This is a genomic window from Cognatiluteimonas profundi, from assembly GCF_009792795.1.
GTDB lineage: Bacteria > Pseudomonadota > Gammaproteobacteria > Xanthomonadales > Xanthomonadaceae > Cognatiluteimonas > Cognatiluteimonas profundi.
Map to the genome: position 1 here is coordinate 1 of NZ_VKHQ01000004.1, position 57,671 is coordinate 57,671.

Annotated in this window: 44 protein-coding genes, 2 tRNA genes, 3 rRNA genes and 1 other RNA gene (1 of these 50 running past the window's edge); 22 read left to right on the forward strand and 28 right to left on the reverse strand. The window is 65.3% G+C overall.

The window, feature by feature from the left end; translation table 11 throughout:
• From GST15_RS06615 to GST15_RS06625, 3 genes are all read left to right on the forward strand, one after another.
• Positions 1-3,461 (forward strand): response regulator (locus GST15_RS06615; protein ID WP_159016493.1); only part of this gene is annotated, 3,461 nt, incomplete at its 5' end.
• Positions 3,446-5,197 carry a response regulator gene (locus GST15_RS06620; protein ID WP_159016494.1) on the forward strand — a complete coding sequence of 584 codons (1,752 nt, stop codon included), beginning with the start codon at positions 3,446-3,448 and terminating at the stop codon, positions 5,195-5,197. The genes GST15_RS06615 and GST15_RS06620, both read left to right, overlap by 16 nt.
• Entirely contained in the window at positions 5,194-5,850 is a 657-nt protein-coding gene (locus GST15_RS06625) for a sensor histidine kinase (protein WP_159016495.1), read from the forward strand. Before GST15_RS06620 ends, GST15_RS06625 begins: the two co-directional genes overlap by 4 nt.
• A 19-nt stretch (positions 5,851-5,869) precedes the next feature.
• Here GST15_RS06625 and GST15_RS06630 read toward each other — a convergent pair whose 3' ends face one another.
• The 11 genes from GST15_RS06630 to GST15_RS06680 all read right to left on the reverse strand — a co-directional run bounded on the left by GST15_RS06630 (position 5,870) and on the right by GST15_RS06680 (position 17,858).
• Positions 5,870-7,534: a BatD family protein gene (locus GST15_RS06630; RefSeq protein WP_159016496.1), complete on the reverse strand. Its 1,665-nt coding sequence runs from the start codon at positions 7,532-7,534 to the stop codon at positions 5,870-5,872.
• Entirely contained in the window at positions 7,534-9,318 is a 1,785-nt protein-coding gene (locus tag GST15_RS06635) for a VWA domain-containing protein (RefSeq protein ID WP_159016497.1), read from the reverse strand. Before GST15_RS06635 ends, GST15_RS06630 begins: the two co-directional genes overlap by 1 nt.
• Complete coding sequence (locus GST15_RS06640) at positions 9,315-10,322, reverse strand: vWA domain-containing protein (protein WP_233263089.1); 1,008 nt, start codon at positions 10,320-10,322, stop codon at positions 9,315-9,317. The genes GST15_RS06635 and GST15_RS06640 overlap by 4 nt, the downstream gene beginning before the upstream one ends.
• The gene (locus tag GST15_RS06645; protein WP_159017072.1) at positions 10,319-10,774 is read right to left on the reverse strand and encodes a DUF4381 domain-containing protein; all 456 of its coding nucleotides are present in this window, start codon (positions 10,772-10,774) and stop codon (positions 10,319-10,321) included. The genes GST15_RS06640 and GST15_RS06645 overlap by 4 nt, the downstream gene beginning before the upstream one ends.
• Positions 10,774-11,664, reverse strand: a complete 891-nt coding sequence (locus GST15_RS06650) for a DUF58 domain-containing protein (RefSeq protein WP_159016499.1) — start codon at positions 11,662-11,664, stop codon at positions 10,774-10,776. The genes GST15_RS06645 and GST15_RS06650 overlap by 1 nt, the downstream gene beginning before the upstream one ends.
• Positions 11,665-11,758: 94 nt before the next feature.
• Positions 11,759-12,751: an AAA family ATPase gene (locus GST15_RS06655; RefSeq protein WP_159016500.1), complete on the reverse strand. Its 993-nt coding sequence runs from the start codon at positions 12,749-12,751 to the stop codon at positions 11,759-11,761.
• Positions 12,752-12,886: 135 nt separating this feature from the next.
• On the reverse strand, positions 12,887-14,842 hold the full coding sequence (locus GST15_RS06660) for a type IV pilus secretin PilQ (RefSeq protein WP_159016501.1): 1,956 nt from the start codon (positions 14,840-14,842) through the stop codon (positions 12,887-12,889).
• Positions 14,843-14,856: 14 nt separating this feature from the next.
• Positions 14,857-15,363 (reverse strand): pilus assembly protein PilP, encoded by a 507-nt coding sequence (locus GST15_RS06665; RefSeq protein WP_159017073.1) that lies wholly within the window; start codon positions 15,361-15,363, stop codon positions 14,857-14,859.
• 49 nt (positions 15,364-15,412) lie between these two features.
• Positions 15,413-16,063: a type IV pilus inner membrane component PilO gene (locus tag GST15_RS06670; protein ID WP_159017075.1), complete on the reverse strand. Its 651-nt coding sequence runs from the start codon at positions 16,061-16,063 to the stop codon at positions 15,413-15,415.
• A gap of 8 nt (positions 16,064-16,071) precedes the next feature.
• Positions 16,072-16,800, reverse strand: a complete 729-nt coding sequence (locus GST15_RS06675) for a PilN domain-containing protein (RefSeq protein WP_159016502.1) — start codon at positions 16,798-16,800, stop codon at positions 16,072-16,074.
• Entirely contained in the window at positions 16,800-17,858 is a 1,059-nt protein-coding gene (locus GST15_RS06680) for a pilus assembly protein PilM (protein ID WP_159016503.1), read from the reverse strand. The genes GST15_RS06675 and GST15_RS06680 overlap by 1 nt, the downstream gene beginning before the upstream one ends.
• Before the next feature lie 242 nt (positions 17,859-18,100).
• Here GST15_RS06680 and GST15_RS06685 point away from each other — a divergent pair, with 242 nt between their 5' ends.
• Together GST15_RS06685 and GST15_RS06690 are read left to right on the forward strand one after the other, a co-directional pair.
• Positions 18,101-20,638 (forward strand): penicillin-binding protein 1A, encoded by a 2,538-nt coding sequence (locus GST15_RS06685; RefSeq protein WP_159016504.1) that lies wholly within the window; start codon positions 18,101-18,103, stop codon positions 20,636-20,638.
• Between the two features lie 85 nt (positions 20,639-20,723).
• Positions 20,724-21,371 (forward strand): hypothetical protein, encoded by a 648-nt coding sequence (locus tag GST15_RS06690; RefSeq protein WP_159016505.1) that lies wholly within the window; start codon positions 20,724-20,726, stop codon positions 21,369-21,371.
• A gap of 13 nt (positions 21,372-21,384) precedes the next feature.
• Here GST15_RS06690 and GST15_RS06695 read toward each other — a convergent pair whose 3' ends face one another.
• The 8 genes from GST15_RS06695 to GST15_RS06730 form a co-directional block, all read right to left on the reverse strand.
• Positions 21,385-22,692 carry a citrate synthase gene (locus GST15_RS06695; protein WP_159016506.1) on the reverse strand — a complete coding sequence of 436 codons (1,308 nt, stop codon included), beginning with the start codon at positions 22,690-22,692 and terminating at the stop codon, positions 21,385-21,387.
• Positions 22,693-22,902: 210 nt separating this feature from the next.
• Entirely contained in the window at positions 22,903-23,148 is a 246-nt protein-coding gene (locus tag GST15_RS06700; RefSeq protein WP_159016507.1) for a type B 50S ribosomal protein L31, read from the reverse strand.
• Positions 23,149-23,260: 112 nt separating this feature from the next.
• Positions 23,261-25,366 carry an ATP-dependent DNA helicase RecG gene (gene recG / locus GST15_RS06705; protein WP_159016508.1) on the reverse strand — a complete coding sequence of 702 codons (2,106 nt, stop codon included), beginning with the start codon at positions 25,364-25,366 and terminating at the stop codon, positions 23,261-23,263.
• Between the two features lie 3 nt (positions 25,367-25,369).
• The gene (locus GST15_RS06710) at positions 25,370-25,753 is read right to left on the reverse strand and encodes a RidA family protein (protein ID WP_159016509.1); all 384 of its coding nucleotides are present in this window, start codon (positions 25,751-25,753) and stop codon (positions 25,370-25,372) included.
• Between the two features lie 56 nt (positions 25,754-25,809).
• Positions 25,810-27,999 (reverse strand): RelA/SpoT family protein, encoded by a 2,190-nt coding sequence (locus tag GST15_RS06715; RefSeq protein ID WP_159016510.1) that lies wholly within the window; start codon positions 27,997-27,999, stop codon positions 25,810-25,812.
• A 130-nt stretch (positions 28,000-28,129) separates the two neighbouring features.
• Entirely contained in the window at positions 28,130-28,429 is a 300-nt protein-coding gene (gene rpoZ, locus GST15_RS06720) for a DNA-directed RNA polymerase subunit omega (protein WP_159016511.1), read from the reverse strand.
• 171 nt (positions 28,430-28,600) lie between these two features.
• Positions 28,601-29,212 carry a guanylate kinase gene (gene gmk / locus GST15_RS06725; RefSeq protein WP_159016512.1) on the reverse strand — a complete coding sequence of 204 codons (612 nt, stop codon included), beginning with the start codon at positions 29,210-29,212 and terminating at the stop codon, positions 28,601-28,603.
• A 5-nt stretch (positions 29,213-29,217) separates the two neighbouring features.
• The gene (locus tag GST15_RS06730; protein WP_159016513.1) at positions 29,218-30,078 is read right to left on the reverse strand and encodes a YicC/YloC family endoribonuclease; all 861 of its coding nucleotides are present in this window, start codon (positions 30,076-30,078) and stop codon (positions 29,218-29,220) included.
• A gap of 73 nt (positions 30,079-30,151) precedes the next feature.
• Between GST15_RS06730 and rph the strand changes: the two genes are divergently transcribed.
• The 5 genes from rph to GST15_RS06755 all read left to right on the forward strand — a co-directional run bounded on the left by rph (position 30,152) and on the right by GST15_RS06755 (position 35,491).
• A complete protein-coding gene (rph, locus tag GST15_RS06735) occupies positions 30,152-30,886 on the forward strand; it encodes a ribonuclease PH (RefSeq protein ID WP_159016514.1) in 735 nt (244 codons plus the stop codon).
• A 13-nt stretch (positions 30,887-30,899) separates the two neighbouring features.
• Positions 30,900-31,493: an RdgB/HAM1 family non-canonical purine NTP pyrophosphatase gene (gene rdgB / locus GST15_RS06740; protein ID WP_159016515.1), complete on the forward strand. Its 594-nt coding sequence runs from the start codon at positions 30,900-30,902 to the stop codon at positions 31,491-31,493.
• Positions 31,494-31,531: 38 nt separating this feature from the next.
• Positions 31,532-32,686, forward strand: coding sequence for a radical SAM family heme chaperone HemW (gene hemW / locus GST15_RS06745; protein WP_159017077.1), 1,155 nt, complete (start codon positions 31,532-31,534; stop codon positions 32,684-32,686).
• Positions 32,687-32,862: 176 nt separating this feature from the next.
• Positions 32,863-35,148 carry a DUF1631 family protein gene (locus tag GST15_RS06750; protein ID WP_159016516.1) on the forward strand — a complete coding sequence of 762 codons (2,286 nt, stop codon included), beginning with the start codon at positions 32,863-32,865 and terminating at the stop codon, positions 35,146-35,148.
• Entirely contained in the window at positions 35,141-35,491 is a 351-nt protein-coding gene (locus tag GST15_RS06755) for a PilZ domain-containing protein (RefSeq protein WP_159016517.1), read from the forward strand. Before GST15_RS06750 ends, GST15_RS06755 begins: the two co-directional genes overlap by 8 nt.
• A 23-nt stretch (positions 35,492-35,514) precedes the next feature.
• Here the strand turns inward: GST15_RS06755 and GST15_RS06760 are convergent, their stop codons facing one another.
• The gene (locus GST15_RS06760) at positions 35,515-38,121 is read right to left on the reverse strand and encodes a bifunctional diguanylate cyclase/phosphodiesterase (protein ID WP_159017079.1); all 2,607 of its coding nucleotides are present in this window, start codon (positions 38,119-38,121) and stop codon (positions 35,515-35,517) included.
• A gap of 107 nt (positions 38,122-38,228) precedes the next feature.
• On the opposite strand from GST15_RS06760, the gene pepQ reads away from it, so the two are divergent.
• On the forward strand, positions 38,229-39,551 hold the full coding sequence (gene pepQ / locus GST15_RS06765; protein ID WP_159016518.1) for a Xaa-Pro dipeptidase: 1,323 nt from the start codon (positions 38,229-38,231) through the stop codon (positions 39,549-39,551).
• Positions 39,552-39,584: 33 nt separating this feature from the next.
• Here pepQ and GST15_RS06770 read toward each other — a convergent pair whose 3' ends face one another.
• Positions 39,585-40,910 carry an aminopeptidase P N-terminal domain-containing protein gene (locus GST15_RS06770; RefSeq protein WP_159016519.1) on the reverse strand — a complete coding sequence of 442 codons (1,326 nt, stop codon included), beginning with the start codon at positions 40,908-40,910 and terminating at the stop codon, positions 39,585-39,587.
• A 29-nt stretch (positions 40,911-40,939) separates the two neighbouring features.
• Positions 40,940-41,485, reverse strand: a complete 546-nt coding sequence (locus tag GST15_RS06775; RefSeq protein ID WP_233263091.1) for a UPF0149 family protein — start codon at positions 41,483-41,485, stop codon at positions 40,940-40,942.
• 123 nt (positions 41,486-41,608) lie between these two features.
• On the opposite strand from GST15_RS06775, the gene GST15_RS06780 reads away from it, so the two are divergent.
• From GST15_RS06780 to rpiA, 7 genes are all read left to right on the forward strand, one after another.
• Positions 41,609-46,171, forward strand: coding sequence for an EAL domain-containing protein (locus GST15_RS06780; RefSeq protein WP_159016520.1), 4,563 nt, complete (start codon positions 41,609-41,611; stop codon positions 46,169-46,171).
• 60 nt (positions 46,172-46,231) lie between these two features.
• Positions 46,232-46,453, forward strand: a complete 222-nt coding sequence (locus tag GST15_RS06785; protein WP_159016521.1) for a TIGR02449 family protein — start codon at positions 46,232-46,234, stop codon at positions 46,451-46,453.
• Entirely contained in the window at positions 46,450-46,752 is a 303-nt protein-coding gene (locus GST15_RS06790) for a cell division protein ZapA (protein ID WP_159016522.1), read from the forward strand. Before GST15_RS06785 ends, GST15_RS06790 begins: the two co-directional genes overlap by 4 nt.
• Before the next feature lie 139 nt (positions 46,753-46,891).
• Positions 46,892-47,077, forward strand: a non-coding RNA gene (gene ssrS / locus GST15_RS06795) — 6S RNA.
• Positions 47,078-47,143: 66 nt separating this feature from the next.
• Positions 47,144-47,731 carry a 5-formyltetrahydrofolate cyclo-ligase gene (locus GST15_RS06800; protein ID WP_159016523.1) on the forward strand — a complete coding sequence of 196 codons (588 nt, stop codon included), beginning with the start codon at positions 47,144-47,146 and terminating at the stop codon, positions 47,729-47,731.
• Complete coding sequence (locus GST15_RS06805) at positions 47,728-48,216, forward strand: EVE domain-containing protein (RefSeq protein ID WP_159016524.1); 489 nt, start codon at positions 47,728-47,730, stop codon at positions 48,214-48,216. Before GST15_RS06800 ends, GST15_RS06805 begins: the two co-directional genes overlap by 4 nt.
• On the forward strand, positions 48,203-48,871 hold the full coding sequence (rpiA, locus tag GST15_RS06810) for a ribose-5-phosphate isomerase RpiA (RefSeq protein WP_159016525.1): 669 nt from the start codon (positions 48,203-48,205) through the stop codon (positions 48,869-48,871). Before GST15_RS06805 ends, rpiA begins: the two co-directional genes overlap by 14 nt.
• A gap of 179 nt (positions 48,872-49,050) precedes the next feature.
• Here rpiA and rrf read toward each other — a convergent pair.
• The 5 genes from rrf to GST15_RS06835 all read right to left on the reverse strand — a co-directional run bounded on the left by rrf (position 49,051) and on the right by GST15_RS06835 (position 54,289).
• Positions 49,051-49,164, reverse strand: a 5S ribosomal RNA gene (gene rrf / locus GST15_RS06815).
• Positions 49,165-49,331: 167 nt separating this feature from the next.
• Positions 49,332-52,217 (reverse strand): 23S ribosomal RNA (locus GST15_RS06820).
• Between the two features lie 227 nt (positions 52,218-52,444).
• A tRNA-Ile gene (locus GST15_RS06825) sits at positions 52,445-52,521 on the reverse strand.
• 17 nt (positions 52,522-52,538) lie between these two features.
• Positions 52,539-52,614 (reverse strand) — tRNA-Ala (locus GST15_RS06830).
• A gap of 130 nt (positions 52,615-52,744) precedes the next feature.
• Positions 52,745-54,289, reverse strand: a 16S ribosomal RNA gene (locus tag GST15_RS06835).
• Together the 16S, 23S and 5S rRNA genes with 2 tRNA genes alongside form the textbook arrangement of a ribosomal RNA operon.
• A gap of 452 nt (positions 54,290-54,741) precedes the next feature.
• On the opposite strand from GST15_RS06835, the gene GST15_RS06840 reads away from it, so the two are divergent.
• Both GST15_RS06840 and GST15_RS06845 read left to right on the forward strand, forming a co-directional pair.
• Positions 54,742-55,188, forward strand: a complete 447-nt coding sequence (locus GST15_RS06840; RefSeq protein WP_159016526.1) for a DUF192 domain-containing protein — start codon at positions 54,742-54,744, stop codon at positions 55,186-55,188.
• 53 nt (positions 55,189-55,241) lie between these two features.
• Positions 55,242-56,087, forward strand: coding sequence for a SirB1 family protein (locus GST15_RS06845; protein WP_159016527.1), 846 nt, complete (start codon positions 55,242-55,244; stop codon positions 56,085-56,087).
• A gap of 31 nt (positions 56,088-56,118) precedes the next feature.
• Here GST15_RS06845 and GST15_RS06850 read toward each other — a convergent pair whose 3' ends face one another.
• A complete protein-coding gene (locus GST15_RS06850; protein ID WP_159016528.1) occupies positions 56,119-56,313 on the reverse strand; it encodes a rubredoxin in 195 nt (64 codons plus the stop codon).
• A gap of 94 nt (positions 56,314-56,407) precedes the next feature.
• On the opposite strand from GST15_RS06850, the gene thiE reads away from it, so the two are divergent.
• Positions 56,408-57,055, forward strand: a complete 648-nt coding sequence (gene thiE, locus GST15_RS06855; RefSeq protein WP_233263092.1) for a thiamine phosphate synthase — start codon at positions 56,408-56,410, stop codon at positions 57,053-57,055.
• A gap of 26 nt (positions 57,056-57,081) precedes the next feature.
• Positions 57,082-57,671 carry the beginning of a glutamate-1-semialdehyde 2,1-aminomutase gene (gene hemL / locus GST15_RS06860; protein ID WP_159016529.1) on the forward strand. It continues 700 nt past the right edge of the window, so only the first 590 of its 1,290 coding nucleotides appear in the window; it begins with the start codon at positions 57,082-57,084; its stop codon lies off the right edge, out of view.

Below are 57,671 nucleotides of genomic sequence, written 5' to 3' on the forward strand. Positions count from 1 at the left end.
CGATGGCGTCCAACCTCACGACCCAGGTGCGCAACATCGCCGAGGTCGCGACATCGGTGGCCAAGGGCGACCTGTCGCGCAAGATCGCAGTCGATGCGAAGGGCGAGATCCTGCAGCTGAAGAACACCCTCAACACGATGGTGGACCAGCTCAACGGATTCGCCGCGGAAGTCACGCGCGTGGCGCGCGAAGTCGGTACCGAAGGCAAGCTCGGCGGCCAGGCGCAGGTGCCCGGCGTCGCCGGCACGTGGAAGGACCTCACCGACAACGTCAACTCGATGGCGTCCAACCTCACGACGCAGGTGCGCGGCATCGCCAAGGTCGTGACCGCCGTGGCCAACGGCGACATGCAGAAGAAACTGACGGTGGACGCGAAGGGCGAAATCGCCGAGCTCGCCGACACCATCAACAGCATGACCGAGACGCTGGCCATCTTCGCCGACCAGGTGACGACGGTGGCGCGCGAGGTCGGCGTCGAAGGCCGGCTCGGTGGCCAGGCCAACGTCCCCGGCACCGCCGGAATCTGGGAAGACCTCACCGCCAACGTCAACCAGCTCGCCGCGAACCTCACCACGCAGGTGCGCGCGATCGCGGAAGTGGCGACGGCGGTGACGCAGGGCGACCTGACGCGATCGATCCAGGTCGACGTGCGCGGCGAAGTCGCCGACCTCAAGAACAACATCAACGCGATGATCGGCAACCTGCGCGCGACGACCGAAAGCTCGCGCGAACAGGACTGGCTGAAATCCAACCTGGCCAAGTTCAGCGACATGATGCAGGGGCATCGCGACCTGATCACGCTCGGCCACATGCTGCTGTCCGAGCTCGCGCCGCTGGTCGATGCGCAGCAGGGACTGATGTACGTGGTCGAAGCCGGCGGCGGCGATCTGTCCGACCTGCGCCTGCGGCAACTCGCCGGCTACGCCGATTCCGACCAGTCGCCCGTCGCGCGCACGCTGCGCTTCGGCGAAGGCCTGGTCGGCCAGTGCGCCGCGCAGGCCCGGGTCATCCTCATCGACGACGTTCCCTCGGGCACGGTGCAGATCGAATCGGGCCTGCTGCGCGCGGTGCCGCGCAGCGTGATCGTGCTGCCGGTGCTGTTCGAGGACCAGGTCAAGGCCGTGATCGAACTGGCCTCGCTGTCCGAATTCACCCCGACCGAGCGCACGTTCCTCGAACAGCTGTCGCGAAGCATCGGCATCGTGCTCAACACGATCGAGGCGACGATGCGCACCGAGCACCTGCTCGTGCAGTCGCAGCAGCTGGCCGGCGAACTGCAGTCGCAGCAGAAGGAACTGCAGCAGACCAACGAGGACATCGCGCTGAAGGCGGCGCTTCTCGCCGAACAGAAGGCCGAGGTCGAGCACAAGAACCAGCAGATCGAGCACGCCCGTCGCGCGCTCGAGGACAAGGCCGCGGAGCTGGCGCTGACCTCGCGCTACAAATCCGAATTCCTCGCGAACATGTCGCACGAGCTGCGCACGCCGCTGAACTCGATCCTGATCCTGGGCCAGCAGCTGGCCGAGAATCCGGACACCAACCTCAGCCCGCGCCAGGTCGAATTCGCCAAGACCATCCACGCGGCCGGCACCGACCTGCTGCACCTGATCAGCGACATCCTCGACCTGTCGAAGATCGAGTCGGGCACGGTCACCGTCGACAGCGAGGAGATCGCCTTCGCGCACCTGCGCGAGAACATCGAGCGGGGCTTCCGCCACGATGCCGAGCGGCGCAGGCTGGACTTCTCGGTCGACTTCGCGCCGGAGCTGGGCCGCGCGCTCAACACCGACCCCAAGCGACTGCAGCAGATCCTCAAGAACCTGCTGTCCAACGCGCTGAAGTTCACCGAACAGGGCAGCGTGCGGCTGTCGGCGCGCGTGGCCAAGGGCGGCTGGACGCTCAACCATCCCATCCTCGACGAGGCCCCGACGGTGGTCGCGTTCGAAGTCACCGACACCGGCATCGGCATTTCCGCGGAGAAGCAGAAGATCGTCTTCGAGGCGTTCCAGCAGGCCGACGCCGGCACCTCGCGCAAGTACGGCGGCACCGGCCTGGGGCTGGCCATCAGCCGCGAGATCGCCGGCCTGCTCGGCGGCGAACTGCGCCTGTCCAGCGAACCCGGAAAGGGCAGCACCTTCACCCTGTACCTGCCGCTGAACTACATGGGCGCCGACAGCAAGCGCGACGTCCATGCCAATGCTCCCATGACCCACATCACCGCCACCGATCCCAAGCCGCAGCCCGCGGAGGAAATCGCCGACGACCGCGACGACCTGCTGCCGGGCGAACCCTCGCTGCTCGTGGTGGAAGACGACCCGCGCTACGCGACGGTGCTTCGCGACCATGCGCGGTCACGCGGCTTCAAGGTGCTCGTCGCCAACCGTGGCAGCGAGGCATTGCGCCTGGTGCGCGAATACAAGCCCAGCGCGATCTCGCTGGATATCTTCCTGCCGGACATGCTCGGCTGGACCGTGCTGGCACGCCTGAAGCAGGACTCATCGACGCGGCACATCCCGGTCCAGATCGTGACGATCGAGGAGGAGCGGCACCACAGCATCGAGCGCGGCGCCTTCTCCTACCTGGCCAAGCCGGCGACCACGGAGACGATCTCCGCCGCATTGCAGCGCATCAAGGATTACACCTTGCCACGCGTCAAGCGCCTGCTCGTGGTCGAGGACGACGCCGTCGAGCGCATGAGCATCGAGGAGCTGATCCGGCACGACGACGTGGAGATCTCGACCGTTGGTTCCGGCGCCGATGCGATCGCCGCGCTGGCCGACGCCACCCAGTACGACTGCCTGGTGCTGGACCTGCGTCTTCCGGACATGAGCGGCTTCGAACTGCTCGATCGCATCCAGGACAATCCGGCGCTGCGCGACCTGCCGATCGTGGTGTTCACCGGCAAGGACCTGAGTGCCTCGGAGAGCGACCGCCTGAAGAAGGTCGCCAAGTCGGTCGTCATCAAGGGCGTCGAATCGCCCGAGCGGCTGCTCGACGAAACCGCCTTGTTCCTGCACCGGGTCATCGCCGAACTGCCGCCGGCCAAGCGCCGCATGGTCCAGCGCCTGCACGAGTCCGACGAGGCCCTGCGCGACAAGCGCGTGCTGGTGGTCGACGATGACGTGCGCAACATCTTTGCGCTGTCGAGCGTGCTCGAGCGCCACGGCATGAGCGTCATCACCGCGGGCACCGGCCAGGAAGCGATCGAGAAGGTGGCCGAGGATGCCGACATCGACCTGGTGCTGATGGACATCATGATGCCGGGGATGGATGGATACGACACGATGCGCGCGATCCGCAACGATCCGGATTCGCGCGCCCTGCCGATCGTTGCGCTGACAGCCAAGGCAATGAAGGGCGATCGCGAGAAGTGCCTGGAAGCGGGCGCATCGGACTATCTCGCCAAACCGGTCGTGACCGACCAGCTGCTCGGGGTCCTGCGGCAATGGCTGCATCGTTGAATCCCATGGTGCTGGAATCGCCGCAGGTGATTCCCGAGCAACCCGTCAACATCCTGCTGGTCGACGACCAGCCCGGGAGGTTGATGACGTATCGCGCCATCCTGGAGCCACTGGGCGAACGCCTGGTGGAAGCCACTTCGGGCATGGAAGCGCTCAAGCGGCTCATGGACGACGAGTACGCGGTGATCCTGCTGGACGTCAACATGCCCGGCATGGACGGCTTCGAGACGGCCAGCCTGATCCACCAGCATCCGCGCTTCGAGAAGACGCCGATCATCTTCGTCACCGCGGTCAACGTCACCGACATGGATCGCCTGCGCGGCTACAAGCTCGGCGCCGTCGACTACGTGATGGTGCCGGTGATCCCGGAGATCCTGCGCACCAAGGTCGTGGTGCTGGCCGAATTGTTCCGCAAGCGGCGGGAGCTGCAGCAGGCCAACATCGCCTTGCAGGCGGAAAAGTCCCGCGAGCTCGACAAGCTCAATGCATCCCTGCAGCAGGCCAACCAGGAACTGGAAACCCGCAACCGCGAATTGCACGATGAAGTCGCCGAGCGCATCCGCGCCGAGCAGCGCCTGCTCGAGGCCGACCAGCGCAAGGACGAATTCCTGGCGACGCTCGCGCACGAATTGCGTAACCCGCTGGCTCCCCTGCTCAACGCGCTCAACCTGCGGCGGCTGGCCAAGCCCGACCTGCAGGATCCGCTGCAGGAGCTGATGGAACGGCAGCTGGCGCTGCTGGTGCGCCTGATCGACGACCTGCTGGACATCGCGCGCATCACCCGCGGCAAGCTGGAATTGCGCAGGGGCACGACCACCCTGCAACAGGTGCTGGAATCGGCGGTGGAAACCGCGATGCCGCTGGTGCAGCAGGGCGGACACCAACTGCAGGTGCGGATGCCGCAAACGCCGGTGCACCTGCATGCCGACAGCATGCGTCTGTCGCAGGTGTTCGCCAACCTGCTCAACAACGCCGCCAAGTATTCCGACGCCGGCGGCAGGATCGACCTGCGCGCCGATGCCGATGCCGACGGGATCCGCGTCAGCGTACGGGATGCCGGCATCGGCTTGAGCGACGAACAGGCACTGAAGATCTTCGAGCTGTTCACCCAGGCCGACACCGCGATCGAGCGCGCCCGTGGCGGACTGGGCATCGGCCTCACGCTGGTGCGCCGGCTCACCGAAATGCACGGGGGACAGGTCAGCGTCCGCAGCGAAGGACTGGGCATGGGAAGCGAGTTCGTCGTGCAGCTGCCCAGCGATGTGTCGGCACGCGCCGACAGTGCCGCGGACACGCCACCGCCGCCAGCGCCGGCGCAGTGGTCGCGGATGCCGGTACGTCCCGATGGGCGCAGGTACCGTGCGCTGGTGGTCGACGACAACCACGACGCAGCCGACACCCTGGCGATGATGCTCGAGTTGCTTGGCCTGGACGTGCAGTGCCTGTACGACCCGCTGGAGTTCGAGGCGAGCTTCGACGCCTTCCAGCCCGACGTGCTGTTCCTAGATGTCGGCATGCCCGGACGCAGTGGCTACGATGTCGCGCGCGCCCTGCGCTCGCAGTCGATCGGCCACGACGTACTCCTCGTCGCCGTCACCGGCTGGGGGCAGCCCGAAGACCGCCGCCGCAGCAGCGAGGCGGGCTTCGATCACCACCTGGTCAAGCCGCCGGAGCTGGCGGCCATCCTGTCGATCTGCGCATTGCTCCCGGGTGCAGCCGCGGACTCCGTGGCTTGAACGACTCCTCCATCCGCTGGCTCGATCGCCTTGCGCACGACCTGCGCGGGCCGTTGACGCCGCTGCAGACCGCGGCGTTCCTGCTGCGCAGCGGCCAGGTGCAAGGCGACCGCCAACAGGAATTATTCGGTGTGATCGAGCGCCAGACGCAGCAGCTCACGCGCATGATCGACGAGCTCGCGGACTGGACGCGCATGGAGCACAACCGCCTGCTCGGCACGCTGGAACCCTGCGAACCGGCGCTGCTGGTCGACTACGCCCGCGGAGGCAGCGCCGTGGCCAACGCAGCCATCGTCGATGACGAGTCCGGGACTGCGATGGTCGAATGCGATCCCGTGCGCATGACCCAGTTGCTGCGGACGCTGATCGAATATGCCAGCGCGCGCGGCAAGTCCGCAGCGACCGTGGCGTTGCGCTGCGAGGGCGATCGCGTGCGGATCGATGTCCGCGACGCCGGTTCGTCGCCCAGTCCCGAGCAGCTGGCCCTGCTGCTCGAGCAACCACAGGCCGAGCCCTACGACGAGGGATTGGGCCTGCGCCTGCTGGTCGCCCGTGGAATCGCCGAAGCGCATGGCGGCACCCTGTCGGCGTTGTCCGAGAACGAACACCTGCTGTTGCGCTGCGAACTTCCGCGGCTGGCACAGGCGACCTAGCGCGCGAACGCGCCTGCCGTCATCCCGTCGGATACAGCGGCGGCAGCGGCTCCTTCGTTACGGGCTTGGCCGCGCCACGCCAGCGCGGTCCGCGCTTGAAGGCATCGCGCAGGGCGGCCCGTGCCGCGACGCCATCACCATCGCCCCAGCGCGCACGCTGCAGCGCATCGACCGCGGCAATCTGCGCAGGTGCATCCAGTTCGGCGCGCACTGCGTCCAGGTCCACCGCGGGTGGTGTGTGCAAGGCGCACAGCACATCGCTGACACGGCCGAGATCCTCGTGGTCGAGCGCCCGCTTCAAGTCGGCCAGCGATGCGCTTGACTGCCCGGTCTGCGTGGCGGGTTGATGTTTCGCGGCGCCAACCGGTGCCTGGCGACGATGCAATCCCCATGCCAGGGTCAGCAACCAGCCAGTCGCGAACAGGACTGTGGCCAGCGCCCATGGCTGCACGGCGCCCTGCACGCCAGGAAGACGGATGCCGGCGTTCGGCGCGGCGTTGCGGCTGGCGCCTGCGTCGACCGCCGGCGGCGAGGCAACGCCGGAGCCATTGGCTCCCGGCGCCACCGACACGGTGATGTCCGGCAGCGATGCGGTACGCCGCAGGCCGGCACGCACGTCCCACCATGCGACGCCCGGTCCGCGGATGTGCAGCGTCCCGACGCTCGAAGGCACAACCGAAAAGCGGCGCACCATGCGCACCTTCGGACGGCCTTCGGAAAACGTCTCGTCGCTCTGCGCAGGCTCGGCGAAGACCTGCGCACCGTTGTCCGCCGACATCTGCAGCGGCGGCAGCTGCGCGCTGGTGGCGCCGTCGACAGTGGCTTCAACGGTGACCGTGACTGCCTCGCCGGCGCGTGCGTGTTGCGGCGCCTCCAGGTAGCGCAATGTCAATGCACGCAGCGGCAACCAGGGCTGCGGGGCATCCGCGGGCGCCTGCAGCACGCGCAGGAAACGCGGGGCGCTGTCGGCGCGCAGGGGTCGGCCGCCATTGCCGATCAGGTCGTCGAAGAATCCTTCGGCGCCCGTCCCGCGGAAATGCGCGGCGGGGATGGTCAGCGTGCCGCTGCGTTCGGGGATCAGCAGGAAATGGCGCTCCAGAACGTTGTAGGTCTGGTTGCCGACCTGACGCGTGTATTGCGCGTCCTCGCCGATGCGCTGCAGCGTGGCGCCGTCGGGCTCCGCTTGATCGAGCTGTCCGGAAATCGGGCCGGCGTAGAACAGGCGCACGGTGAATCCGACCGCCTGCTGCACGTAGGGCTCCTGCGCATCGGCCTCGCTTTCGATGAACACCGGATCGCCCGCGCGCGCCGGTGTCGCCGTCGATGCGGTGACGGTCAGCGTCAAGGGCTGGATGCGTTCGTTGCCGACCGGCACATGCGCGATCGCGATCAGGCCTTCGCGACGTGGCTGCAGCGCAACGGCAAACACGACACGCGAACGCACCACGCCGTTGACCATCTCGAACTGGCGGCTGCTGGTGTTTCCGCTGACCTGGAAGTCGCCCATCAACGCCGAATAGTCAGGCGACGACGCCATCGCCTGGTCGGTCTCGATGTTCAGCGTCGTGGTTTCGCCCAGCGCGATGCGATCGCGATCGAGCCACGCGCGCGTCTCCGCCGACGCCACGGCAAGCTGCATCGACAATGCCAGCAACAGCAGCGTGCGGGCGACCATGCGTGACATCACCTGCCTTCCTCCTGTCGGCGCTCGTATTCGAGCCTGAATTTCGCCCGCAACAATCCACCCGGATCATCGGGAACCCGTTGCAGCCAGGCGTCGTTGGCCAGTCGCCGTTCGCGCTCTGCGCGGGTTTCCACGCGCCGTGGCTGCTGCCCATCGCGCTTGCCATCCGCGCCTGTTTTCGCCTTCGCCAATGCCTGCTGCATGCGCGCGCGCTGGGCCGCGTCGGCCTGGCGTTGGGACGCGGCATCGGCCGCAGTTGCAGCGCCTGGTGGCTGCGCCTGCTGGCCGTTCTGCTGCTGTCCTGCCGGTTGCGGCGCCTGCTGCGAGCCTTGCTGCTGGCCGCCCTGCTGCTGTTGCTGCCCGCCCTGTTGCTGCCCGCCCTGCTGCTGGCCGTTTTGTTGTTGCCCGCCCTGCTGTTGGCCGCCCTGCCGTGATTTGCCCTGTCCCGATGACTGACCCGGCTTGTGTCCGGAAGGCGGCTTGCGCTTGCGCGCTGCGTCGACGGCGCGCCGGTTCGCGATTGCATCGGCCATGTCCGGCTGCAGGCGCAAGGCCTCGTCGTACGCGGCGACGGCCTGGTCGTAGTCGCCTTGCCGCGCCAGTGCATTGCCGCGGTTGTAGGCGGCGTCCCCATTACTGATGCCGCGCCATAGCGCCTGCGCGGTGGCGTAGTCACCCTTGCGATAGGCCTGCGCACCCTGCTCGATGCGCGCATGCGCCTGCTGGTCCGGGCGCAGCCACCAATCGCGCGCACTCGCCTGCGCCGGCTGCCACGGCAATGCCATGCACAGCAGCAGCACGGCCGCCAGCCCGCGGCCACGGCGGAATGCCAGCAGCGCAAGCAGCATCAGCGGTGGCAGCAACCAATAGCCCTGGTCCAGCCAGACCAGGGTCTTCCCGCCCTGCGCCGCCATGGCGCCGGCACGCGAGGGATCGAGGATGCCAAGCGCGGCCAGGTCGTCATTTCCCGGCGTCATCGCCGCATAGGCGCCACCGCCGGCCGACGCCAGTCGATGCAGCGACGTCGCATCGAGCTCGGCATGGTCGATGCGACCATCGGCGTCGCGATAGGCGGCGCCAGCCGACGTCCCCATTCCAAGCACCGACACGCGGTAGCCATCGCGGGAGGCTGCCGCGGCTGCGTCGCGGGCGGCGCCGTCGGCATGGTCGGTCAGCAATACGATGTCGCCATGCGCGAAGCCCGCCTGCCGCAGCAATGTCCCCGACCAGGCGATCGCGCGGTCCGCACGGCTGCCGTCGACCGGCATGACATCGGGCGAGAGCGCATCCAGGAAGAGCGCGACATTGGCCGTGTCGTCCGTCAATGGCGCAACGGTGAATGCATCGTCGGCGAAGGCAACCAGCCCGACCTGCCCGCCGGCACGTGACTGCAGCAGGGTTGCGATCCTGGCGCGCGCCTGCAGCAGGCGCGACGGCGGAAGATCATTCGCCAGGCTTGCCGTCGACAGGTCCAGCGCGATCACCAGCGGAGCCCGGTTCTGCCACTGGGGCTGCGGGGCACGCCGCCAGGATGGCCCGGCCAGCGCGCAGATCGCCAGCGCAGCCGCCAGCACGCCAAGCCAGAGCCCACCCATCGCACGTGCCTGCACGTTGCCGTCCAGCAGGTGGCTGAGCAGGTGCGGATCGACGATGTCGCGCCAGGCGTTGCGCTGTCGCCATCGCATGCGCCACCACAGCACCAGCACGGGCAACGCAGCCAGCGCCCACAGCCACTGCGGGCGCAGCCAGTGCAAGGATGTCGCGCTGGACAGCAACGCACTCACGACCGCACCCGCCGTGGCCACGCGACGGCAAGCAAGCCGCACAGCAGCGCAGCTGCCAGCGGCCATGCATACCGTTCGATTCGTGGCCGGACGCTTTGCCCCGGGCGCTTCACCGGCTCCAGGCGGTCGATCTCGGAATAGATCCCCGCAAGCTCCTCGGTATCGCGCGCACGGAACGACTTGCCGCCGGTGATGGCCGCGATGCGCTGCAACGTCGCCATGTCGGTGTCGTCGCCGCCGGGAACGTGCAGCGGAATGCCGAACACCGACAACGAATCGCCTTCGCCACCGAATCCGATGGTATGGATGCGGACGCCTTCGTCATGCGCCAGCTGCGCTGCCTTGATCGGATCGAGCATGCCGGCGTTGCTGACGCCATCGGTCAGCAGGATCAACACGCGCTGCGAAGCCGGTTGCGATTTCAGGCGCTTGACCGCCAGGCCGATGGCATCTCCGATGGCGGTTGCCTGGCCGGCGAGCCCGGCGACGCTGTCGCCCAGTTGATCGCGCACCGATGCGAGATCCATCGTCATCGGTGTCAACGTGTAGGCGCGATCGCCGAACACCAGCAGTCCGACGCGATCGCCGGCGCGACGGTCCAGGAAGTCGGCCAGCACCGCCTTGGCGGCGGTGAGTCGATCGACCGGCTGGCCGCCCAGCACCATGTCGTCCTCGCTCATGCTTCCCGACAGATCGACGGCGAGCATCAGGTCGCGCCCGGCCTGTGGTGGCTGCACGATGTCGCCCAATTGCTGCGGACGCGCCGCCGCAACGCACAGCAATGCCCATGCCAGCCATGCCAGTACGCCGATGCCGCCTCCGCGCGCGACACCACCCGCGGCTGCGATCGGCTCAAGCCGCTCGCCATAGGGAACCCGCAATGCGGGCGACGCATCACGCACAGCTGGCAACAGGCGATGGGCGAGCCAAGGCAACGGCAGGGCCAGCAGCAGCCATGGCCATGCGAATCCATCCAGCGAAAGGGCCGACAACAGCGCGTTCACCGCATCGCCATCCATTCGAGGAACCGCATCCGTGAAACCGCCTGCAAGGCCTCGACCTCATGCAACGAGACGTCGCGCCGGTAACCACCGTCGCGCAGGATCGCTCCCGCGCCAGCGGCAAAGACCGGAACCTTCAGCCCGGCATCAAGGAATCGCAGCCAGTCGTCGCCCAGCAGCTTGTCGGCGCCAGGATCGCGAAGATGCGCGGCGCGGCGCAGCAGCTCGGACATGGCGGCGACCTTTTCGGCAGGCGTGTCCACGCGCGCCAGTGCGGCGTCGAACAGCGACGCCAGCGCACGCATGCGCTGGCGGCTGCGCCATCCGCGCCACAGCACGACACCAGCCACCAGCACGATTGCGGCCACCAGCAGCCACCACCCCGGCGCCGGTGGCCACCACGATGGCGGCGGCGGTTGATGGATGTCGCGCAGCACGAGTCCGCCGGCCTGCATCATGCGGCGCGGACCCTGGCCAGCAGTGGCAGCCATGCATCGCTGGCCGCATCGGTGGACAACTGCTGCACGCGTACGCCGCGAACGGGCAATTGCGCCAATGCCGATTCAACCGGGACGACGAATTCCTGCCGCCAGCGCTGTCGCTGTCCGGCCGTCGACAGGTCCAGGTCCAGTCGGTGCTGCTGCACCCGGAACGGCAATGCGGCCAATGGCGGATCGTGCTCAAGCGGATCGGTGAGCAGCAGGACGATCACTTCGTTGTGCATCGACAGCGCCGGCCATCGCTGCGTCGGCACCGCGGCGACGCTCGCTGCATCGGCCAGCACGATCAGCCTGGAACCCGGTCGCAACAGTCGGCGTGCGTGGTCCAGCGCGACGGTCAACCCGGCATCGTCGGCAGGCGGGCGCGAATACCAGCGGACCAGCGCGTCGAGCACGCGCAAGGCCCCACGCGGCCCCGCAGCGGGAGGAACCGGCGCCTCGCTGTTGCTGCCGCGCAGCGCGGCGACGCGATCGCCATCGCGGATTGCAGCCCACGCGGCGATGGCGCCGGCGCGCGCGGCCTGCACCGACTTGAAGCGTACGCGCGTGCCGAAGTACAGCGCCGGCGCGGTATCGGCAACGATGAGGGTCAGGCGTTCGCGCTCGGCCTGGAAGAGCTTGGTATGCGGTTTTCCGCTGCGTGCCGTCAGCCGCCAGTCGATGTGGCGTGCATCGTCGCCAATGGAATATTCCCGCGACTCCGCGTACTCCATCCCTCGCCCGCGGTGGGGCGACAGCGCGTGGCCGCTGACGCCATGGCGTCCCCGCAGCGGTGTGCGCCGGGCTTGCGCCGAAGCGCGCAACGCGATCAATTCCGCCAGGGTCGGGACGACGCCGTCGGTCATGCGATGCCTCCCGCGCGCATGTCACATGCCATGGCGCTGCGCGCAGCCGCTGGGCCGCACTTGGCAACGAATTCTCCGCACGCACGCGTTGCCATCACGGCAGCGGCACTTTGCCCAACAATTCAGCGACCAGCCGCTCACCGTCCCAGCCTTCGGCAGTGGCTTCATAACTGGGAAGGACGCGATGGCGCAGCACGTCGGGGGCGATCGCGCGGATGTCCTCCGGCGTGACGAAGTCGCGACCCTGCAGCCAGGCGCGCGCGCGCGCGCAGCGCTCCAGCGCGATTGATCCGCGAGGACTCGCGCCCCAGGCAATGCGACGTGCGAGTGCGGGGTCGTAGCGTGCGGGGTCGCGCGTGGCCAGCACCAGTTCGATCAGGTATCGCTCCAGTTGCGGCGCCATGTGCAGGTCGAGCACGGCGGCACGCGCGGTGAAAACGTCCGCCAGGGGCATCCGCGATGGCGGCACGGCCGTCGACTGCATGTCCGCGCGCGCGCGGTTGCGCGCAAGGCGCAGTATCTCCGCCTCGGCCGCGGCTTCCGGATAGCCGATGCGGATGTACATCAGGAAGCGATCCAGCTGCGCCTCCGGCAGCGGGAAGGTGCCTTCCTGTTCGATCGGGTTCTGCGTCGCCATCACCAGGAACAGCGGTGGCAGCGGATAGGTATGTCGGCCGACGGTGACCTGGCGCTCCCCCATCGCCTCGAGCAGCGCCGATTGCACCTTGGCTGGCGCGCGGTTGATCTCGTCGGCGAGCAGCACCGGATGGAAGATCGGACCGGGCAGGAACTCGAAACGCCCGTCCTGCGGGCGCCACACTTCGGTGCCGGTGAGATCCGCAGGCAGCAGGTCGGGTGTGAACTGGACCCGGGCGAACGGTGCTTCCAGGCGGGCCGCAAGCGCCCGGATCGCCGTCGTCTTGGCCAGGCCTGGCGCACCTTCGACCAGCAGATGGCCATCAGCGAGGAGGGCGATCAGCAGGCGCTCGACCAAGCCGGACTGGCCGACGATCTCGGCCGACAGGCTGTCACTGAGCGCCCGGAACGCATCATGTACGCGGGGCGCGTCACTGGTGAGGCTATCCATGGACCTTCTTGCTCCGGCTAGTAGCGTCTGGGGGCAGTTTGACCCATGACGTCCGGGTTGGTTCACCCTTGCCGGCTTCACGCGAAAACGAAGAAGGGGCCCGAAGGCCCCTTCCTCACGCGGTGACGGTGGCGTTTAGCGCTGGGCGACGCGCAGTACCTTGGGGGTCACGAACACCAGCAGTTCGGCCTTGCTCTTGGAACGCGAGTTCCTCTTGAACAGATTGCCGATGATCGGCAGGTCACCCAGGAACGGCACCTTGGAAATGTCCTGCTGGCTCTTGAACTCGTACACGCCACCGATCACGACGGTCTGGCCATCTTCCATCAGCACCGCCGTATTGACCTCGCGCTTGGCGATCGTCGGAACCTGGCCGGCGCCGGTGTCGATGTAGCCGGAGATCTCGTCCTTGGTGACATTCATGTTGAGGAACACGCGTCCATCGGCAGTGATGGTCGGGGTGACCTTCAATTCGAGCAGGGCTTCCTTGAATTGGACCTGCGGCACCGAGCCGCTGATGCCACCAGTCGTGGTCAGGTAACCGACTTCCTGACCCTGGCGGATGACGGCTTCCTTCTGGTTGCTGGTGACGATGCGCGGGTTGGAAATCACTTCACCCCGCCCGTCCTGCTGCAGCGCCGACAGTTCCATGTCCAGCGCGTAGCCGGCATTGAGGATCGACAGCGCCAGTGAGCCGGCACCGGCGAGCGTGGACGGCAGGTTGACGTTCAGGCCACGCGTCAGCTGCGGCATGACGCGGGGACTGGGCGGAGGCGTCGTGCTGTTCGCGTTGGCGGCGCTGGCGTAGGAGTTCTGGGTCGCGATGTTGTTGGCGACAGTGCTGTTGAAGAATGCATTGTTGTTGCTGCCGCTGATGCCGAACTTCGCGCCGAGTTCGCGTGCGAAGGACTCGTTCGCGATGACGATGCGCGCTTCGATCACGACCTGATCGACCGGCTTGTCCAACATCCTCACCAGGTCCTTGATGGCGGTCACGCGCTGGGGAATATCAATCACCAGCAAGGTATTGGTGCGGCGATCGAAGCTGATGCTGCCCCGCGAGGAGAGGAAGCCGCGGCTCTGCTGGGCGCCTCCGCCAGCCCCGCCGCCAGTGCTGCCCTTGGCTTCGTCCGTCAGCAGCTTGGCGATGTCCTCGGCGTTGCCGTAACTGATCGGGACGTACTCGGTGACCATCTCGGCGCGATTCTCGATCGCGATCCGGGCGTCTTCCCTGTCCTGCTCGTATTTTGCGATTTCGGCCTGCGGGGCGATCCAGACGACAGTGCCGCTGCGACGCTTGTCCAGGCCCTTGGCCTGCAACACGATGTCCAAGGCCTGGTCCCACGGCACGTTGATCAGGCGCAGCGTGACGTTGCCCTGCACGGTGTCCGACGCAACGATGTTGAGGTTGGACTCTTCGGCAATCAGCTGCAGGACCGTGCGAACCGGTACGTCCTGGAAGTTGAAGGTGACGGGCTTGCCGCTGTAGGCACGGGTGGTGCTGGTCGAGCTGGTCGCACCCACACTGCCGGTGGCACCCATCGCGCTGGGGCCGGTGCTGGCCACTGCTGCGCGTGGCAGGATTTCCACGACGTAGTCGCGACCGGACTGGTAGGCCCTCGACTCGAACGGACCGCTCGTGCTGAGCACCAGCTGGGTACCGGTGCCGCTTGCATTGGCATCGATACGCTGCACCGGGGTGGCGAAATCGACAACGTCGATCGGCTTTTGCAGCGCGGCCGGCAGTTGTGCGTTGCCGACATCCACCAGCACCGTGGAACCCTGGTTGTGCAAGTCCGGAGTCGCGCCTTCGCCGCTGAAATGCACGGTCAACCGTCCAGCGCCGCCGTCTCCGCGCTTGAAATCGATGTTGGAAACACTGATGACCCCGGGCCGTTGCTTGGCGGGGTCGAGGCTGTATGCAGGGGCCGCCGCGGCGGAGACATGGCCAGCCGGGCCATAGGTCGGCGCCTGCGCGGAGGCAACGCCGCACACGGCGGCCATCAGGCCGGCTGCCAACCCGAAACAGGTGGCAGCTCGTGGGATCGGGCGCCGGGAAGGCCGCGAGCTTTTGGCTTTGAATACGGTCATCGTCCTAATCCCCATCATTGTTCTGCAAGAGCAACGGTTGCCGGGCGTTCCAGCCAGCCGCCTGCGCCATCGGGCACCAGTTCGACAAGTTCGATCCGGTCCTCAAAAACCGCAGTGACGCGGCCATCGTTTTGTCCCACGTAGAGCCCGGGCCGCACGCGATAGGTCACCTTGTCGGGTGCCATCACCAGTGCGACCAGTCCCGGGCCTTTGCCGATCGTGCCGACCATGTTCAGGCTGTCGAGCGGGAACTGCTCCAGCGTCTGCTTGGGGCGATTGGGATCGGGGCGCGGACCACTGCCACCACTCTGGTCGCTGAAGGCATTGCTGAAGGGGTCGCGCAGATTCTGCGCGGCATATTCAAACGTCTCGAACTGCTGCATGACCGGCAAGGGATCAAGCGGCGGTGCCGGCCTGTTCTTGACCTCGGCAACCCATTTCTCGAGGTTGGGGGCATCTCCCGGCGTGCTGGTCACGCCGCGGCTGCACGCGGCCGATAACGCCACCAGCATCAGCAGCATGAGGACATGCCATGCGGGGCGAATGGCCATGGATGTTCGCTTGGTCATGTCACTGCCCTGCCTTGTCGGACCCTGTCGATGCTTTTTCCTGCGCCGCCGCTTCTTCCGCATCCAGGTACCGGTAGGTCTTGACGGTGCCGGCCAGCTCCAGCGGCGTGTTGGTGCGGATCCCGCCCTTGTCCGGATTCTTTGGCTTCAGCGAGATGTCATGCATCGTCAGGATGACCACGCGCGGCAAGGAAGCGACGCCGCTGACGAAGGCACCAAACTGGTGGTACGTGCCGACCATCCGCAGGGAGATCGGCTTCTCGGCGTAGAACTCCTTTGGAGTCTCCGGGCCGGGCTGGAACAGCTCGTTGGAGATGCCGGTGGCCAGCGCCGTCTGCGAGACATCCACGATCAGGTCGGGCATTTCGGTCTTGCTTGGCAGCTGACGCAGCATCTGCTGCAGCTGTTGCTCCATCTGGGCGAGCTGCAGTTTCAGCGGCTCCAGGTTGGCGGCACGACCCTGCTTGGTTTCGAATTCAGCCCTGAGGTCGGTCTCCTGGCTTTCCAGTCCGTGCAGTTCGTCCGCCTTGCCGCGCACGAACAGCCACCAAAGCAGGCCGAAGATCAGCAGCCCGACGATGACGCCGAAACCGAGTTTGTATTCCCGCGGCCAGCTGCCGGTGTTGTTGAAATTGAGGTCCTTCAGCGCCATTTTCTTTTTCACGACGCAGATCCTCCGCTGGCGGGCGCCGCCGGCGCCGGAGTGGCCGGCGTTGTGGCCGGGGCTGCCGATTGCGCGGGTGCCGGCGTCGTGGCAGGAACAGTCGCGCCGGCCGCGGGCGCCGGAGCGGCGGGAGTCACGCCCGGGGCGTCAGGCACGCCGTCGCCATTGGAGTCCTTGGGCGCATTCGGATTGACCAGCATCACGCTCAACGTGAAGGCATACGGCAAGGCCGGATCGCCAGCCGTGGCTTCGATGATCGACAGGTCTGGCTTGTTCATCCAGCCGGAGCCTTCGAGGTTGCGCATGTACGTGCTGACCCGGGCATTGGACTGCGAACGGCCCTCAAGCGTCAGCTTGTCGCCCTCCTGCTTGATCGATGTCAGGATCACGCCGTCGGGAATGGTGCGAACCAGCGAATCGAACAGGTGCACCATCTGCGAGCGGTTGGCCTGCAGTTGTTCGATGACCTGCTTGCGCGCAAGCAGCTTGGCCTTCTTCTTGTCGAGCTCGTCGATCTCCTTGATCTGCGAGTCGACCTGGCTGATCTGGGTGTGCAGGTAATCGTTGCGCGCGTTCTCGCCGCTGATCTGGTTGTTGTAGTACATGTTGAGCAGGAACCACAGCACGACGCCGGCAATGGCCGACAGGCCGAGCATGGTGAGGAATTCCTTCTTGCGCAGCTTGCGCCGTTCGACGCGCCACGGCAGCAGATTGATCCGTGCCATCAGTCGAAACTCCTCAGTGCCAGTCCGCAGGCAATCATCAGCGCAGGAGCGTCCTGTGCCAGCGCATGTGCCTGGACGCGCGGACCCAGTGTCATTTGCGCAAGCGGGTTCGCCACTACCGTGGGGACGCCCAGTTGCTCCTCGACCATCGCTGCGACGCCTGGAATCGACGCGCATCCGCCGGCAAGCACGACCTGGTCGACGCGGTTGAATTCGCTGCCGGCGTAGAAGAACTGCAGCAGCCGGCTGATCTGCTGGACCAGGGCTTCCTTGAACGGTTCCAGCACCTCGATCTCGTAGCTTTCGGGAAGTCCGCCCTGGCGCTTGGCAAGGCCGGCTTCCTCGTAGCTCAAGCCGTACCGGCGCATGACTTCATCGGTCAGCTGCTTGCCGCCGAACACCTGTTCCCGGCTATACAGGCCGCGTCCGTTGCGCAGGATGTTCAGTGTCGTCATCGTGGCGCCGACGTCGACCATGGCGACCACGCCGTCGCGCGGCACGTTCAGCGAATCGGCGAGAAGGGCAAATGCGTTTTCGATCGCAAAGGCCTCGACGTCCATCACCCGCGCGGTCAATCCGCCGAGCTCGAGCGCCGAGGTGCGTGTTTCCACGTTCTCGGATCGCGAGGCCGCCAGCAGGACCTGCACCATTTCGGAATTGCCGGGCATGGCCCCGAGGACCTCGAAGTCCAGGTTGACCTCTTCGATCGGATAAGGGATGTAGTTGACCGCCTCCAGCTCGATCTGCGACTCCATCTCCTCCTCGTCGAGATCCGCCGGCATCGGGATGAGCTTGGTGATGACGGCCGATCCGGCCACGGCAGCCGCGGCATGGCGCGCCTTGCTGCCTGATCGGGCCATCGCACGCCGGATGGCTTCCCCGACCGCCTCGACCTCGACGATGTTCTTCTCGACCACTGCGTTGGGCGGAAGCGGCTCGACGGCGTAGTGCTCCACCCGGTAACGGTTGCCCGTTCGCGACAACTGGAGGAGCTTGACAGCAGTCGAACTGATGTCGACGCCCACCAAGGGCGGCTGGCTTTTTGTGATCAGTCCCACGTTTTCTCCCCTTATGTCACGGGCGCTTACGCGCACAACGTGCCCCGTTGCATTAAATAACGGACTTTTCACGCCATGGCAATCCCCCCGGGTCCCCATGCCTCATCGCGCCCGGTTGAAACTGGCAACGGTGTCTCCGTTTGGAAAGACTCCGCGCCAGCCGCCGGTCACGGCTCCTCTATACTCCGGGGCCTGTAGACCTGCAACACGCCCTCGCACGCCATTTCCGGGATTTCCACCTGATGCCCCGTCTTCACCGCCTGCTTCGCTGGGGGCTGCTCGCCTTCGCCGGCCTTTCAATACTCGGCCTGCTCGCAATGGGCACGCTGTATTTCCTGATCTCCTCCAAGCTGCCGGATGTCGATTCGTTACGGCATGTCGAGCTGCAGGAGCCGATGTACGTCCACGCCCGCGACGGCCGGTTGATGGCGCTGTTCGGGGAAACCCGGCGCTATCCCGTCGACATCGCCAAGGTGCCCCTGCGCATGAAGCAGGCCTTCATCGCGATCGAGGACAACCGCTTCTACGAACACCATGGCGTGGATTACAAGGGCGTGGCGCGCGCGATCTGGCTGCTGGCCACGACACATGACAAGCGCGTTGCCGGCGGCTCGACGATCACCCAGCAGGTGGCCCGCCAGTTCTTCCTGAGTTCCGAGTACAGCTACACGCGCAAGCTGGCCGAGATGTTGCTGGCGATGAAGATGGAACGCGAGCTGTCGAAGGACGAGATCTTCCAGCTCTACCTCAACAAGAGTTTCTTCGGCAACCGGGCCTATGGCATCGGTGCGGCGTCCGAGTACTACTTCGGCAAAACGCTGCCCCAGCTCGACCTGGACGAGATGGCGACCCTGGCATCGATCCCGAAATTCCCCTCGAGCGGCAATCCGATCTCCAATCCGGAGCGCGCGCGGATCCGCCGCGACTACGTGCTGCAACGCATGCGCGAACTCGGCTTCATCAGCAGCGCCGAACAGCTCGCTTCGCAGTCGGTGCCGATGCACGCCGCGCCGCACGAGCGTCCGATCGAGGTCAGCGCGCCGTACGTTGCCGAAATGGTCCGCCAGGAGATGCTCGCGCGCTTCGGCGGTGACGTGCTGACCCTCGGTTACCACGTCACCACCACCATCGATCCCGCGCTGGAAGCAGCGGCAACCCAGGCGGTCCGCGATGGACTGACCGAGTACGACCATCGCCATGGCTGGCGGGAAGTCGAGCAGCATTTCGACCTGGCCGCGGACGAAGACGCGGCAACCGCGAGCGCGCGGTTGCGCAACATCGCGATCCAGGGCGATCGCATTCCCGCCGTGGTGCTGCGCAGCGGCGCGGGCACTGCCGATGTCGTGCTGGCCGACGGGAGCACGCTGACGCTGGACGCCGCCAGCAGTCGCTGGACCGGTCGCGCGCCGTCCGCACTGGTCAAGCGCGGCGACCTGGTCCGTGTCCGCCGAGTGCTGGCCGATCCGGGCAAGGACGGGACCGACACCGCGGCGCCGACCACTGCACCCGCGATGCGTTTCACGCTGGACCAGATACCCCATGCGCAATCGGCGCTTGTGTCGCTGCAGCCGGATAACGGCGCAATCCGGGCGCTCGTCGGCGGCTTCAGTTACGCCGGCAACAAGTTCAACCGCGCCACCCAGGCGCGCCGCCAGCCAGGCTCGAGCTTCAAGCCATTCCTGTATGCGGCAGCCTTCGAACGTGGTTTCAACCCGGCCTCGATCGTGCTGGATGCGCCCGTGGTGTTCAAGGATCGTCGCGGACATATCTGGCGGCCGCAAAACGATACCGGCGACTTCGCCGGCCCCATGCGCCTGCGCGAGGCGCTGGTGCAATCCCGCAACCTGGTGTCCGTGCGGCTGCTGGACGCGATCGGCGTGGATTACGCACGGCGGTACATCAGCCACTTCGGCATCGACGAAACACTGCTGCCGCCAAACCTGTCGATGTCGCTGGGCACGGCCTCATTGCCGCCGATGATGGTGGCGCGCGGTTACTGCGCCTTTCCCAACGGCGGGTTCCGTGTCACCCCGTGGTTCATCGACGAGGTGCGCGATCGCAACGGCAAGCTGATCTTCAAGGAAAAGCCAGCCACTGCCTGCCCTTCGTGCGGTGTGCAGGTCGTCAATGGTGCCGTCGTCCCGACATCCAGCGTCGTCGGCGGCTTCGACCTGAGTTCCGGCCCTGCGCCGGCACCCGCACCGGCCAGCGACAAGCAAGTCGCTGCTGGCACGGGCACGGCATCGGCTCCAGCCAAGGCATCGGTATCGCTGCCCGCCGACACCGTCCTGGCACCGCGGGCCATCGACGCCCGCGTGGCCTACCAGCTGGTATCGATGATGCGCGATGTCGTCCAGCGCGGAACGGGCACGGCGGCGAAGGTACTGGGTCGCGAGGACGTCGCCGGCAAGACCGGCTCCACCAATGACCACCGCGATGCCTGGTTCTCCGGCTTCGGCGGCCCTTACGTGACCACGGTCTGGGTGGGTCGGGATGACTTCCGTTCGCTGGGTTACCGCGAATATGGCGGCAAGGCAGCCTTGCCGATCTGGATCCAGTACATGCGCGTGGCGCTGAAGGACCAGCCAATCGCGAGCAACGATCCGCCCGATGGCATGGTCAAGGTCGCCGTGGGCGCCGGTGGCCAGTTGCTGCCCACGGAGGCTGGCGGTGGCATCACCGAGTACGTCAAGGCCGAAGACCTTGAGCGCATGCAGAATGCGTCCGATTACGGTCCGCAGCAGCAGGACCAGGACGAGGAATCCTTCGACATTTTCTGAATCGATGCTTGTAGGGATCGCTGGTCACGCAGCGCCGGCGATTGCCTGCGGTACATTCGCAAGCGGTTCGATCCGGGAGGCTGCCATGCACCGCGCCCGCCAGCATGCCGAATCCCGGATCCGGGAGCGTCGCCGTCGTCTAGCCCATGAAGCGGCACGATTGATGGCCGAAGGCGGCATCCGGGACTACCAGCAGGCCAAGCGCAAGGCAGCTGTCCGGCTTGGAATCGCCGATGACGCCTCCCTGCCCGGCAACCGCGAAATCGAGGATGCCCTGCGCGAGTACCAGCGCCTGTTCCTGGGCGATTCGCAGGCAAGGGATCTCAGGCACCGGCGCGAAGCCGCGTTGCAGGCGCTGGAATTTTTCAAGGAATTCCACCCGCGCCTCGTGGGCCCGGTACTCGAGGGGTATGCCGACGGGCATTCCGCCGTCGCCCTGCACGTGCATGCCGACGATGCCGAGGAGATCAGCCGTTTCCTGGTTGAGCAACGCATCCCCGCGCAACTGCAGGGCCGACGCGTGCGCCTGGATCGACAGCGCACGGAAGAGGTGCCGGCATGGTCGTTTGACGCCGAGGGAATACCCTTCGAGCTGACCGTCCTGCCGATGCCTGCGTTGCGCCAGGCGCCGCTATCCGAGGTGGACGACAGACCCGTGCGCCGCGCATCCCTCGTTCAATTGCGGCAGCTGCTCGCCGACGAGGACATCGCCAGCCATGGGGCCGGGCAATAACGGCGCGGGCCGCTCAGCGGTCACCGATCCCGACGTAGCCCCGCTCCCCATACCCGGTATAGATCTGCCGTGGCCGGCCAATGCGGGCCTCCGGGTCCATCTGTTGCTCGAGCCAATGCGCCATCCATCCGGCCGTGCGTGCAATGGCGAACATGACGGTGAACATCTCCGTCGGTATGCCGAGCGCCTTGTAGATGATGCCCGAGTAGAAATCGACATTCGGATACAGCTTGCGCTGGATGAAGTAATCATCCTTCAGCGCAGCCTCCTCGAGCGTGAGCGCGACCTCGAGCAGGGGATCGTTGACGCCGAGCTCGCCGAGCACCTGGTGCGTCATCTCGCGGATGATCTTGGCGCGCGGATCGAAGTTCTTGTACACGCGATGGCCGAATCCCATCAGGCGGAAGCCGGACTCCTTGTCCTTGGCGCGGTCGATGGCCGACTGGACGTTGCCCGGCTTGCCGATGTCGGCCAGCATTTTCAACACGGCCTCGTTGGCACCGCCGTGCGCGGGACCCCACAGCGCGGCGACGCCGGCAGCGACGCATGCGTACGGATTGGAACCGGTGGAACCGACCAGGCGCACGGTCGACGTCGATGCGTTCTGCTCGTGGTCGGCGTGCAGGATGAAGAGCAGGTCCAGTGCGCGCGCGGCGACCGGCTTCATCGCCAGCGGTTCGCTGGGAACCTCGAACATCATGTGCAGGAAGCGGTCGACGTACTCGAGGTTGTTCTTCGGATAACGCAACGGCCATCCGATGGAATAGCGATAGCATCCGGCGGCGATCGTCGGCACCTTGGCGATCAACCGCACCGCGGCCAGTCGACGTTGCTCGGGATCCTCGAGATCCAGGGTGTTGTGGTAGAAGCTCGCCATCGAACCGAGCATGCCCACCAGCATCGCCATCGGATGCGCATCGTGGCGGAAGCCGTAGAGGAACGTACGGAACGCCTCGTGCATCATCGTGTGGTGCGTGACTTCGTTCTCGAACGCGTGGAACGCGTCGCCCGAAGGCAGTTCGCCGTGCATGAGCAGGTAGGCGACCTCAAGGAAGCTGGACTGCTTGGCCAGCTGTTCGATCGGATAGCCGCGATAGAGCAGGACGCCCGCGTCGCCATCGATGTACGTGATCGCCGACTTGCAGGCCGCGGTTGCCGTGAAGCCCGGATCGTAGGTGAAGCAACCGGTTTCCTTCGGCAGCCTGGCGATGTCGATGCAGGGGTTTCCCAGGGTGCCGCGTTCGACCGGCAGCGACAGCGACCTGGCGTCGCCCGGCTTGCCGTCGACGGCGAGCGTCACGTGGTCAAAAGGGGATTCCATCTCTGTCGCATTGCCTGACACGGCGATTCCTCGGACGGTCGTGCCGGGCGGATCCAACGGCACGCAGGGGTTCATGACGGGGCAGCGACTGGATTGCGAGCACGTCGCGCCGGGACCAATTATCACATAGCAAAACCGGCGTCGCCGGGACCGCATATGCAAACGGCCACCTCGCGGCGGCCGTTGCAAAAGCGATGAGACGCAGTCGAATTACTTCGCGGCGTAGCGCCGGCGGAACTTGTCGACGCGACCGCCGGTATCCATGATCTTGTTCTGCCCCGTGTAGAACGGGTGCGACGCCGACGAGATGTCGATCTTGATCAGCGGATACTCGTTGCCGTCCTTCCACTTCACCGTCTCCTTGCTGGAGAGGGTCGAGCGCGTCAGGAACTTGAAATCGGAAGTCACGTCCTGGAACACGACTTCGTGGTAATTCGGGTGGATGTCGGCCTTCATGGCGGCACCAATTTGCGCAGGGTAAGAGCGGCATTTTAGCCCGGCGCCGATTGCGGCGCAACCCGGCTTGTCCTCCGGATGACTGGCTGACGCAGACCACCTCGCATCCCGGCTAGGCCGCTGCATAACGGGCGGCGCCGCCCACCCAGCGCGCCACGATGCGATCGGCGTTGCCAGGGGCGTCCGCCAGCAGCTGGTCGGCCAGGCCCCTGACCAGCGGCAGCAGGTCGGCGTCCCGGGCCAGGTCGGCCACCCGGAACAGGGCCAATCCGGTCTGTCGGGTCCCGAGCAGCTCTCCGGGCCCGCGCAGCTGCAGGTCCCGCTCGGCGATGACGAAGCCGTCGTGGGTCTGCCGCATCGTTTCCAGGCGTTGCCGCGCCAGTTGCGACAAGGGCGCCTGGTACAGCATCACGCAACTCGATGCCGCGCTGCCCCGACCCACCCTTCCGCGCAATTGATGCAGTTGCGCCAGGCCCAGGCGCTCCGCGTTCTCGATGATCATCAGCGACGCATTGGCGACGTCCACGCCGACCTCGATGACCGTGGTCGCCACCAGCAGGTCGAGTGCACCGTCCTTGAAGGCGCGCATCGTTGCCTGCTTCATCGCCGCTTTCATGCGACCGTGGACCAATCCGATGCGCAATTCCGGCAATGCAGCCGACAGCGCCTCGAAGGTCGATTGCGCCGCCTGCGCCACGACTTCGTCGGAGTCGTCGATCAGCGTGCAGACCCAATACGCCTGGCGACCCTCGGCGCAGGCCTTGCGAATCCGCTCGACCAGCTCGGGACGTCGATCCGCACTGAGCGCGACCGTATGCACTGGCTTGCGACCAGGTGGCAACTCGTCGATCGACGACACGTCCAGGTCGGCATAGGCGGCCATGGCCAGCGTGCGTGGAATTGGCGTTGCCGTCAGCACCAGCTGGTGCGGCACCCTGTCGCCGCTGCCCTTGTCGCGCAGCGCCAGGCGCTGGTGCACGCCAAAACGATGCTGCTCATCGACGATGGCAAGCGCCAGGTCATGGAACACCACCCCTTCCTGCATCAGCGCATGCGTCCCGACCACGACCTGCACGGCACCGGACGCAACGTCGGCCATCGCGGCCGCACGCACCTTGCCGGTGACCTTCCCTGCAAGCCAGGCAACACGCACGCCGAGCGGCTCCAGCCATCCGCGCAACGTCGACAGGTGCTGCTCGGCGAGCAGTTCTGTCGGCGCCATCAGGGCCGCCTGCTTCCCTGCCTCGACCGCGAGCAATGCAGCCATCGCGGCAACGACGGTCTTGCCACTGCCGACATCGCCCTGCACCAGCCGCAACATCGGCGAATGCGCCGCCAGGTCGTCGCGTACCTGCAGGTAGACGCGCTGCTGCGCCTGCGTCAGCGCGAATGGCAAGGCATCACCGAGTCGCTGGACCAGCGTCCCGCCACCCGTCAACGGCGCGGCCTTGTGTCGCTGCAATGCGATGCGCTGCCGGCGCAGGCCGAGGTGGTGCGCAAGCAACTCCTCCAGCGCGAGGCGGCGTTGTGCGGGATGGCTGCCGGCGAGCAAGGCGGCGACATCGGCATCCCGTGGCGGACGGTGCACGGTCAGCAGCGCGCTGCGCAGCGACGGCAGTTGCAGCTGTTGTCGCAACTCCGCGGGCAACAGCTCCAGAGTTGCTTCATCCGGCAAGCGGTCCAGGGCCAGGCCGATCAGCCTGCGCAATGTCGCCGGGCCGATGCCTTCGACCGCCGGATACACCGGATCGAGCTGCTCGCCCAGTGCAATCTCCCCCGCGTCGACCACGCGATAGCTGGGATGGACGATCTCCAGTCCATGCTGGCCTGCGCGCGGCATCCCAAAGCAACGCAAGCGCACACCGGGTGCGAATTGCGCCACCTGCGCCGCCCGGAAATGGAAGAAGCGCAGCACCAGCGTCGCCCGGGAATCGTCGACGATCGCCACGCGCAACATCGGCCGGTAGCGGAACCCACGCTCGACGGCTTCCACCATGCCTTCGACCTGGGCCGCAACGCCGGGGCGCAGGTCGCGGATCGGCAGGATGCTCGTGCGGTCCTCGTATTGCCTGGGCAGTTGCAGCCACAGATCCTGCAGCGTCACCAGGCCGCGCGCGGCGAGTTTCTCCGCGACGCGAGGGCCGACGCCCGGCAATGTGCCAAGGGAGGTCTCACCGACGTCCGACAGGGCTGGCGACAGCCCGGCAACGCGCTTCATCGATTAACCGATCACCATGATGGCGTCGACCTCGACCGCGGCGCCCTTGGGCAATGCCGAGACCTCGATGGTCGAGCGCGCCGGATACGGCGCGGAGAAACAGTCGGCCATGACCGCGTTGACAGCCGCGAAGTCGCCAAGGTCGGTGACGTACAGGCCGATGCGCACGATGGAATCGAGCGAGCCACCCGCTGCCTCGCAGACCGCCTTGAGGTTGTCGAAAGCACGGCGCGCCTGTGCGCTGATATCGCCACCCACCAGCACGCCGGTCGCCGGATCCAGCGGAATCTGCCCGGACAGGAAGACCATCTGGCCACTGCGGACCGCCTGTGAGTACGGACCGATCGCGGCGGGTGCGGCATCGGTGTGGATCGATTGGCGTGACATGGACACTCCTGATTGGTGGAACAGTCTGGCTGCAATGCCGGACGCGCAATGCTGGCTCAGAGGCGTTGCACGCCATGGACGACGCTGAGCCTGCGCACGCGACGGATCACGTCGGCCAGGTGCTTGCGGTCGGCCACTTCGATTGCGAAACGGATGGCGGCGACATTGCTGTCGCGTTCGAGATACTCGACACCCTCGATGTTGGATTCCGCCTGGGCGATGGCGGCGGCGACCTGGGCCAGCACGCCGGGGCGGTTTTCCACCTGCACCAGCAGCGCACTGTGGAAATCGCCCGACACGTCGCGGTCCCAGCCGATCGCCACCCAGCGCTCGGGCGACTTGCGATAGTCCCCCACGTTCGGGCAGTCCATGCGGTGCACGACGATGCCGCGACCAGCCGTGTGGTAACCCATGATGTCGTCGCCCGGGATCGGCAGGCAGCAGTTCGAGAACGTGATCACGCCGCGCTCGTTGCCGGTGATGAGGATCCGGTCGCCCGGCGCGCGCGCGCCAAGGGCGGGCTCGACGGCCTGGAGGGCGACGCTGCCTGCCGTTGGCTGCTGTCGCGCCAGCGCGAGCGCGACCTGGGCCGGCATCCGATTGCCCAGTGCGATCTCCGACAGCAGGGCTTCCAGTCGCGGATAGCGCAGGTCCGCGAGATAGGCCTCGAGCCGTGGCGCCGGCAGGCGGTCGAGCGACGTCCCGAGATCCTCCAGCGCCCGATCGAGCATGCGATGGCCCAACTGCACGGCATCCTCGTGCTGCAGGCTCTTGAGTTGATGACGGATGGCGGTACGCGCCTTGCCGGTGATCACGAACTCGAGCCATTGCGGCTTGGGAGCGGCCGACTTGGCGCTGATCACCTCGACTTTCTGGCCACTGACAAGCTTGGTGCGCAGTGGCACCAGCTTCTTGTCGACACGCGCTGCGACCGCGTGGTTGCCGACGTCGGTATGCACGGCATAGGCGAAGTCGAGCGCCGTCGCGTTGCGCGGCAACTCCAGGATATCGCCCTTCGGCGTGAACAGGTACACCTCGTCCGGAAACAGGTCGACCTTGACGTTTTCGAGGAATTCCAGCGACGACCCGGTCGCGCGCTGGCTCTCCAGCAGGTTGGCGATCCACGAATGCGCGCGGGTCTGCGCGCTGTTCGAGGCGGAGCCGCCATGCTTGTAGGTCCAGTGCGCCGCGATCCCGCGCTCGGCGATGAGGTCCATTTCCTCGGTGCGGATCTGCACTTCGATGGGCGAACCGTAGGGACCGAACAACACCGTGTGCAGCGACTGGTAGCCGTTGGCCTTGGGAATGGCGATGAAATCGCGAAAGCGCCCGTCCAGCGGCTTGAACACCGAATGCGCCACGCCGAGCGCGTGGTAGCACTCGGACACCGAGCGCACCACGATCCGGAAACCGAAGACGTCCATCACCTGGTCGAAGGACTTGCCCTCCGCACGCATCTTCGAATAGATGCTCCACGGCGATTTGATCCGGCTGATCAGCCGGTACTGCAGGCCCTCCTTGGTCAGCCGCTGCGCGACCTGCGCCTCGATGCGCGACAGCGCCTCGCGGCGCAGCAACGGCTGGGTGCGGATGCGCTTTTCCAGCACCGCGTGCCGCCACGGATGGATTGCGCGAAAACCCAGGTCCTGCAACTCCGCCTTGATCAGGTTCATGCCCAGCCGCTGCGCGATCGGGGCGTAGATCTCGAGCGTCTCGCGGGCAACGCGCAGGCGCGCTTCCGGCGTCTGTGCACCAAGGGTGCGCATGTTGTGCAGGCGGTCGGCCAGCTTGATCAGGATCACGCGCAGGTCGCGCGCCATGGCCAGCAACATCTTGCGGAAACTTTCGGCGGCGGCTTCCTGGCGGTCCTGGAACTGCAGCTTGTCCAGCTTGGTCACCCCGTCGACCAGCTCGGCGACCGTCTCGCCGAATTCCCCGGCAATGGTGGCCCGCGCCAGCGGAGTGTCCTCGAGCGTGTCGTGCAGGATCGCCGCGATCAGCGTCTCCACATCCACCCGCTGCTCGGCAAGCACTGCGGCGACGGCAACCGGGTGGGTGATGTAGGGCTCGCCCGATCGCCGGGTTTGCCCGGCGTGCGCAGCGGCGCCCACCGACCAGGCGCGACGCAACAAGCGCTGCTGGTCTTCCGTCAGGTAGTTGGCGGCCCGCTGCAAAGCCAGGACGTAATCCGGCAGCGACTCGTCGACCGGATCGGGCATGGCATGGATGGGCTCTCCGGCACTCATGCGGCCAGCGTACGGCGAAATGGCGGCAAGGGGATAGCGCCGGCGGGCCTTCGCGGCCGGCTCCAGTCGGCCGGAAACAAGACGGCCCCGCTGTTGCGGGGCCGCTGGTATCAACGCTGCGCGGGATGGATCAGTCGTCGCCCTTGGAAAGGTCGTCGTCGGCAACCACCTCGGCCGCTGCCCACTCGAGGGCTTCGCGTTCCTTGCGCTCGCGCTCGGACTTGTCGACGGCATCGATATACGGCTGGTCGATGCGACGCGCGGCGATTTCGCGCAGGGCAAGGACGGTCGGCTTGTCGGCGTTTTCACTGTTGTCCAGCTGCGGCTCGACGCCGTTGGCCAGCTGGCGCGCGCGCTTGGCGGCCATCATCACGAGCTCGAAGCGGTTGTCCACCACTTGCAGGCAATCTTCTACGGTAATGCGGGCCATGGGGCTCCCGGCGGCCAGGGGCCGTCCGATCTGATGCGAGGGGGCGTGGATTGTAGCCGGGGAGCCGCTTTTGTCGCAACACCGGCCTTTATGAATCAGCAGCTTAGCCGAGCGTGCAGGATAAGATCTCGGCCTGGGGAGGGTCGGCGGACAGCTGGGCCGCGACCCGCCCTACGCCAACAACCTGGCGATCAGGTCCGCGTGCCGGGCCAACTGGCGATCGCGGCGCAACCGGCAGGCGCCGAAGATGCTGCACATCTCGTCCACGGCACGGTCGAAATGCTCGTTGACGATCAGGTAGTCGAACTCGTCGTAGTGGGACATCTCGTCGCGGGCAGCCGCCAGCCGCTGCGCGATCACCGCCTCGCTGTCCTGCCCGCGCGCGCGCATGCGCTGTTCCAGCGCCTCGCGCGAAGGCGGCAGGATGAACACGCTGATCGCATCCGGAACCTGCTCCCGCACCTGGCGCGCGCCCTGCCAGTCGATCTCGAGCAGGACGTCGTTGCCGGCAGCCAGTTGCGGCTCGACCGACTGTCGCGCGGTGCCCTTCCAGTCGCCGTGGACACGTGCGTGCTCGAAGAAGTCGCCCGCCGCCACCATCTGCTGGAACGCCTCGGCGCTGACGAAGTGATAGTGCTCCGCGTGGCGCTCGCCCGGTCGCGCGGCACGCGAGGTGAACGAGACCGAGAGGCGGATCGCCGGATCCCGCGCCAGGCAGGCATTGACGATGCTGGATTTGCCGGCGCCCGAGGGCGCGGCGACGATGAAAAGGGTTCCGCGCATTGGGTTCACTCGATGTTCTGGATCTGCTCGCGCACCTGGTCGATCAGCACCTTCAGCTCCACGGCGGCCTGCGATGTGCGCGTATCGACCGACTTGGAGCCCAGGGTATTGGCCTCGCGATTGAATTCCTGGAGAAGGAAATCCAGGCGACGTCCCACCGGCTCTTTCTGCACCAGCACCCGCCTGATCTCGATGACGTGGCTGTCCAGCCGGTCCAGTTCCTCGTCGACATCGAGTTTCTGCAACCACAGCACCAGCTCCTGCTCCAGTCGGCCCTGGTCCGCGGCCTGTGACAGGTCCGCCAGGCGTGCTTCGAGCTTGGCGCGCTGCCCCGCGCGGATCACCGGCATCAACGAGCGCACTTCGGCCGCGCGCTGGGCGATGGCATCCACGCGGTCGATGATGACGGCGGCCAGGTTGGTGCCCTCGCGCTCCCGCGCCGCGGTGAATTGCGCGAGCACCTGGTCGATCAGCTGCAACGCGGCGGCCTGCAACGCCTGCGGATCCACCGCGCCGGCCTGCAACACCCCGGGGAACTGCAACAGGCGGCTGAACTCGATCCGCATGGCAGGGAATCGCACCTGCAGGTCCAGCGCGAGTTCGGAGAGCTGGCCAATCATGCCGGCGTTCACGTGCAGCGCCTCGCCGCCTTCCACCGGCCGCAGGCGCAGCGTCAGGTCGAGCTTGCCGCGTGCAACCCCGGCCGATATCCGTTCGCGCAATGCCGGTTCCAGCGCGCGCAATTCGTCCGGCAGGCGCACGCCCAGCTCCAGGAAGCGATGGTTCACGGCGCGCAATTCGCAGCCCAGCGTGCCCCATGGCGTCGTGCGTTCGCCTGACGCGAAGGCGGTCATGCTGCGGATCATGGTGGTTCCCGGTGCGACCGGAGGCCGCGCAGGTGCCGATGTTAAACTTGCACGCCCTGTCGCGGTGAACTGCATGTCGATCGAACCTGCCCTCCGGCCCAGCGGCCGCATGCCCGGGCAACTGCGGGAGGTGACCATCACCCGCGGCTTCACCCGCCATGCCGAAGGTTCGGTCCTCGTCACCTTTGGCGACACCCGGGTGCTGTGCACGGCGAGCGTGGAGAACCGGGTTCCCGGATTCCTGCGCGGCAAGGGCGAAGGCTGGATCACCGCCGAATACGGAATGCTGCCGCGCGCGACCAACACCCGCAACGATCGCGAAGCTTCGCGCGGCAAGCAGGGCGGTCGCACCCTGGAAATCCAGCGGCTGATCGGACGCGCCCTGCGCGCCTGCGTGGATCGTGGTGCACTGGGCGAACGCACGATCACGCTGGACTGCGACGTGCTGCAGGCTGACGGCGGCACGCGCACGGCGGCCATCACCGGCGCCTACGTGGCCCTGGTCGACGCCGTCCGCTGGCTGCGCGCCCGCAAGGACATCAGCAAGGACCCGGTTTTCGGCGCCGTCGCCGCAGTCTCGGTCGGCGTCTATCGCGGCACCCCGATGCTGGACCTGGATTACGCCGAGGACAGCGCCTGCGATACCGACATGAACGTCGTCATGAACGATGGCGGCGGCTTCATCGAATTGCAGGGCACCGCGGAAGGCCACGCATTCCGTCGCGACGAACTCGACGCATTGCTGGGGCTGGCCGAACAGGGCATCGGTGAATTGCTGCGCGCCCAGCGCGAAGCCTTGGCGAAGTAGCGGGCACGCGCCGGTGCAACTGGTGCTGGCCAGCGGGAATGCCGGGAAGCTCGACGAACTGCGCACCGTGCTCGGCGATTGCGGACTGCAATTGCGCGCGCAGTCCGAATTCGCGGTTGGCGACGTCGAGGAAACCGCACCGACGTTCATCGAGAACGCGCTGATCAAGGCCCGCCACGCCGCGCGGGCCACCGGAATGCCGGCACTGGCCGATGATTCGGGCTTGTGCGTGGATGCCCTCGGCGGCGCGCCGGGGCTGTATTCGGCGCGATATGGCGGTGGCCATGCCGATGCGCAACGCAACATCGAGCGCTTGCTCCTGGAGATGCGCGACCTGCCCGACCAGCGTCGCGGCGCGCGCTTCTATTGCGTGCTCGTGCTGCTGCGCTCAGCCGACGATCCGCAGCCCTTGATCGCCGAGGGCGAATGGTTCGGCCGGATCCTGCGCACGCCACGCGGCGATGGCGGCTTCGGTTACGACCCCGTGTTCCTGGATCCCGTGCATGGCTGCAGCGCTGCCGAACTGGATCCGGCGGTGAAGAACAGCATCAGCCATCGCGGCCGCGCCCTGGCCGTGTTGAAGCAGCGCCTGGAAGATTTCCGATAGTGGACCGGTTCGACCGCTCCCACACCACCAACCCGGCCATGCTGACCACGCCACCACTCTCGCTGTATGTCCACCTGCCCTGGTGCGTGCGCAAATGCCCGTATTGCGATTTCAACTCGCACGAAGGGCGTGGGGCCTTGCCATTCGACGCCTATGTCGATGCGTTGATTGCCGACCTCGAGCACGACCTGCCACTGGCATGGGGACGCCCGGTGCACACGGTGTTTTTCGGCGGAGGGACGCCGTCGCTGTTTCCGCCCGCTGCGATCGACGCCTTCCTGCAGGCGGCCAGCGCGCGGCTGCGGTTCGCACCGGGCCTGGAAATCACGCTGGAGACCAATCCCGGCACCGCCGAGCATGGCCGCTTCGACGAATACCGCGCCGCCGGGGTCAACCGGATCAGCTTCGGCATCCAGAGTTTCGACGATGGTTGCCTGCAGCGCCTGGGCCGGATTCACGACAGCGCGCAGGCCGTCGCCGCGGTGCGACTGGCGCAGGATGCCGGCCTGGACAACATCAACCTCGACCTGATGTATGCCCTTCCCGGCCAGACATTGTCGATGGCCGAACGCGACATCGAACGGGCCATCGCCCTGGAGCCCCGGCATCTGTCGCACTACCAGCTGACACTGGAGCCCAACACGGTGTTCGCCGCACGCCCACCAGCGGGCCTGCCGGATGACGACGCCAGCTGGGACATGCAGGACAACTGCCAGCTGCTGATGGCGCAGGCTGGATATGCCCAGTACGAAGTCAGCGCGTACGCGCAACCGGGCTGGCGCTGCGCGCACAACCTCAACTACTGGCACTTCGGCGACTACCTGGGCATCGGCGCCGGCGCGCACGGCAAGCTCACGCTGGGAAGCGGGCAGTCCATCAGGCGCCGCTGGAAGGTCAAGCACCCGGGAGCCTACCTGGCCACGGCCGGGACTGCCGCGGCGATTGGCGGGGACGACAGTATCGAGCCGCGCCAGCGGCCTTTCGACTACATGCTCAACGCATTGCGGCTGGTGGATGGATTCACGCTGGACGAGTTCGAGGCGCGCACCGGATTGCCCCGGGCATCCATCGCCGGCCGGCTGGATGTCGCCGAGCAACGGGGCTGGATCACGCAGTCGGCGGGAGCCGTGTGCCCGACCGAGTCAGGCCGTCGCTTCACCAACGATGTCATCAGCCTGTTCCTGGAAGACTGATTTCAAAGGCTGGCCTGCTGGGGCTTCAAAGGCCCACCTGCGATCGGATGTTCCCTTGCCGGCCGACCCGACGGCGCTTGGAAAGTCCAGCCAACAAGGCTCGACATGGTGTCGGGCGCTGGCCGCGGGCGGCGGGGCGTGTTAATTATCAGCACTGGACAGATCCGAGCGGGACGATGTCGGCACTGCCACCCGATACCACGCCACAATCCCTGGCCACCGCGGTCCTGCCGCGGCGGGTCAGGCGCGTGCTCGAGCAGCTGCTGAACGTCGCGTCGGACGAGCTGGAGCGCCAGCTCACCGCGACGATGCAGGATTTCGAACAGCAGCTGTTCCGCATGTCGGAGCATGCACGCGAGCCCGCCCTGCAGGCCGGCTACATGCAGACGCTGCGCACGCTGCGCATGCGATCCTCGGACCTGGTGCCGCGTTTCATGCTGGGCCTGGAGGCGAGCCTGGCCTCGGTGCGGCGAGCGCCATCACGCACGGGCGCCAGCGACAATCCGCCGGCCAGCTTCACGCACCTGAGCCTGGTGGACGACAGCCAGATGGATGAGGACGCCGTCCTGCGGGACATCGCCTCGCGCCAGGAAGCGCGTTCGAGCCTGCCGCTGCATCTGCTCGGGCAGCGGATCGGCGTCATGGCCGGCACCGCGGCCTTCGATGCCGAACGCATCCCGTTGGGGCCACGGGCGCTGTGCCGGATCATGCGCGATTCCTGCGAGTCACTGCAGCTGCCGCTTGAATCACGGCTGCTGTTGTATCGACAGTTCGACCGCCGGGTCATGAGCGAGTACCCGCAACTGCTCGACATGTTGAACGCCACGGTTGTCGCCAACGGCATCCTGCCAAGCCTGAGCTACATCCCGATCCGGGCAAGGCCGACCTCGCAAGCGGAAGCCTCCGCCGCGGCGGCTGCGGCAAAAGGCGGCGGCAAGGCGCGGCGGCGACGTGGCGGCGACACCAGCCAGCAACCACGCACCCATACCGCCTGGCTGGGCCAGGCGGACGGCGACTCCCCGGGGATCGACGAAGGCGCGGCGTTCGACCTGTTGCAGCAACTGCTGTCGGGCCGCCGCGAACTGCTTGGCAAGCTTCGCCCGAGCCAGCGGCATGGGACCCGCCAGCAACTGGAGACGGACGAGGTCGTGAGTGCCCTCGGGGGCATGCGCGAAGCCGCATCCAACGGGAGCGTCCGCAACCTGCTCGACATCAAGCAGACCCTGCTCGCGCAGATGCGGCAGGAGCGCGGACATGGCGCCAGCTTCTCCCCACAGGACAGCGATACCTTCGAGCTGCTGGACATGTTGTATACGCAGATCGAGCGCGAAGTCCGTGCGGATGCAGTGGCCACGCCGCTGCTGCGCAAGCTGCAGCTGCCGCTGCTGCGCGTGGCACTGCAGGACAGGGCATTCTTCGTTCGATCCCAGCATCCGGCCAGGCAGTTGCTCAATGCGATCGCCGAGTCCGGCGCGCGCTGGCTGGATGACGACGACCTGGACCCGCAGTTGCTGGAACCGCTGCGGCAGGCTGTGAACAACGTCGTCGAGAACTTCGATGGCGATTCGTCGGTGTTCGAGGACAGCAACCGCGAGTTGCAGGCACAGCTGCAGAACCTCGCGCGCAAGGCCGAGATGTCCGAACGGCGCCATGTCGAGGCGGCGCGCGGCAAGGAAAAGCTGGAGATCGCCAAGCGCCGCGCTTCCGACACGATCGCCGAAATCGTCGGCGAGCAGCGCCTGCCCAAGTTCGTGCGTGCATTGCTCAACCAGGCATGGGCCGACGTGCTGACACTGACGCTGCTCCGGCAGGGCGTGGATTCCACGGAGTGGCAGCGCCAGATCGAAATGACCGGTCGCATCGTCGACACTTGCGGGCACGGCGGCAGTGAAGCGGACGCCGACCTCGCCAGCCACGTCGAGGCCGCACTGTCGCAGGTCGGTTATCACGGAGAAGAAGCCGCAGCCATCGCACGCCGCCTGACCAGCGCCATGGAGGATGACGAAGACCCGGCATCGCGCACCGAATTGACGATGCGCATGAAGGCGCGCGTTCGCCTGGGCGAGGATTCCAGCGAGTCCCGCAAGGCCGAACTTCCGCCGCGCGATGAAGCCGAACAGGCGCAGTACGACCAGCTCCGGGTCATGCCGTACGGAACATGGATCGAATTCAACATCAACCAGCAGGGCGATCTCGTGCGTCGCCGCCTGTCCTGGTACAGCCCGGTGACCGACAAGGCACTGTTCGTCAACCAGCGCGGCCAGCGCGTGGGCGAACACTCGCTGGACAGCGTTGCGCGCATGTTGAGCCGGGGCCAGGCCAAGATCGTGGCCGCCGAACGCGGCCGACTGGTCGACCGTGCATGGCAGGCGACACTGAATGCATTGCGCAGTTTTGCCGGCCGCGGCGCCCGCAAGGACGACAACGTCGGCCAGGTCACGCAGGAACCACGCAATGATTGACGAGTTCAGGCGGGCAAAGCGCCGCAAGGTGTCCGACACGATCCTGGTAACCGATGCCATGACGGATACCGTCGTCGGCCGCATCGGCAACCTGTCCGAAACCGGCATGCTGCTGATTGCCAGCGCGCCGCTGGTCGAGGACGCGCTGTATCAGTTGCGGTTCAATCTCCACGACGTGCGCGGCCGCGACATCCCGATGGAATTCGGCGCACACCTGCTGTGGCTGGATCGCGCCAGCGCCCCCGGGCAGGCATGGAGCGGTCTTCGCTTCATCGCCATGCCGGAAGAGCAGGCCGAGCAACTGCGGCACTGGATCGATTCGCCCGGCGGCCAGTTCGAGTAGGCGACGATCATTGCCCCGGCGTTTCAGCGGGCGATGGCGGGGACATGCTCCAGCACGCGCTGGTACAGCACGCGCTCCGGGCGATGCAGGGCAAAACCCTGGCCGTAATCGACACCCAGCGAACGCAGGGTGTCGGCATTGGCCTGGCTGCTGACCCACTCGGCGACGACATCCATCCCGCGCTGATGCCCGATGGTGGTGATCGCATTGACGATCGAACGGTTCATCGGATCGTCGTCGAGGTCGCGGATGAAGCTGCCATCGATCTTGATGACGTCGACCGGCAGGTTCTTCAGGTAGCCGAACGATGACATGCCGGCGCCGAAGTCATCCAGCGCGACCTGGCAGCCCACGCTTCGCAGGCGCTCGATGAAACGCACGGCGCGGGCGAGGTTGCGCACCGCCTCGGTCTCGGTGATCTCGAAACAAAGGCGCGAGGGAGATACGCCATGCCGCTCGATCAGGTCGAGCAGGTAATCGGCCAGGTCGTCGTCTTCCAGCGTGGATGCGGCCAGGTTGAGCGAGCACCGTCCCGGCGCGCGGCCGCTGACATGCAGCTGGTCGAAGTGTGCGATCGCCTCGCCCACGACCCACCGGTCGAGCAGGGCCATCATGCCGTAGCGTTCCGCCGCCGGCAGGAATGCGCCGGGCAGCACGACGTTGCCCTCCTCGTCGCGCAGCCGGATCAGCAGTTCGATGTGCGGATCCTCGTCGGGCTGGCCCTGCAACGGCTGTACTTCCTGGTAGTCGAGCAGCAACCGCCCTTCCTCGATCACCCAGCGCAGGCGATTGGCCCAGTCCATTTCGCCGCGGCGGCGAATCGTCTCGTCCGCCTGCTCGGAGTAGAAGTGGATGCGGTTGCGACCGCGATCCTTGGCCATGTAGCAGGCCGAATCCGCGTGCGACAGCACGTCGGCCAGCGTCAGGCCCGGGCGATCCAGCATCACCACGCCCAGGCTGGCGCTGATCGTGTACGACCGCTGCTCCCAGATGTAGATGTACCCCTCCACGCGCGAGCGCAGCCGCTCTGCCAGCGCCTGCGCACCCTCGTGGGTGATTTCGTGGGCGAGGATGCCGAATTCGTCGCCGCCCAGGCGCGCCAGGATGTCGCCGCCGCGCAACTGCTCGGCCATGACCAATGCGAGCTGGCTCAGCAACTGGTCCCCGGCCAGGTGTCCGGAGGTGTCGTTGATGAGCTTGAACTGGTCCAGGTCGATGTATACCAGCGCGCAGGCCTGCTCGCCCTTGCCGACCCCGAACAGCGCGCGCTGCACGCGACGCTCGAACTCGCGACGGTTGTAGAGCTCGGTCAGGGTGTCGTGGCTGGCCTGGTAGCTGAGCAATTCGGTGAGCTGGCGTTGCTCGGAAATATCGGTGGCGACCATCAGCAGCTTTTCCCGCCGGCCGACGCGGACGCGGGATATCGAGGTCGAGGCCCAGAACTTGTCGCCATTGAGTGTCTTCAGCACGGCGTCGACGTTGCACCAGACATCCAGGCCCGGTTCGAGCAACCGGCGTTGCAGGGTCTCGTCCTCGAACAACACCCCCAGCGAGGCCCCGGCATCGATGTGCTCACCCAGGCGCGCGCAGGCGGCCTGGTTGGCGTAGAGCACGTGGCCGTCTTCGGCGCGAGCCATCAACACCAGTGCGGGCAGCAGGTCGTTGAGCTTGCGGAAACGCTCTTCGCTCTCGCGATACCGCGCGCTCATCTGCCGACCGATGTCGACCGCGCGCCGACGGGTATTGGCGATCGACCAGAACAACGATGCGAGCAGCAGGCTGGCGATGGCGCCGCCAAGCCCGATCATCCACAGCAGGCTGGCATCGTAGCCATCGGCGCGCGGCTGCATGGTCAGGCGCCACCGGCGCTCCCCGAAGGTCAATACGCCAACGTATGCGGCGACATCGGGCAGGACCTTTGCGTCCGTGTCGTACAGCAGCTGCGGCTTGCCCGTGGTGATGTCATCCACATGGACGCGAAAATCCCGCAGCGCATCAGTCGGCAGTGCGCTGAGCAGCAACGGCTGCACGCGCATGCTCAGCCCGAGCGAACCAAGCTCGCGGCGGCGGCGATCGGGAGTGTCGACCGGGACGGTCCCCGGGGTGAACGCCGGCAGCCGCACCACCACTCCCAGCGCGTCGCCGGGTTCGCTGGTGGCCTGCAGCAGCGGGAATGCGGACGACATCACCGGTTCGTCGATGTCGCGCGCCCGCTCCAATGCCCGCAGGTTCGCCGCCTGCCGGGCCACATCCAGCCCCAGCAGCTGTGCATTCCCGGCCAGTGGTGCGACGCGCTCATAGGGATAGCGCGGCGGCGCGCCAGGGTTGTTGCCGGCCATGCGCGGCGCGAATCCCAGTGCCACCACGCTTGGCGCCAACAGCTTGGGCCGCAAGTTGCCGTGCATGGCCGCGAAGAGCTGCTGGTCGATGTCCCCGCTGACGTAATAGGCCGATTGCATCGCGCGCAACAAGAGGCCGCTGCTTTCGAACTGGCGCTCGATCTGGTAGGTGCTGCGCTTGGCGATGGCCGCCAGCCGCAGGTGCGCTTCGGCCTGCAGGTTGTGGCGCTCCAGCAGCAGGACGCTGCCGGTCGCCACGATGCCGAGCAACAGTCCGATCAAGGCCCACATCCACGCAGGCAGCCCGAGCAGCAGCAGCCGCTCTGGCGGCGCGCTTTCCTGCGCCTCGCCTTGGCTTGGGGCAATATCCGGATTCCTTCCCACGGTCGCCCCATGACATGACTGCCGACCCTGCCATCCTATATGCCGCACATCTGGATGTGTTGCAAAGCCGCACTGCCGCCGCGCTGGAACGCGGCCGCCTGGACCACCTGGTGGTGCCGAGCGGCACCCTGCGTTACCAGTTGTTCGATGACCGCGACTATCCCTACGCCGTCAATCCGCAATTCAAGGCCTGGCTGCCGCTCACGCGCAACCCGGGTAGCTGGCTGGTCGTCACGCCCGGCGTCCGGCCGAAGCTGATCTACCTGCAACCGCACGACTATTGGCATGTCGTCCCGGAATCTCCGTCCGGTCCCTGGACGGGACATTTCGACATCGTCGTTGTCCGCACCGCGGACGAGGCATTGCAGCACCTGCCGAAGGATCCCGCTCGCTGCGCGATCCTCGGTGAACCACAGAGCGCGCTGGGTGCATTCGTCCCCGACAACCCGCCATCCGTCATCGCCTACCTGGAATACCACCGCGCGTTCAAGACGCCATATGAAGTGGAGATGATGCGGCAGGCCACGCGCGCCGGCGTCCGCGGGCATCGCGCCGCGGAAGCGGCCTTCCGCGCCGGCCTGGCCGAGTTCGACATCCACATGGCGTACTGCGCCGCCGCACGGCAGGATGCCTGCCAGTTGCCGTACAACAACATCGTCGCCCTCAACGCGCACGGCGCCGTGCTCCATTACACCGACCTGGACCTCGCCGCCCCGTCACGGCTGCGCAGTTTCCTGATCGACGCCGGAGCCAGCCACGCGGGGTACGCCTGCGACATCACGCGGACGTATTCGCACGATCGCGGCGACGACTTCCAGTCATTGATCGATGCCGTGGATACCGCGCAGCAGGCAATGTGTTCACAGGTCCGTGCCGGGGTCGACTATCGACAACTGCACCTGGACGCGCATCTCGCGCTGGCATCCATCCTGGCCGACTTCGGCGTCATCAAGGTTGCGCCCGAAACCGCGGTCGCCACCGGCGTCTCATCTGCGTTCTTCCCGCACGGCATCGGCCACGGCATCGGCCTGCAGGTGCACGAAGTCGCGGGCTTCGCCGCGTCCGACAGCGGCGGACTCCTGCCCAGGCCCGAGGGGCATCCCTACCTGCGCCTGACCCGCGTCCTGCAACCGGGCATGGTGGTGACGATCGAACCGGGGATCTACTTCATCGACATGCTGCTCGAACCGCTGCGGCAAGGTGCGCTGGGTACAAGCGTCGACTGGAGCCGCGTCGATGCCTTCCGCCCGTTCGGCGGCATCCGCATCGAGGACGACGTCGCGTGCACGGACGGCGCGCCGGAAAACCTCACGCGCGACGGATTCTCAGGCGCCTGAAACGACGGCGGGCAGCGCCGGCAGTGCGGATGATCAGGCGGTCGCCATCAGGCTTTCGACGTCATCCGCGCTGCGCGCAAGCTTGTCGGTGATGACGCGATGGCCATCGCGGGTGATGACGACATCGTCCTCGATGCGGATGCCGATGCCGCGCCACTTCGCAGCAACGCCCTGGTCATCCGGCGCCACGTACAGACCGGGCTCGACCGTGAACACCATGCCGGGTTCGAGCAGGCGCGACTCGCCATCGATGCGGTACTCGCCGACGTCGTGCACGTCCAGGCCAAGCCAGTGGCCGGTCTTGTGGCGGTAGAACCGCTTGTACGCGCCGGTTGAGATGTTCTTCTCCAGCGAGCCCTTCAGCAGGCCGAGCTTGAGCAGCCCTTCGGTCAGCGTTCGCACCGCGGCTTCGTGGCCATCCTGGTAGGCAACGCCGGGCCTGGCATGCATCAACGCCGCCGCCTGCGCAGCTCCGACAAGATCGTGCAGCGCGCGCTGCTCGGGTGAAAACCGGCCGTTGACCGGAAACGTACGCGTGATGTCCGACGCGTACCCGCGGTATTCGGCGCCGGCGTCGACCAGCACGAGATCGCCGTCCCGGGCCAGGGCATTGTTTGCGACGTAGTGCAGCACGCAGGCATTGCGCCCCGCGCCGACGATGCTGCCGTAGGCCGGCACCGCGTCGTTGAGCCGGAACACGCGCTCGATCTCGGCCTGCAATTCGTACTCGTAGAGGCCGGGACGGCTGGCCCGCATCGCCAGCTCATGCGCGCGGATGCTGATGTCGGCCGCGCGCTGCATCAACTTCAATTCATCGGCGGACTTGAACAGCCGCTGCTCATCCAGCAGATGGCCGAGTTCGAGGAACTCGTGCGGCGGTTGCGCGCCCATCCGCATCATGGCGCGCACGCGGTTGACCCAGCCGATGAGCTTCAGGTCGAATTCCGCATCGCGACCGAAGTGGTAGTAAACGCGGCTGCGACCTTCGAGCAGGCCCGGAAGGATGTCGTCGATGTCGGTGATCGGATAGGCGTCATCCATGCCATGACGATCGACGGCGCCTTCGGGGCCGCAGCGCGGTCCATCCCAGCCCTCGCGATCGGGATCGCGCTCGCGACAGAACAGGATCGCCTCGCCATGCTCGCGTCCGGGCACCAACACCAGGACTGCCTCGGGCTCGGGAAAGCCGGTGAGATACAGCAGGTCGGAATCCTGCCGATAGGGATGGTGGGTGTCGCGGCTGCGTACGCGCTCGGGCGCTGCCGCCAGTATCAGGATCGTGTCCTCGCCGGACATCCGCATCAGCTGTTTGCGCCGCTGCGCGTAACGCGATGGAGTCAGGTCAGCCAAGGGACGCATTGCCATGTCGTGTCGGATGCCCCGGCTGCTCAGTTCAGGCCGCGGCGATGCTGCGCCGCCAGTACGCAGTCGCCATGCAGGAGCAGCACGGCGACGCGGATGAATTCCTCGATCTCGATGAGGGCTTCCTCATCCTCCTCGTCGCCCTCGTCCTGTGCGGTGGCTGCCGCCAGCCGGGCGATATCGACCAGCGCCTCGTTGCTCTCCTCCGACAGCGATGGCGCCTGCCCGGCCGCCAGGCCGAACCCGCCAAGGAAACCGCGGCACCAGTCGAAGACCGCGCCGCTGCGCCGCGTCAACGACGCGTCGGCATCGGGAAGCAGCAGCTCGAATCCAAAGCTGCGGTCTTCCAGCTGGCTGGCGCTCGCGCGACGCAGGCGATCCAGCGCGCTGTCGGCGACCACCGGCAGCATGGCGTCATCGGCCAGTACCTGGGCCAGCCAATCGGGCGTTTGCGCACCGCCGCCGGCGAGCCAGCCGCACAGGGCGCCATGCAGCTCCGAAGGATCGACGCCCAGGCCAAGCTGGCGCACGGAATGCTCCACATCGGTCAGCGCAGGAAGCGTTGCAGGCACGGATCGGACCAGGCAGTGCGGGCACCACAGTGTAGCGACCGCAAAGCCCATCGGCACGGTACGGACGTCCGCGCATGGCCTACACTGCCGAAATCGTCGTCCAGGGGTGTGGCGCCTTTGCGCTTGTCCGCCTTCGCAAAGCTTGTCGCATGCTGGCGTCGTCCTGGCATCGCCCTTGCCTGCGTCCTCGGGACGCTCGCGGCGGCATCGCTCGCTCCGCAATCCAGCGCCGCGGTTCGCGACTACTACTTCGAACAGGCCGGCGGCAACGACGGGTTGGCGCAGAAATCGGTCACTGCGCTGGCGCAGGATCCCGACGGCTTCATCTGGATCGGAACCCAGGGCGGCCTGCATCGCTTCGATGGCCAGCGCTACACCCTGTACCGCGAAAACCCGCACGACCCCGACAGCATTCCCGACAGCTTCATTACCGCGCTGTCGGGCGACGGGGAACGCGGCCTGTGGATCGGCACCTACTCCCGATACGTGGCGCGCCTGGACCTGGACACCGGCCATGTCCGCCGGTTTGCCGCCAAGGGACATGGCAACAATGGCCGCCAGGTGTTTGCAATGGTGGCGTCGCCGCGGGAGGTCTGGATCGGCACGGTCGACGGACTCGATCGGCTGGATCCGGCTACCGGCCAGCAGACGCGCATCCTGTCACTGCCTTCCAGCCTGCTCGCGGGCAAGTCCCAGGCCCTGATGCGCGATGCGCAAGGCACGCTCTGGTACGGCACCGCGGCCGGTTTGTACCGGCTGGATCGCGGCGCGACGACGGCTGCGCAACTCAGTCCCGCGTTACCGGTCGATGCATTGCTGCGCGACCGTTCCGGACGGATCTGGGCGGGGGGGAGATCGGGCCTGTACCTGGTCACGGACCGGCGGACGCTGGTGCAGGCGTGGCCGCGTGCAGCGAACGACGCCGAGCCCCGCGATGTGCGTGCGCTCTCCGAATCCCCGGATGGGCGGGTCTGGATGGCCATTTCCGCAGCGGGTCTGCGCCGCTTCGATCCGACCACCGGCCGCACGACATCCCTTCGCCAGGACGACACCCTGCCCGCCTCGCTGCCCGAGGACGGCATCAACGCGCTGCTGGTCGACAAGGCCGGACTGCTGTGGGTGGGCGGACAGTTGCATGGCGCCGCCGTTGCCGACAGTCGCGGCGCGCGCTTTCCCTATCTCGTCGACCGGGAGCTGGCAACCACGACGCAGGGCAACAGCATCCGCGCCGTGCACCAGAGCGACGATGGGCGGTTGTGGCTGGCCAGCGACGATGGCCGCCTGCTGCGTTACGACAGCGCAAGCGGATTCGATGACTACAGCGCCATCCTGCAGGTGGGCGCCCAGGCTTCCACGAGCCCGACCCGGGTCATGGCTTTTGCGGATTCCAACGATGGCCTGTTCTGGATGGCGACTTCCGCCGGATTGTTCCAGTTGGATCCGCACACCCCCTCCGTCCATGCCATCGCGGTTCCCGGTATCGGCCAACCGAGTTTGCGCAGCGTTGCCGTGGGCCCCGACGGCTCCTTGTGGCTGGGAAGCAGCGACGTCGGATTGATCCGGTTCCGTCCGGCAAGCCCCGGGCGTGCGGCCCTGGTGCAGCACATTCCCTTCCTTGACGGGAACGCGCATGGACTGGCCCATCCGACCGTGCATGCGTTGCTGGTTGACGCCATGGGGCGCGTCTGGATCGGGACCGGCCATGGGTTGGATCGCCTCGATCCCCGCACCGGGCGCCTGAGCCACTTCCAGCAGCAGGCCGATGGCACGGGGCTGGCGGGGAACCTCGTACGCGCGCTGTGGCAGGACGCCAACGGCACGATCTGGGTCGGCAGCCATGGAGGCCTCAATCGCATTGACGATCCCGATGGCGTCGTTCGCTTCACGCAGCCGTTGGAAACGGCAATGGCCGGGCAGCCCATGCCGCTGGTGTTCAGCCTGGTCGCCGACACGGCAGGCAGCCTGTGGCTGGGGACGGATCGCGGGCTGCTGCGCTTCAATCCGCGCAGCGGCGCGCTGCGCCAGTACGGTCTGTCCGACGGATTGCAGGACCTTGAATTCAATGGCGGTGCGGCGGCCATGCTGCGCGATGGTCGACTCGCCTTCGGCGGCGTCAACGGCCTGAATGTGTTCGACCCGGCGCAAACGCTCGACAGCCGGTGGGAGCCGCCCCTGCGCCTGCTCTCCGCGCATGTTGGCGCCAGTGCGGACGATGCCTCGCCCCCGCGGGCCAGTGGCGGGCTGGAATTCGCCGAGTCCGCGGGAATCCTGCGCCTGCGAATCGGAGCACTCGATTACCTGGGCAATTCCAGGATCCGCTACCGCTACCGGATCGACGGGGTGGATACGGACTGGATCGACAATGGCAACCGCAGCGAGATCACCTACACCCTGCTACCGGCCGGTCGATACACCTTCCGTGCCCAAAGCACCAACCACGACGGCGTCTGGAATACCCGCGAACTCCGCTTGCCGATCACGGTGGAGCCGCCGTGGTGGCGCAGTCCGCTGGCGCTGGCTGGATACGTCCTGCTGGCTTCGTTGCTGCTGATCGTGCTGTGGTTGCGACTGCAACAGCGCGCGCGGAAGGATCGGGATTATTTCTCGCGCATCCGCGACCGGGAGGAGCGCCTGAAGCTGGCTTTGTGGGCGTCCGGCGAGCAATTCTGGGACTACGACCTGGTGCGCGACGAACTGCAGCGCACGCGCGTCAAGGACGACGTGGCGAGCACTGCGGCGATCGCAGTCGAGACCGACATCGAAGTCGACCACCAGATCCATCCCGACGACCTGCAGCAGGTACGCGAACACCTTCGCAGGCACTTGCGCGGGGACAGCCCCCTGTTCCTGTCCGAGCATCGCATCCAGGATGACAATGGGGAATGGATCTGGACGCGCGCGCGTGGCCGCGTCGTCGAGCGCGCCCCGGACGGCCGTGCACGACGCATCGCGGGAACCGCGCGCAACATCACGGACAACCGCGATGCGGAACGCGAGCGCCGCATCGCCGCCCAGGTGCTGCGCAGCATGAGCGAGGCGGTGTCGGTGCTGGACCGGCACTTCCATTTCGTATCGGTCAATCCGGCCTTCTGCCGCATGACCGGTTATGACGACGGCGAGATCATTGGCCGGAACGGCAGCCTGCTGGACAGCTCCCAGCACGACCTCGACTTCTACCGCGACATCCGCCACCAACTGCAGCAACACGGGCGCTGGTCGGGCGAGATGTGGCAGCAGCGCAAGGACGGCGAGGAGTTCCTCTGCGCATACGAGTGCAGCTCGGTCCTCGACAGCAGCGGCGAGCACACGCTGTACGTCATGGTGCTGAGCGACATCACCGACCAGAAGCGCGCCGAACAGGAACTGCGCTACCTGGCGAACTTCGATACGTTGACCAACCTGCCGAACCGCACATTGCTCTCGGAGCGCCTGTCGCGGGCGATCGTGCGCGCCAGGCGCCAGAACAGCTACATCGCGGTGCTGTTCCTGGACCTGGATCGTTTCAAGGACATCAACGATTCGCTGGGCCACGCCGCCGGCGACCGGATCCTGCGCGCCGCCGCCGTTCGGCTGCAGGACACCGTCGGCGCACAGCACACAGTGGCCCGCCTGGGTGGCGATGAATTCACCGTCGTCCTGGAGAACCTGAAGTCGCCCGAACAAGCCGAGAAGGCGGCACGGGAAATCATCATGGCGTTTGGCGCGCCGCTGCTGCTCGACGACCGCCAGGAAGTCTCGATCTCGACCTCGATCGGCATCAGCGTGTATCCCGACAACGCGCAGGTGCCCACCGAATTGCTGAAACAGGCCGATACCGCCATGTACCAGGCGAAGGCGGCAGGGCGACGCACCTACCTGCGCTACATCGATTCGATGGACGTGACGATCCGCCGCCGTGCGACGTTGTCGGGCGCGCTGCGCAAGGTGCTCGACCGTGGCGAACTGCGCATGGTCTACCAGCCAAGGTTGGCGCTGGCGCAAAACCGCATCGTCGGCGTGGAAGCCTTGCTGCGCTGGCGCAGCGAGGAACACGGCGACATTTCGCCAACGCAGTTCATACCCCTCGCCGAGGAGAGCGGCCTCATCCTCGAGATCGGCGAATGGGTGCTGCGCGAATCCTGCCTGACCTTGCGTCGTTGGCACCAGCACGGGCTGGAAGGGCTGGCGATGTCGATCAACGTGTCGGTGCTGCAGCTGCTGCGGGGCGACTTCCCCGGCGTCGTCGAACGGGTCCTTGCCGAAACACAGCTGCCCCCGTCCTCCATCGAGCTGGAGCTGACCGAGAGCGTGGTCATGGCCAACGCCGAGCAGACAGCGGACACGCTGCGTGCGCTCCGGCATCTGGGCGTTTCGCTTGCGATCGACGACTTCGGCACCGGCTACTCCTCGCTGTCCTATCTCAAGCGACTGCCGATCAACACATTGAAGATCGACAAGGAATTCGTCGACGACCTGACGCTGGGTTCCGACGATGCGGCCATCACCACCACCATCATCGCGATGGCCCGGTCGCTGGGGCTGAACGTGGTGGCCGAAGGGGTCGAAACCGAGGCGCAGATGCGATTCCTGCGCGAGCACCTGTGCGACGAAATCCAGGGCTTCTGGTTGTCGCCTCCGCTCGAGGCCCACCGGTGTCTAGCCTTCATCCGCAACTGGGCGCCCTCGGGGGCAACGGCTCCGGCCTGACGGCAAGCCGCCCAGGAAGGCCCGCCTTGACCGGCCGACGGACGCTGCCTATCGTGCCGCATGGACAACGCCGAGATGATTGCCCAGCTGCGCGCCATCGCCGCCCGCGTCGATGCGTTGTCGGATCGCGCCCGCCAGCTGGCAGCGGAGAATCGCAGCCTGCGCGTGCAGCAGGAGCAATTGTCCAGCGATCGCGCCCAGTTGGTTGCAAAAAACGAACAGGCCCGCTCGCGCGTGGAAGCAATGATCGCGCGACTGAAATCGCTGGAGCAACACACATGAGCACGAGCGAGCCGGTCAACATCCATGTGCTGGATCGTGAGTACACCATCGGTGTCGAGCCGGAGGCTCGCGACAGCCTCATGGCAGCTGCAAGGCTGCTCGACGGCAAGATGCGGGAGGTGCGCGGATCAAACCGCATGGCCGCGGTGGACCGCATCGCAGTGCTGGCAGCGCTCAACCTGGCGCATGAATTGCAGCAATTGCGGGAGCAGAACCAAGGCGCGCAACACGACGCGGCGGTCCTGCTCGAGTCACTGCAGCGAAAGCTCGATGGAGCGCTTGACGCGACTGCGTCGTGAGTCACACAACGCCGAGAGGCAGCCGGGACGTGCACGTCCGGCCCTTCGCAATGCGCCGCGATACGACGACTGAACGCCAGGCGAGTTTCATCGGACGAACGGATGGGCCGGTGTTTTCGCTGGCGTTATACTGCGCGCGTGTCCTCTGCCGTGTCCGACGGCGCGCTCAAACATACGCCTTGTCCCTTAATGACGACCACGGGGATGCAGCGGAAGCCGGGTGTGCAAGTCCGCCTTGTAGCGGGAAGCCCGATGGCGTCCAGGCATTCCCACTTGAACCCCGGGTTCAAGGTCGTTTGGCACGCATCGTCATGGCGGAGGACGCATTTTTTCAATCGATGCCGGGCATCCGGCATGGGCAATCGCACCCAGCCCGGGGCATTGCCGGGCAATGACGGTTGACCGCGACCATCTTCGCCAGCAGCTGCGTGCTTCCCGGCGCGCCATTCCCGTTGCCGAGCGCATGGCGGCCGCGGAATCGCTCGCACAACGATTGCTCGAGCTTCCCTTTGCACCAGTTTCCGGGTTTGTTGCCGGATACTGGGCCATGGACGGGGAGATCGCGTTGCACGTCTGGCAGTTGCGGCTGTCGCCAACACTGACCTACTGCCTGCCGGTGTTGTCGGGGCAGCATCTTCTATTTGCACCCTGGCGTCCCGGCGACCCGCTGGTCACCAATCGGTTCGGGATTCCGGAGCCGGACGTGCAGTCGTCGGACTGCATCGAGGCGGCGGCGATTGCGATGGCCGTCGTGCCCGTCGTCGGCTTTGACCGCACCGGAAACCGGCTGGGCATGGGCGGAGGCTGGTATGACCGCAGCTTCGCATTCCGGAATTCGCAACCAGCGCCTCCGTGGCTGGTGGGCGCGGCTTTTGCCATCCAGGAGCTTGGCGCACTAACGGCACGGCCGTGGGATGTCGGACTCGACGCTGTCTGCACCGAAAGCGATTGCCTCATCAACAACGGCCTGAACCCATGACGCGACGCAAACGCTATTGGCTGATGAAGTCGGAGCCGGGAGATTTCTCGATCGACGACCTGCAGCGCGTCGGGACCGAGCCTTGGACAGGCGTGCGCAATTACCAGGCGCGCAACTTCATGCGTGACATGCAACCGGGGGACGGGGTGTTTTTCTACCACTCCAATACCGAAGTGCCCGGCATCTACGGCCTTGCGCGGGTCGCGTGCACGGCCTATCCAGACCCCACGCAGTTCAACCCGAAATCGAAATACTTCGACGAAAAGGCGTCCCCGGAGGAGCCCCGCTGGTTCCTTGTCGACGTCCAGTACGTGCGCACCCTGGAAAGGCCGCTCTCGCTCGATGCGATCAAGTCCCACGCGGAGGATCTTGGCCAGGAATTCCCCCTGGTCAGGCGGGGCAGCCGGCTATCGGTGATGCCGGTGACGCCGGCACAATGGGAGCACCTGCTATCCATGGAATCCGCCCCCGATGACACCCAATGACAACGCCGCTGTAAATGCCAAGCGGCTGGCCGGCGAGAAAGCCATCGACTTTGTCGAAGACGGGATGATCGTGGGGGTCGGCACCGGCTCGACCGTGGCTTTTTTCATCGAGGCGCTCGGAAGGATCAAGCACCGCATTGCCGGAGCCGTATCGAGCTCGGAACAGAGCTCCCAGCGCTTGCGCAGCCTCGGAATCGAGGTAATGGATCTCAACAGCGCAGGTCCACTGCGGCTCTATGTCGATGGCGCAGATGAGTGCGACGCGCACAAGCGCCTGATCAAGGGCGGCGGAGCCGCACTGACCCGGGAAAAAATCATTGCGCAGGCGAGCGACAAGTTCGTCTGCATCATCGATCCGGCCAAGCGGGTCGAACTCCTCGGTCGGTTTCCATTGCCTGTGGAGGTCATCCCGATGGCCCGCAGCCTGGTGGCACGCGAAATCGTCTTGCAGACCGGGGGACAACCGGTCTGGCGCGAAGGCGTCACCACCGACAACGGCAATTGGGTGCTCGACGTGCATGGGCTTCGCATCACCGACCCGGTGGCCATGGAGTCCGCGCTCAACCAGATACCCGGGGTGGTCAGCGTGGGTTTGTTTGCCCGCCGTCCCGCCGACGTAGTGATCGTGGGCAGAGAAACCCCCGAGGTTTTCTAGATTCCAGTCCACCCCAAGCTCACCGGAAGCACCCGGCCGCCGTACAGGCAGCGCCGCGTGAACCGCAATCCACCTACTGACTCGCACCCGGATTGATATCGGGCGACAACGGTGACGCGCGCCTGATCGAAGCCCAAAGAAAAACCCCGCAGCGTTGGCTGCGGGGTTTTGGGTAAAGCCCCTGGCGATGACCTACTCTCGCATGCTAAATGCACACTACCATCGGCGCGTGCGCGTTTCACTTCCGAGTTCGGGATGGGATCGGGTGGTTCCACGCAGCTATTGTCACCAGGGAGAGGGTGGAGGGTCGCGAGCCAATGGATCGGCTGACGCGCACACGCTCTCGTTCTGTTGCCTCCGAACGAGCCCATAAAGGCTCGCCTTCAGCGAATAAGGTCGGGACGTAGCGGGATTGAAGCAGTTTCGGTGCTTCGTAAAGGGCAAAGCCACTTGAGGTTATATGGTCAAGCCACACGGATCATTAGTACTGGTTAGCTCAATACATTGCTGCACTTACACACCCAGCCTATCAACCACCTAGTCTTGATGGTTCCTTTAGGGGACTGAAGTCCCGGGAGATCTCATCTTGAGGCGCGCTTCCCGCTTAGATGCTTTCAGCGGTTATCGCTTCCGAATGTAGCTACCCGGCAATGCCACTGGCGTGACAACCGGAACACCAGAGATTCGTCCACTCCGGTCCTCTCGTACTAGGAGCAGCCCCTCTCAAATCTCCAACGCCCACGACAGATAGGGACCGAACTGTCTCACGACGTTCTGAACCCAGCTCGCGTACCACTTTAAATGGCGAACAGCCATACCCTTGGGACCGACTACAGCCCCAGGATGTGATGAGCCGACATCGAGGTGCCAAACACCGCCGTCGATATGAACTCTTGGGCGGTATCAGCCTGTTATCCCCGGAGTACCTTTTATCCGTTGAGCGATGGCCCTTCCATACAGAACCACCGGATCACTAAGACCTACTTTCGTACCTGCTTGATCCGTCGATCTTGCAGTCAAGCACGCTTATGCCTTTGCACACAGTGCGCGATGTCCGACCGCGCTGAGCGTACCTTCGTGCTCCTCCGTTACTCTTTGGGAGGAGACCGCCCCAGTCAAACTACCCACCATACACGGTCCCCGACCCGGATAACGGGCCCAGGTTAGAACGTCAAGCACGACAGGGTGGTATTTCAAGGTTGCCTCCACCCCAGCTAGCGCCAGGGTTTCATAGGCTCCCACCTATCCTACACAGACGAACTCAACGTTCAGTGTAAAGCTATAGTAAAGGTTCACGGGGTCTTTCCGTCTTGCCGCGGGAACGCTGCATCTTCACAGCGATTTCAATTTCACTGAGTCTCGGGTGGAGACAGCGCCGCTGTCGTTACGCCATTCGTGCAGGTCGGAACTTACCCGACAAGGAATTTCGCTACCTTAGGACCGTTATAGTTACGGCCGCCGTTTACTGGGGCTTCGATCAAGAGCTTCGCCTTGCGGCTGACCCCATCAATTAACCTTCCAGCACCGGGCAGGCGTCACACCCTATACGTCCACTTTCGTGTTTGCAGAGTGCTGTGTTTTTGATAAACAGTCGCAGCGGCCTGGTCACTGCGACCCTCTTCAGCTCAGCTACGCATGTAGCCACCAAAAAGGGTGCACCTTCTCCCGAAGTTACGGTGCCATGTTGCCTAGTTCCTTCACCCGAGTTCTCTCAAGCGCCTTAGAATTCTCATCCTGCCCACCTGTGTCGGTTTACGGTACGGTCTGCATAAGCTGAAGCTTAGGAGATTTTCCTGGAAGCGTGGTATCGGTAACTTCGCCCAGAAGGGCTCGTCTCGCTGCTCGGCGTTAATGACCCCCCGGATTTGCCTAAGGGATCCGCCTACCTGCTTTCCCCGGGACAACCAACGCCCGGTATACCTAACCTTCTCCGTCCCTCCATCGCACTTATGCGAGGTGCTGGAATATTAACCAGCTTCCCATCGACTACGCATTTCTGCCTCGCCTTAGGGGCCGACTCACCCTGCGTCGATTAACGTTGCGCAAGGAAACCTTGGGCTTTCGGCGTGCGGGCTTTTCACCCGCATTATCGTTACTCATGTCAGCATTCGCACTTCCGATACCTCCAGCGGACTTCTCAATCCACCTTCAACGGCTTACGGAACGCTCCTCTACCGCGTACACATAAATGTGCACACCCCAAGCTTCGGTTCATCGCTTAGCCCCGTTAAATCTTCCGCGCAGACCGACTCGACCAGTGAGCTATTACGCTTTCTTTAAAGGGTGGCTGCTTCTAAGCCAACCTCCTGGCTGTCTGTGCCTTTCCACATCGTTTTCCACTTAGCGATGAATTTGGGACCTTAGCTGTGGGTCTGGGTTGTTTCCCTTTTCACGACGAACGTTAGCACCCGCCGTGTGTCTCCCGGATAGTACGTGCTGGTATTCGGAGTTTGCCATGGTTTGGTAAGTCGCAATGACCCCCTAGCCATAACAGTGCTCTACCCCCAGCAGTATTCGTCCGAGGCGCTACCTAAATAGCTTTCGAGGAGAACCAGCTATCTCCGGGTTCGATTAGCTTTTCACTCCTAATCACACCTCATCCCCTACCTTTGCAACGGGAGTGGGTTCGGGCCTCCAGTCAGTGTTACCTGACCTTCACCCTGGGCATGACTAGATCACCCGGTTTCGGGTCTACTGCCCGCGACTATGCGCCCTTATCAGACTCGGTTTCCCTTCGCCTCCCCTATACGGTTAAGCTTGCCACGAACAGTAAGTCGCTGACCCATTATACAAAAGGTACGCAGTCACCCCACGAAGGGGCTCCCACTGCTTGTACGCACACGGTTTCAGGATCTATTTCACTCCCTTCACCAGGGTTCTTTTCGCCTTTCCCTCACGGTACTGGTTCACTATCGGTCGGTCAGGAGTATTTAGCCTTGGAGGATGGTCCCCCCATGTTCAGACAGGGTTTCACGTGCCCCGCCCTACTCATTTTTCATCATTAAGGCCCTTTCGCATACTGGGCTTTCACCATCTCTGGCCAGTCTTTCCAGACTGTTTTGCTAGAACCAAAATGACTTTTGGGCTTCTCCCCGTTCGCTCGTCGCTACTTAGGGAATCTCGGTTGATTTCTTTTCCTCCGGGTACTTAGATATTTCAGTTCCCCGGGTTCGCCCTGCATGGCTATGTATTCACCATGCAGTACTCCTTGCGGAGTGGGTTTCCCCATTCGGACATTGCCGGATCAAAGCTTGTTGCCAGCTCCCCGACACTTTTCGCAGGCTGCCACGTCCTTCATCGCCTCTGACCGCCAAGGCATCCACCGTGTGCGCTTATTCGCTTGACCATATAACCCCAAGTCGCCTCGGGGATATGTCGTCGCGAATCCAACGACTATCACTTCAAATGTTGAAATGCCTCTCGGCACTTCGCCTTAGCCTTTACGAAACGCCTGGACTCTTGCCCCAAGCGTTCGCTACGTCCCGAATTGTCAAAGAACACGACACCGGCTTCAGCGCCAGGTCGCTTCAAATCTTTATGTGTGTGCGCAGAATCATCCAGAGTTTCGCTTGGTGGTGGGTCTGGGAGGACTCGAACCACCGGCCTCACCCTTATCAGGGGTGCGCTCTAACCACCTGAGCTACAGACCCAATGTCGCGAGTTCAGATGGTGGAGCCAGTCGGGATCGAACCGACGACCCCCTGCTTGCAAAGCAGGTGCTCTCCCAGCTGAGCTATGGCCCCATGCTCACGAAGGAGCATCTAGAACGGGACACTCCGTCGGCGTCATGCCCTTTCAGGCAGGCCGAAAACTCTGGATGCAGGTCACTTGTGCGGACGCCTGGACAGGCAATTAAGCTGTCTTTTTGTCTCTAAAGGAGGTGATCCAGCCGCACCTTCCGATACGGCTACCTTGTTACGACTTCACCCCAGTCATGAATCACACCGTGGTAACCGTCCTCCCGAAGGTTAGACTAGCTACTTCTGGTGCAACCCACTCCCATGGTGTGACGGGCGGTGTGTACAAGGCCCGGGAACGTATTCACCGCAGCAATGCTGATCTGCGATTACTAGCGATTCCGACTTCACGGAGTCGAGTTGCAGACTCCGATCCGGACTGAGATGGGGTTTCTGGGATTGGCTCACCCTCGCGGGATTGCAGCCCTCTGTCCCCACCATTGTAGTACGTGTGTAGCCCTGGCCGTAAGGGCCATGATGACTTGACGTCATCCCCACCTTCCTCCGGTTTGTCACCGGCGGTCTCCTTAGAGTTCCCACCATTACGTGCTGGCAACTAAGGACAAGGGTTGCGCTCGTTGCGGGACTTAACCCAACATCTCACGACACGAGCTGACGACAGCCATGCAGCACCTGTCTCACGGTTCCCGAAGGCACTCCTCTATCTCTAAAGGATTCCGTGGATGTCAAGGCCAGGTAAGGTTCTGCGCGTTGCATCGAATTAAACCACATACTCCACCGCTTGTGCGGGCCCCCGTCAATTCCTTTGAGTTTCAGTCTTGCGACCGTACTCCCCAGGCGGCGAACTTAACGCGTTAGCTTCGATACTGAGAGCCTAGTTGCTCCCAACATCCAGTTCGCATCGTTTAGGGCGTGGACTACCAGGGTATCTAATCCTGTTTGCTCCCCACGCTTTCGTGCCTCAGTGTCAGTGCTGGTCCAGATGGCCGCCTTCGCCACAGATGTTCCTCCCGATCTCTACGCATTTCACTGCTACACCGGGAATTCCGCCATCCTCTACCGCACTCTAGCCTGCCAGTATCCAATGCAATTCCCAGGTTGAGCCCAGGGCTTTCACATCAGACTTAACAAACCACCTACGCACGCTTTACGCCCAGTAATTCCGAGTAACGCTTGCACCCTTCGTATTACCGCGGCTGCTGGCACGAAGTTAGCCGGTGCTTATTCTTCCGGTACCGTCAGGACCCCGGGGTATTAGCCCGAAGCTTTTCTTTCCGGACAAAAGGGCTTTACAACCCGAAGGCCTTCTTCACCCACGCGGCATGGCTGGATCAGGCTTGCGCCCATTGTCCAATATTCCCCACTGCTGCCTCCCGTAGGAGTCTGGACCGTGTCTCAGTTCCAGTGTGGCTGATCATCCTCTCAGACCAGCTACGGATCGTCGCCTTGGTGGGCCTTTACCCCGCCAACTAGCTAATCCGACATCGGCTCATCTTATCGCGCGAAGCCCGAAGGTCCTCCGCTTTCACCCGTAGGTCGTATGCGGTATTAGCGTAAGTTTCCCTACGTTATCCCCCACGATAAGGCAGATTCCGATGTATTCCTCACCCGTCCGCCACTCGCCACCCACAGTATTGCTACTGCTGTGCTGCCGTTCGACTTGCATGTGTTAGGCCTGCCGCCAGCGTTCACTCTGAGCCAGGATCAAACTCTTCACTTAAGTTTTGCGGCTTCACCGATAAAGGTGTTGCCAATTGCTTTGAGTGCAGAATCCGTCCAAAGCCTTTTTGCTACTCGATTACTCGCATTTGCATGCTTTCTTGATTGCTTGAGACTTCGTACGAACATCTGCAAATGGACAGTCATCCACCCGCCAGACGCCCGCACAAGTCACCTGCGCACACTGTCAAAGATCGTTGGACCGGCCTCAGCGCCTGATCCCGTGGTCGTCACCGAAGTGCCCGACCGAGCCGCACATATTACACCTGTTTCCGAGAACGTCAACACCTCGTGAGGAGGTTTTTTTCGTTCCGGGCCGGGGTTGCGTTCAGCAGCTTGCCCGGCAGGGGCGCGCATTGTGCACGGCAACATCGGCTTTGGGAAGGGGTCGCGTCGCTTGACGCACCAGATGCCGCGGATCAAGGTCTTCCCACACTTCCAGGAGCTTCTCCAATGCGTGGAATCACCAGCGTTTTCGCCTGCATCGTGCTTCTCTCCGGCTGCGCCAGCGCGCGCGCGCCGTGGGTCGACCTGGCAGGCAAGCGCTACAGCGTCGAGGTGGCAGTGACCGATGCCCAGCGCGAACGCGGCTTGATGTTCCGCGATTCAATGCCCGCCGACCACGGCATGTTGTTCATCCATGAGCGCGAGGAACCGCAGGCCTACTGGATGAAGAACACCCATATCCCGCTGGACATCCTCTACTTCGACAATGCGCGCAGGCTGGTTTCGCAGCAGCGCGACGTAGCGCCCTGCACGCTCGGCGACGGGTGCCCGCCGTATCCCAGCATTGCGCCCGCGCGCTACGTGCTGGAGCTCAACGCGGGCCAGGCCGCTCGCCTGCAACTGCTCGACGGGACCGAATTGCGAATCGATCCACAAATCGCGACACCGCATTGAGTTGCGGCGGTGCAGGTCTTGCGCCGCCCGGTATCGCGGAGCAGGCTTGCCACATGCGTGCCGGAATGACACTTCCAGACTGGAATTCGCTCGCCGGGCTGGACGACGACAGCGTGCCCTTGCTGGCCACCGCGCTGCTGATCGCGCGCGACGAATATCCCCTGCTCGATGCCGCCCTCTACGACGCGCTCATCAGCAGCCATTCCGCGCACTTGCGTCCGGAGGTTGACGCCACCGACAGCTTCCCGCTGAAGATGCAGGCGATCAACCGACACCTGTTCGATGAACTCGGCTACGCCGGCAACCACGACGAATACTACGATCCGCGCAACAGCTATCTCAACGAGGTTTTCGATCGCCGCCTCGGCAATCCGATCTCGCTGGCACTGGTGCAGATGGAAGTTGCACGCAGGCTCGGCCTGCCGCTCGATGGCGTGTCGTTCCCCGGGCATTTCCTGGTGCGCCTGCCCATCGACGACGGCGTGCTGGTGATGGATCCCTTCAACCGCGGGCGGCCGCTGGACGAGGAAGAGCTCCGCCTGCGCGCACGCCCGCACCTGGGTGGCGAGATGCCCGATGACGAGGCGCTGTTCCGCATCCTGAACCCGGCATCCAACCGGTCGATGCTGATGCGGATGTTGCGCAACCTGCATGGCGTCTACAGCGAGCGCGACGATTGGGAGCGCGCGGTGCGCTGTGCCGACCGGATCCTCAAGCTCGCCCCTGACAACGCCGATGCATTGCGCGATCGCGGCCTGGGTTACTTCAAGCTCGGCCATCGCCATGGCGCCAGGCGCGACCTGGGCCGCTACCTGCAAATGAACCCGGAGGCGGCCGACGTCGGTTCGCTGCGCGAACGCGTTGTCGAGTTGAGCAGCGGCGCGGCCAAGCCCAACTGACGCGTCAGGCGGCTGCCATTGCTGGCGCTCGTCAGAGCGGCATCATCTCGAAGTCGTCCTTGGTCACGCCGCAGTCCGGGCACGTCCACGTATCGGGGACGTCTTCCCAGCGCGTACCGGCCGCGATGCCTTCCTCGGGAAGGCCTGTTGCCTCGTCGTAAATGAAGCCGCAGACCACACACATCCAGGTGCGGTAGGCGGTCGTGCTGGCAACGGCGCTGTTCATTCGGGATCGCGGCAATGCAGGGGAAGCCACATTGTCCCATCACCAGCGCATCCCCGAAAGCCGATAATGCACGGATGGACAAGGCCGCATCGGCATGACGCGACATGACATGCGGCGGGAATCGCCGCAGGCCGGGCTGTTGCGGGGCCTGTACCTGATCACGCCCGATGAACCCGACGATGGTCGCTTGCTGGCCCGGGTTGCACCCGTGCTGGCGCATGCAGCCTGCCTGCAATACCGCAACAAGCGGGCGTCGCCGCGGCAACGCCTGCGCCAGGTCGATGCCTTGCGCACGCTGTGCACGGAAGCCCGCGTGCCGTTGATCGTCAATGACGACGCCGCGCTCGCTGCCTCGACGGGCGCCGATGGCGTGCACCTTGGTGAACATGATGGCGCCGTCGCCGCTGCACGTGCGTTGCTCGGCAACGATGCGATCGTCGGTGTCTCCTGCTACGACGACATCCGGCTCGGCCTGGATGCCGCCGCGCAGGGCGCCGATTACCTCGCGTTCGGCGCGTTCTTCGTCTCACCGACCAAACCAACCGCACGACGCGCGTCGATCGACCTGCTGCAACGCGCGCGCATCACCGGCTTGCCGCTGGTGGCGATCGGAGGGATAAGCCCGGACAATGCCAGGTCCGTGATTGCCGCCGGTGCCGACATGATCGCCGCGATCAGCGGGGTTTTCGATGCGCCCGATCCCGTCGCAGCCGCTCGTGCGTACGCCGCCTGCTTCGCCTGACCCCCATCCCCACCACAAGAAGCCCCATGGACACCAGCCGTTCGCAAGCCCTGTTCGCACGCGCGCAAGCGCTCATGCCTGGTGGCGTCAACTCGCCGGTGCGGGCATTCAAATCGGTGGGGGGCGAACCCTTCTTCGTGCAGCGTGCCGAAGGCGCCTACCTGGTCGACGTCGACGGCAACCGGTATGTCGACTATGTCGGCTCGTGGGGCCCCATGATCGCCGGCCACAACCATCCGGCCGTGCTTGAAGCCGTCATGCGCGTGGCGCGGGACGGACTGAGCTTCGGCGCGCCCAATCCGCTTGAAGTCACGATGGCCGAGCGCATCAGGTCGCTGGTGCCAAGCTGCGAGATGGTGCGCATGGTGAACTCCGGGACCGAAGCCACGCTGTCGGCGATCCGCCTCGCCCGTGGCGCGACCGGGCGCGCCTGCATCGTCAAGTTCGAAGGCTGCTACCACGGCCACGGCGACTCCTTCCTGGTCAAGGCCGGCAGCGGCGCGCTGACATTCGGCGTGCCGACGTCGCCCGGCGTGCCCAAGGCGCTGGCCGACCTGACGCTCACCCTGCCCTTCAACGACTTCGACGCCGCCACCGCGATGTTCGACCAGCACGG

Coding starts and splice junctions, on each gene's coding strand:
- GST15_RS06620 (WP_159016494.1), top strand. CDS start 3,446: ATGGCTGCATCGTTGAATCCCATGGTGCTGGAATCGCCGCAGGTGATT.
- GST15_RS06630 (WP_159016496.1), bottom strand. CDS start 7,534: ATGTCACGCATGGTCGCCCGCACGCTGCTGTTGCTGGCATTGTCGATG.
- GST15_RS06645 (WP_159017072.1), bottom strand. CDS start 10,774: ATGCAGGCCGGCGGACTCGTGCTGCGCGACATCCATCAACCGCCGCCG.
- GST15_RS06650 (WP_159016499.1), bottom strand. CDS start 11,664: ATGACCGACGGCGTCGTCCCGACCCTGGCGGAATTGATCGCGTTGCGC.
- GST15_RS06655 (WP_159016500.1), bottom strand. CDS start 12,751: ATGGATAGCCTCACCAGTGACGCGCCCCGCGTACATGATGCGTTCCGG.
- GST15_RS06660 (WP_159016501.1), bottom strand. CDS start 14,842: ATGACCGTATTCAAAGCCAAAAGCTCGCGGCCTTCCCGGCGCCCGATC.
- GST15_RS06665 (WP_159017073.1), bottom strand. CDS start 15,363: ATGCTGCTGATGCTGGTGGCGTTATCGGCCGCGTGCAGCCGCGGCGTG.
- GST15_RS06670 (WP_159017075.1), bottom strand. CDS start 16,063: ATGGCGCTGAAGGACCTCAATTTCAACAACACCGGCAGCTGGCCGCGG.
- GST15_RS06675 (WP_159016502.1), bottom strand. CDS start 16,800: ATGGCACGGATCAATCTGCTGCCGTGGCGCGTCGAACGGCGCAAGCTG.
- GST15_RS06685 (WP_159016504.1), top strand. CDS start 18,101: ATGCCCCGTCTTCACCGCCTGCTTCGCTGGGGGCTGCTCGCCTTCGCC.
- GST15_RS06690 (WP_159016505.1), top strand. CDS start 20,724: ATGCACCGCGCCCGCCAGCATGCCGAATCCCGGATCCGGGAGCGTCGC.
- GST15_RS06695 (WP_159016506.1), bottom strand. CDS start 22,692: ATGGAATCCCCTTTTGACCACGTGACGCTCGCCGTCGACGGCAAGCCG.
- GST15_RS06700 (WP_159016507.1), bottom strand. CDS start 23,148: ATGAAGGCCGACATCCACCCGAATTACCACGAAGTCGTGTTCCAGGAC.
- recG (WP_159016508.1), bottom strand. CDS start 25,366: ATGAAGCGCGTTGCCGGGCTGTCGCCAGCCCTGTCGGACGTCGGTGAG.
- GST15_RS06710 (WP_159016509.1), bottom strand. CDS start 25,753: ATGTCACGCCAATCGATCCACACCGATGCCGCACCCGCCGCGATCGGT.
- GST15_RS06715 (WP_159016510.1), bottom strand. CDS start 27,999: ATGAGTGCCGGAGAGCCCATCCATGCCATGCCCGATCCGGTCGACGAG.
- rpoZ (WP_159016511.1), bottom strand. CDS start 28,429: ATGGCCCGCATTACCGTAGAAGATTGCCTGCAAGTGGTGGACAACCGC.
- gmk (WP_159016512.1), bottom strand. CDS start 29,212: ATGCGCGGAACCCTTTTCATCGTCGCCGCGCCCTCGGGCGCCGGCAAA.
- GST15_RS06730 (WP_159016513.1), bottom strand. CDS start 30,078: ATGATCCGCAGCATGACCGCCTTCGCGTCAGGCGAACGCACGACGCCA.
- rph (WP_159016514.1), top strand. CDS start 30,152: ATGTCGATCGAACCTGCCCTCCGGCCCAGCGGCCGCATGCCCGGGCAA.
- hemW (WP_159017077.1), top strand. CDS start 31,532: ATGCTGACCACGCCACCACTCTCGCTGTATGTCCACCTGCCCTGGTGC.
- GST15_RS06750 (WP_159016516.1), top strand. CDS start 32,863: ATGTCGGCACTGCCACCCGATACCACGCCACAATCCCTGGCCACCGCG.
- GST15_RS06755 (WP_159016517.1), top strand. CDS start 35,141: ATGATTGACGAGTTCAGGCGGGCAAAGCGCCGCAAGGTGTCCGACACG.
- GST15_RS06760 (WP_159017079.1), bottom strand. CDS start 38,121: ATGTGGGCCTTGATCGGACTGTTGCTCGGCATCGTGGCGACCGGCAGC.
- pepQ (WP_159016518.1), top strand. CDS start 38,229: ATGACTGCCGACCCTGCCATCCTATATGCCGCACATCTGGATGTGTTG.
- GST15_RS06770 (WP_159016519.1), bottom strand. CDS start 40,910: ATGCGTCCCTTGGCTGACCTGACTCCATCGCGTTACGCGCAGCGGCGC.
- GST15_RS06785 (WP_159016521.1), top strand. CDS start 46,232: ATGGACAACGCCGAGATGATTGCCCAGCTGCGCGCCATCGCCGCCCGC.
- GST15_RS06790 (WP_159016522.1), top strand. CDS start 46,450: ATGAGCACGAGCGAGCCGGTCAACATCCATGTGCTGGATCGTGAGTAC.
- GST15_RS06800 (WP_159016523.1), top strand. CDS start 47,144: ATGACGGTTGACCGCGACCATCTTCGCCAGCAGCTGCGTGCTTCCCGG.
- GST15_RS06805 (WP_159016524.1), top strand. CDS start 47,728: ATGACGCGACGCAAACGCTATTGGCTGATGAAGTCGGAGCCGGGAGAT.
- rpiA (WP_159016525.1), top strand. CDS start 48,203: ATGACACCCAATGACAACGCCGCTGTAAATGCCAAGCGGCTGGCCGGC.
- GST15_RS06840 (WP_159016526.1), top strand. CDS start 54,742: ATGCGTGGAATCACCAGCGTTTTCGCCTGCATCGTGCTTCTCTCCGGC.
- GST15_RS06845 (WP_159016527.1), top strand. CDS start 55,242: ATGCGTGCCGGAATGACACTTCCAGACTGGAATTCGCTCGCCGGGCTG.
- GST15_RS06850 (WP_159016528.1), bottom strand. CDS start 56,313: ATGAACAGCGCCGTTGCCAGCACGACCGCCTACCGCACCTGGATGTGT.
- thiE (WP_233263092.1), top strand. CDS start 56,408: ATGACGCGACATGACATGCGGCGGGAATCGCCGCAGGCCGGGCTGTTG.